At 68.7% G+C, this 55,645-nt stretch carries 55 protein-coding genes, 1 tRNA gene and 2 pseudogenes (2 of these 58 running past the window's edge); 26 read left to right on the top strand and 32 right to left on the bottom strand.

The genetic code is table 11. From position 1 onward, the window contains the following. Together OG219_RS15210 and OG219_RS15205 are read right to left on the bottom strand one after the other, a co-directional pair. Positions 1-534, bottom strand: the 5' end (the start) of a protein-coding gene (locus OG219_RS15210; protein ID WP_266826832.1) for a hypothetical protein. It extends 891 nt beyond the left edge of the window; the window shows 534 of its 1,425 coding nt (coding positions 1-534); the start codon lies at positions 532-534; the stop codon falls past the left edge of the window. A 74-nt stretch (positions 535-608) separates the two neighbouring features. Continuing rightward, on the bottom strand, positions 609-1,463 hold the full coding sequence (locus tag OG219_RS15205) for a DUF4097 family beta strand repeat-containing protein (RefSeq protein WP_266826830.1): 855 nt from the start codon (positions 1,461-1,463) through the stop codon (positions 609-611). Positions 1,464-1,688: 225 nt separating this feature from the next. Here OG219_RS15205 and OG219_RS15200 point away from each other — a divergent pair. After that, positions 1,689-1,763, top strand: a tRNA-Val gene (locus OG219_RS15200). Between the two features lie 92 nt (positions 1,764-1,855). Here OG219_RS15200 and OG219_RS15195 read toward each other — a convergent pair. Then, positions 1,856-2,068: pseudogene (locus OG219_RS15195) on the bottom strand (integrase); the annotation flags it as partial. 668 nt (positions 2,069-2,736) lie between these two features. Then, positions 2,737-3,312 carry a hypothetical protein gene (locus OG219_RS15190; RefSeq protein WP_266826828.1) on the bottom strand — a complete coding sequence of 192 codons (576 nt, stop codon included), beginning with the start codon at positions 3,310-3,312 and terminating at the stop codon, positions 2,737-2,739. Positions 3,313-4,407: 1,095 nt separating this feature from the next. On the opposite strand from OG219_RS15190, the gene OG219_RS15185 reads away from it, so the two are divergent. The 4 genes from OG219_RS15185 (at position 4,408) to OG219_RS15170 (ending at position 10,205) form a co-directional block, all read left to right on the top strand. Then, on the top strand, positions 4,408-4,884 hold the full coding sequence (locus OG219_RS15185) for a hypothetical protein (protein ID WP_266826826.1): 477 nt from the start codon (positions 4,408-4,410) through the stop codon (positions 4,882-4,884). Positions 4,885-5,191: 307 nt separating this feature from the next. Next, positions 5,192-8,311 (top strand): NACHT domain-containing protein, encoded by a 3,120-nt coding sequence (locus OG219_RS15180; protein ID WP_266826824.1) that lies wholly within the window; start codon positions 5,192-5,194, stop codon positions 8,309-8,311. Between the two features lie 972 nt (positions 8,312-9,283). Further along, positions 9,284-9,655 carry a GIY-YIG nuclease family protein gene (locus tag OG219_RS15175; RefSeq protein ID WP_266826822.1) on the top strand — a complete coding sequence of 124 codons (372 nt, stop codon included), beginning with the start codon at positions 9,284-9,286 and terminating at the stop codon, positions 9,653-9,655. Positions 9,656-10,010: 355 nt separating this feature from the next. Continuing rightward, positions 10,011-10,205 carry a hypothetical protein gene (locus tag OG219_RS15170; RefSeq protein ID WP_266826821.1) on the top strand — a complete coding sequence of 65 codons (195 nt, stop codon included), beginning with the start codon at positions 10,011-10,013 and terminating at the stop codon, positions 10,203-10,205. A 383-nt stretch (positions 10,206-10,588) separates the two neighbouring features. Here OG219_RS15170 and OG219_RS15165 read toward each other — a convergent pair whose 3' ends face one another. The 4 genes from OG219_RS15165 to OG219_RS15150 all read right to left on the bottom strand — a co-directional run bounded on the left by OG219_RS15165 (position 10,589) and on the right by OG219_RS15150 (position 12,638). Then, a complete protein-coding gene (locus OG219_RS15165; protein ID WP_266826819.1) occupies positions 10,589-10,891 on the bottom strand; it encodes a hypothetical protein in 303 nt (100 codons plus the stop codon). After that, a complete protein-coding gene (locus tag OG219_RS15160) occupies positions 10,888-11,619 on the bottom strand; it encodes a GntR family transcriptional regulator (RefSeq protein ID WP_266836099.1) in 732 nt (243 codons plus the stop codon). Before OG219_RS15160 ends, OG219_RS15165 begins: the two co-directional genes overlap by 4 nt. An 8-nt stretch (positions 11,620-11,627) precedes the next feature. Then, positions 11,628-11,852: a hypothetical protein gene (locus OG219_RS15155; RefSeq protein WP_266826817.1), complete on the bottom strand. Its 225-nt coding sequence runs from the start codon at positions 11,850-11,852 to the stop codon at positions 11,628-11,630. A 501-nt stretch (positions 11,853-12,353) separates the two neighbouring features. Next, positions 12,354-12,638: a hypothetical protein gene (locus tag OG219_RS15150; RefSeq protein WP_266826815.1), complete on the bottom strand. Its 285-nt coding sequence runs from the start codon at positions 12,636-12,638 to the stop codon at positions 12,354-12,356. A 78-nt stretch (positions 12,639-12,716) separates the two neighbouring features. Here OG219_RS15150 and OG219_RS15145 point away from each other — a divergent pair, with 78 nt between their 5' ends. From OG219_RS15145 to OG219_RS15130, 4 genes are all read left to right on the top strand, one after another. Beyond that, positions 12,717-13,472, top strand: a complete 756-nt coding sequence (locus OG219_RS15145; protein WP_266826813.1) for a GntR family transcriptional regulator — start codon at positions 12,717-12,719, stop codon at positions 13,470-13,472. 348 nt (positions 13,473-13,820) lie between these two features. Continuing rightward, on the top strand, positions 13,821-14,117 hold the full coding sequence (locus OG219_RS15140; protein WP_266826811.1) for a hypothetical protein: 297 nt from the start codon (positions 13,821-13,823) through the stop codon (positions 14,115-14,117). Positions 14,118-14,596: 479 nt separating this feature from the next. After that, positions 14,597-15,199, top strand: a complete 603-nt coding sequence (locus OG219_RS15135) for an HD domain-containing protein (RefSeq protein ID WP_266826809.1) — start codon at positions 14,597-14,599, stop codon at positions 15,197-15,199. Between the two features lie 18 nt (positions 15,200-15,217). Beyond that, positions 15,218-15,862, top strand: a complete 645-nt coding sequence (locus OG219_RS15130; protein ID WP_266826807.1) for an AAA family ATPase — start codon at positions 15,218-15,220, stop codon at positions 15,860-15,862. A 10-nt stretch (positions 15,863-15,872) separates the two neighbouring features. On the opposite strand, the gene OG219_RS15125 is transcribed toward OG219_RS15130, so the two are convergent. The 3 genes from OG219_RS15125 to OG219_RS15115 form a co-directional block, all read right to left on the bottom strand. Next, complete coding sequence (locus OG219_RS15125) at positions 15,873-16,205, bottom strand: hypothetical protein (RefSeq protein WP_266826805.1); 333 nt, start codon at positions 16,203-16,205, stop codon at positions 15,873-15,875. A 169-nt stretch (positions 16,206-16,374) separates the two neighbouring features. Then, positions 16,375-16,953 (bottom strand): DUF6082 family protein, encoded by a 579-nt coding sequence (locus OG219_RS15120; RefSeq protein WP_266826803.1) that lies wholly within the window; start codon positions 16,951-16,953, stop codon positions 16,375-16,377. A gap of 400 nt (positions 16,954-17,353) precedes the next feature. Beyond that, positions 17,354-18,085, bottom strand: a complete 732-nt coding sequence (locus OG219_RS15115) for a dienelactone hydrolase family protein (protein WP_266826801.1) — start codon at positions 18,083-18,085, stop codon at positions 17,354-17,356. 253 nt (positions 18,086-18,338) lie between these two features. Here OG219_RS15115 and OG219_RS15110 point away from each other — a divergent pair. The 3 genes and pseudogenes from OG219_RS15110 to OG219_RS15100 form a co-directional block, all read left to right on the top strand. Then, positions 18,339-18,588 (top strand): annotated as a pseudogene (locus tag OG219_RS15110) (phosphotransferase); the annotation flags it as partial. Between the two features lie 198 nt (positions 18,589-18,786). Beyond that, entirely contained in the window at positions 18,787-19,143 is a 357-nt protein-coding gene (locus OG219_RS15105; RefSeq protein WP_266836431.1) for a hypothetical protein, read from the top strand. A 129-nt stretch (positions 19,144-19,272) separates the two neighbouring features. Next, positions 19,273-19,761 (top strand): hypothetical protein, encoded by a 489-nt coding sequence (locus OG219_RS15100; protein ID WP_266826799.1) that lies wholly within the window; start codon positions 19,273-19,275, stop codon positions 19,759-19,761. A 177-nt stretch (positions 19,762-19,938) separates the two neighbouring features. On the opposite strand, the gene rox is transcribed toward OG219_RS15100, so the two are convergent. The 5 genes from rox to OG219_RS15075 all read right to left on the bottom strand — a co-directional run bounded on the left by rox (position 19,939) and on the right by OG219_RS15075 (position 24,448). Next, a complete protein-coding gene (rox, locus tag OG219_RS15095) occupies positions 19,939-21,393 on the bottom strand; it encodes a rifampin monooxygenase (protein WP_266826797.1) in 1,455 nt (484 codons plus the stop codon). Between the two features lie 227 nt (positions 21,394-21,620). Further along, positions 21,621-22,847, bottom strand: a complete 1,227-nt coding sequence (locus tag OG219_RS15090) for a hypothetical protein (protein ID WP_266826795.1) — start codon at positions 22,845-22,847, stop codon at positions 21,621-21,623. 136 nt (positions 22,848-22,983) lie between these two features. Beyond that, on the bottom strand, positions 22,984-23,466 hold the full coding sequence (locus tag OG219_RS15085; protein WP_266826793.1) for a hypothetical protein: 483 nt from the start codon (positions 23,464-23,466) through the stop codon (positions 22,984-22,986). Between the two features lie 128 nt (positions 23,467-23,594). Next, on the bottom strand, positions 23,595-24,005 hold the full coding sequence (locus OG219_RS15080) for a helix-turn-helix transcriptional regulator (RefSeq protein ID WP_266826791.1): 411 nt from the start codon (positions 24,003-24,005) through the stop codon (positions 23,595-23,597). Next, positions 24,002-24,448, bottom strand: a complete 447-nt coding sequence (locus OG219_RS15075) for an SRPBCC domain-containing protein (protein ID WP_266826790.1) — start codon at positions 24,446-24,448, stop codon at positions 24,002-24,004. The genes OG219_RS15080 and OG219_RS15075 overlap by 4 nt, the downstream gene beginning before the upstream one ends. A 160-nt stretch (positions 24,449-24,608) precedes the next feature. On the opposite strand from OG219_RS15075, the gene OG219_RS15070 reads away from it, so the two are divergent. Genes OG219_RS15070 through OG219_RS15060 form a run of 3 tightly spaced genes read left to right on the top strand, consistent with a single transcriptional unit; the run spans position 24,609 to position 27,072 of the window. After that, positions 24,609-25,067 (top strand): MarR family winged helix-turn-helix transcriptional regulator, encoded by a 459-nt coding sequence (locus OG219_RS15070; RefSeq protein ID WP_266826788.1) that lies wholly within the window; start codon positions 24,609-24,611, stop codon positions 25,065-25,067. Beyond that, on the top strand, positions 25,064-26,482 hold the full coding sequence (locus OG219_RS15065) for an MFS transporter (RefSeq protein ID WP_266826786.1): 1,419 nt from the start codon (positions 25,064-25,066) through the stop codon (positions 26,480-26,482). Before OG219_RS15070 ends, OG219_RS15065 begins: the two co-directional genes overlap by 4 nt. Before the next feature lie 2 nt (positions 26,483-26,484). Beyond that, positions 26,485-27,072 carry a hydrolase gene (locus tag OG219_RS15060; RefSeq protein ID WP_266826784.1) on the top strand — a complete coding sequence of 196 codons (588 nt, stop codon included), beginning with the start codon at positions 26,485-26,487 and terminating at the stop codon, positions 27,070-27,072. Between the two features lie 36 nt (positions 27,073-27,108). Here the strand turns inward: OG219_RS15060 and OG219_RS15055 are convergent, their stop codons facing one another. Continuing rightward, on the bottom strand, positions 27,109-28,020 hold the full coding sequence (locus tag OG219_RS15055; protein ID WP_266826782.1) for a ketopantoate reductase family protein: 912 nt from the start codon (positions 28,018-28,020) through the stop codon (positions 27,109-27,111). Between the two features lie 133 nt (positions 28,021-28,153). Between OG219_RS15055 and OG219_RS15050 the strand changes: the two genes are divergently transcribed. Next, positions 28,154-28,381, top strand: a complete 228-nt coding sequence (locus OG219_RS15050) for a DUF2277 family protein (RefSeq protein ID WP_266826780.1) — start codon at positions 28,154-28,156, stop codon at positions 28,379-28,381. Positions 28,382-28,473: 92 nt separating this feature from the next. On the opposite strand, the gene OG219_RS15045 is transcribed toward OG219_RS15050, so the two are convergent. Next, complete coding sequence (locus OG219_RS15045; protein WP_266826778.1) at positions 28,474-29,100, bottom strand: DedA family protein; 627 nt, start codon at positions 29,098-29,100, stop codon at positions 28,474-28,476. A gap of 256 nt (positions 29,101-29,356) precedes the next feature. Between OG219_RS15045 and OG219_RS15040 the strand changes: the two genes are divergently transcribed. After that, on the top strand, positions 29,357-29,920 hold the full coding sequence (locus OG219_RS15040) for a superoxide dismutase family protein (protein ID WP_266826776.1): 564 nt from the start codon (positions 29,357-29,359) through the stop codon (positions 29,918-29,920). An 86-nt stretch (positions 29,921-30,006) separates the two neighbouring features. Here the strand turns inward: OG219_RS15040 and OG219_RS15035 are convergent, their stop codons facing one another. The 4 genes from OG219_RS15035 to OG219_RS15020 form a co-directional block, all read right to left on the bottom strand. Then, on the bottom strand, positions 30,007-30,456 hold the full coding sequence (locus OG219_RS15035; protein WP_266826774.1) for a DoxX family protein: 450 nt from the start codon (positions 30,454-30,456) through the stop codon (positions 30,007-30,009). A gap of 85 nt (positions 30,457-30,541) precedes the next feature. Continuing rightward, entirely contained in the window at positions 30,542-32,506 is a 1,965-nt protein-coding gene (locus OG219_RS15030) for an FAD/NAD(P)-binding domain-containing protein (protein WP_266826772.1), read from the bottom strand. Positions 32,507-32,690: 184 nt separating this feature from the next. Beyond that, positions 32,691-34,328, bottom strand: coding sequence for an alkaline phosphatase D family protein (locus OG219_RS15025; RefSeq protein WP_266826770.1), 1,638 nt, complete (start codon positions 34,326-34,328; stop codon positions 32,691-32,693). A gap of 93 nt (positions 34,329-34,421) precedes the next feature. Then, positions 34,422-35,066 carry an HNH endonuclease family protein gene (locus tag OG219_RS15020; RefSeq protein WP_266826768.1) on the bottom strand — a complete coding sequence of 215 codons (645 nt, stop codon included), beginning with the start codon at positions 35,064-35,066 and terminating at the stop codon, positions 34,422-34,424. 446 nt (positions 35,067-35,512) lie between these two features. Here OG219_RS15020 and OG219_RS15015 point away from each other — a divergent pair, with 446 nt between their 5' ends. Further along, complete coding sequence (locus OG219_RS15015; protein WP_266826766.1) at positions 35,513-36,094, top strand: TMEM165/GDT1 family protein; 582 nt, start codon at positions 35,513-35,515, stop codon at positions 36,092-36,094. A 301-nt stretch (positions 36,095-36,395) separates the two neighbouring features. Beyond that, positions 36,396-37,061: an HAD family hydrolase gene (locus OG219_RS15010; protein ID WP_266826764.1), complete on the top strand. Its 666-nt coding sequence runs from the start codon at positions 36,396-36,398 to the stop codon at positions 37,059-37,061. Positions 37,062-37,616: 555 nt separating this feature from the next. On the opposite strand, the gene OG219_RS15005 is transcribed toward OG219_RS15010, so the two are convergent. Next, on the bottom strand, positions 37,617-38,549 hold the full coding sequence (locus tag OG219_RS15005; RefSeq protein ID WP_266826762.1) for a peptidoglycan-binding protein: 933 nt from the start codon (positions 38,547-38,549) through the stop codon (positions 37,617-37,619). 191 nt (positions 38,550-38,740) lie between these two features. Between OG219_RS15005 and OG219_RS15000 the strand changes: the two genes are divergently transcribed. Further along, entirely contained in the window at positions 38,741-40,840 is a 2,100-nt protein-coding gene (locus OG219_RS15000; protein WP_266826760.1) for an MFS transporter, read from the top strand. 8 nt (positions 40,841-40,848) lie between these two features. Here the strand turns inward: OG219_RS15000 and OG219_RS14995 are convergent, their stop codons facing one another. Then, positions 40,849-41,358 carry a GNAT family N-acetyltransferase gene (locus OG219_RS14995; RefSeq protein WP_266826758.1) on the bottom strand — a complete coding sequence of 170 codons (510 nt, stop codon included), beginning with the start codon at positions 41,356-41,358 and terminating at the stop codon, positions 40,849-40,851. Positions 41,359-41,539: 181 nt separating this feature from the next. On the opposite strand from OG219_RS14995, the gene OG219_RS14990 reads away from it, so the two are divergent. Both OG219_RS14990 and OG219_RS14985 read left to right on the top strand, forming a co-directional pair. Next, positions 41,540-42,229, top strand: coding sequence for a hypothetical protein (locus tag OG219_RS14990; protein ID WP_266826756.1), 690 nt, complete (start codon positions 41,540-41,542; stop codon positions 42,227-42,229). A gap of 5 nt (positions 42,230-42,234) precedes the next feature. Beyond that, positions 42,235-42,747, top strand: coding sequence for a hypothetical protein (locus tag OG219_RS14985; RefSeq protein WP_266826754.1), 513 nt, complete (start codon positions 42,235-42,237; stop codon positions 42,745-42,747). Positions 42,748-43,342: 595 nt separating this feature from the next. On the opposite strand, the gene OG219_RS14980 is transcribed toward OG219_RS14985, so the two are convergent. Beyond that, positions 43,343-43,762: a DUF1992 domain-containing protein gene (locus OG219_RS14980; protein WP_266826752.1), complete on the bottom strand. Its 420-nt coding sequence runs from the start codon at positions 43,760-43,762 to the stop codon at positions 43,343-43,345. A gap of 120 nt (positions 43,763-43,882) precedes the next feature. Between OG219_RS14980 and OG219_RS14975 the strand changes: the two genes are divergently transcribed. Continuing rightward, positions 43,883-44,278: a hypothetical protein gene (locus OG219_RS14975; RefSeq protein WP_266826750.1), complete on the top strand. Its 396-nt coding sequence runs from the start codon at positions 43,883-43,885 to the stop codon at positions 44,276-44,278. Between the two features lie 9 nt (positions 44,279-44,287). Here OG219_RS14975 and OG219_RS14970 read toward each other — a convergent pair whose 3' ends face one another. Together OG219_RS14970 and proP are read right to left on the bottom strand one after the other, a co-directional pair. Then, positions 44,288-44,959 (bottom strand): O-methyltransferase, encoded by a 672-nt coding sequence (locus tag OG219_RS14970; RefSeq protein WP_266826748.1) that lies wholly within the window; start codon positions 44,957-44,959, stop codon positions 44,288-44,290. 122 nt (positions 44,960-45,081) lie between these two features. After that, positions 45,082-46,545 carry a glycine betaine/L-proline transporter ProP gene (proP, locus tag OG219_RS14965; RefSeq protein WP_266826746.1) on the bottom strand — a complete coding sequence of 488 codons (1,464 nt, stop codon included), beginning with the start codon at positions 46,543-46,545 and terminating at the stop codon, positions 45,082-45,084. A 309-nt stretch (positions 46,546-46,854) separates the two neighbouring features. On the opposite strand from proP, the gene OG219_RS14960 reads away from it, so the two are divergent. Continuing rightward, the gene (locus OG219_RS14960) at positions 46,855-48,906 is read left to right on the top strand and encodes a bifunctional glycosyltransferase 87/phosphatase PAP2 family protein (protein ID WP_266826744.1); all 2,052 of its coding nucleotides are present in this window, start codon (positions 46,855-46,857) and stop codon (positions 48,904-48,906) included. On the opposite strand, the gene OG219_RS14955 is transcribed toward OG219_RS14960, so the two are convergent. Beyond that, positions 48,860-50,494, bottom strand: coding sequence for a hypothetical protein (locus OG219_RS14955; RefSeq protein WP_266826742.1), 1,635 nt, complete (start codon positions 50,492-50,494; stop codon positions 48,860-48,862). The two genes, OG219_RS14960 and OG219_RS14955, sit on opposite strands and share 47 nt — an antisense overlap. An 81-nt stretch (positions 50,495-50,575) precedes the next feature. Then, on the bottom strand, positions 50,576-51,178 hold the full coding sequence (locus OG219_RS14950) for a hypothetical protein (protein WP_266826740.1): 603 nt from the start codon (positions 51,176-51,178) through the stop codon (positions 50,576-50,578). Positions 51,179-51,405: 227 nt separating this feature from the next. Between OG219_RS14950 and OG219_RS14945 the strand changes: the two genes are divergently transcribed. Beyond that, the gene (locus OG219_RS14945) at positions 51,406-52,533 is read left to right on the top strand and encodes a sensor histidine kinase (RefSeq protein ID WP_266826738.1); all 1,128 of its coding nucleotides are present in this window, start codon (positions 51,406-51,408) and stop codon (positions 52,531-52,533) included. Positions 52,534-52,548: 15 nt separating this feature from the next. Continuing rightward, a complete protein-coding gene (locus OG219_RS14940; protein WP_266826736.1) occupies positions 52,549-53,205 on the top strand; it encodes a response regulator transcription factor in 657 nt (218 codons plus the stop codon). A gap of 37 nt (positions 53,206-53,242) precedes the next feature. Here OG219_RS14940 and OG219_RS14935 read toward each other — a convergent pair whose 3' ends face one another. The 3 genes in view from OG219_RS14935 to OG219_RS14925 are tightly spaced (each overlapping or abutting the next) and all read right to left on the bottom strand, a layout consistent with a single transcriptional unit that may run on beyond the window. After that, positions 53,243-53,917, bottom strand: coding sequence for a response regulator (locus OG219_RS14935; protein WP_266826734.1), 675 nt, complete (start codon positions 53,915-53,917; stop codon positions 53,243-53,245). Then, the gene (locus OG219_RS14930; RefSeq protein ID WP_266826732.1) at positions 53,893-55,014 is read right to left on the bottom strand and encodes a hypothetical protein; all 1,122 of its coding nucleotides are present in this window, start codon (positions 55,012-55,014) and stop codon (positions 53,893-53,895) included. The genes OG219_RS14935 and OG219_RS14930 overlap by 25 nt, the downstream gene beginning before the upstream one ends. Beyond that, positions 55,011-55,645 carry the 3' portion of a sensor histidine kinase gene (locus OG219_RS14925; protein WP_266826730.1) on the bottom strand. Its footprint extends 514 nt past the window's final position, so only the last 635 of its 1,149 coding nucleotides appear in the window; its start codon lies beyond the right edge, outside the window; it ends in the stop codon at positions 55,011-55,013. The genes OG219_RS14930 and OG219_RS14925 overlap by 4 nt, the downstream gene beginning before the upstream one ends.

Genomic DNA, 55,645 nt, shown 5'->3' with positions numbered 1-55,645 from the left:
GTCCAGCTGCTGCTTGACCCGGCCCAGTTCGTCCTTGGCGCTGGTGAGCTCGGTACGGGCCTGCGCGGCGACCGACGCCTCCAGGTCGTCACGGTCGAGGTCGTGGGCGTCGACGGCGGTGATGTACTTCTGGCTGGCCTCGTCGATGCGCCGCCCCAGCGCCTCGAAGTCGGAGACGGCGCGGCGGGCCGCGGGGGAGGCGTCGACGGCCGTGATGGTCTCTATCGAGATCCGCAGATCGCGCTGGGCGGTGTCGAGCTCGTAGAAGGCGGCCGCGGCGGAGTCCTTCGCGGCCTGCGCCTCGGCCCGCTGACCTTCGGAGCGCCCGCCGAACCAGCGCCGCGTGCCGCCGCCCGCGAAGGCCGCGGGCAGCGCGAGAGCGAGGAGCAGTGGCAGGGCCATGAGGGTCAGCGCGTCACGAGCGGCGTACGGGATCCCGGCGGCGCGGCCTGTCCGAGAACCCGGAGGGCGACCACCTTCTGCCTGTGCGCATGGCACAAACGGCGTGTACGGCTGTGAAGGTGTCGCCGTCACATCCCTCTCCCGTGCTGTGATCCGCCCTGCCCGGTGTCATTCTCCCACCCGTTAAGGACGAACACACGGGCTGGTTAGTTCGCGGTTCGCACCGTGATCTTCCCATCGCCGGTGTGGGCGGACACCACATGAGAACTGGCGTCGGCCCGGGGCACCGACACATCCACCGACCCGTCACCGGTCTCCGTCGTCACCCGGTACGTCTCCTGAGGCAGCGCGATCGTGACGGAACCGTCCCCGGTGCGGGTCTCCACCAGGTCCGGTACGGCGTCGAGTTCGAGCCGTACGGAGCCGTCGCCGGTGCGCGCCTGCACGCGCCGCGAGTCGACGCCGTCCGCGTGGATCGAGCCGTCGGAGGTACGCAGGTTCAGCGGCCCGGAGGAGCCGGTCACCCGGACCGAACCGTCGGACGTACGCAGGTTCAGCGCCCCGGAGGAGTCCGTCACCCGGACCGAACCGTCCCCCGTACGAATGTTCAGCGCGTCCTTGAACCCCTGCGCGCGCACGCTGCCGTCCCCGTCCTTCACGGTGACGGCGACGCCGCGAGGGACCACGATCCGGTGCTTGGCCGAGCAGTCGGCGACCACACCCGAGCACTTCAGCCGCAGCACCAGCCGGTCGTCGTCCATCTTCCAGGTCACCTTGGGGTCCCCGCCGACGACGACACTGCCCTGGAACCAGCGCGTGACCTCGACCTTGTCGGCCTCGTCCGAGTCCGCCACCACGAGTTCGAGCGCCGAGTCGTCCGAGTCGACGGTGAGCGTGCGCCCCTGCAGTTCGAAGGACCGCTGCTCGGGGTCCTTGTCGTCCCCGGCACTGGCGCACCCGGCGGCGAGCAGGGCCACGACGGCGACGGCACCGGTGACGGCCACCGCGCGGGTACGCGTCGAGCGAGTACGGGTACGACGGGTACGTACGGTGCGAGCCATGAAGATCTCCCCCTGAGAAGTACGTCGACATGCGCCGGGCCTCTTGGGCACCTGCTCTTCCGACGCTCTTCGACCGTACGGATCCACGGGCCCCGGAGGGATCCGGGTCACTCCCGGATAAGAGGTAGGGAAAACCCCCGGACCGCCCCTGATCGACCAGGCCCGGTCCCCGGATACGGGTTTGCGAGGCATCCCCCCGGGCAATGTAGGCTGTCGACTCGTCCTGGGCGCGTAGCTCAGTGGTAGAGCGCCGCCCTTACAAGGCGGATGTCGGCGGTTCGAAACCGTCCGCGCCCACCAGGTTCGGGACATGGACAAGGCCCAGGTCAGCCGGTGTGAATCCGGGTGCCTGGGCCTTGATCTTTCTCGGCGAGCGTTCGGTGCCGTGCCACTTACGTGCCAGCAGGATCCTGCGGGGGCCGCTTGACCTTCCTGATCTGCCCGTCGGCGTAGTCGGCGATCTGGTGGTCGCGACCGTTGACGAGGTGCTGGTAGATCAGCGCGGCCCGCACGGACGAGTGGCCCATGCGATGCATCAGCTCGCGCGTGGTCGCCCCACCGGTCGCGGCGAGGGTGTTCCCGGTGTGCCGGAGGTCGTGGAAGTGGTCGTTGCGACGAACCTCATCACGGTGTGGCTCTACGAGGACGGCGACCCTCACAAAGAGATGCTCGACTACAAGGTGTTCGACGCCAGCGGCGAGGAGCTGAAGTGCGGGCATCAGCGACCAACTGCCCCTGCCAGCAGCTGAGCCCTAGCGTTCTGATTGCCAGGGCCGTCGAGCATCTCCCGGGACCGGACACAAGCGCCTCATCCGAGCGGGATAGGGCTTTCCCTACGTTGATCAAGTCCGGCTGCGCTCCGCTCCGCCGGGCGCGCTTCCCGGCTCCGCCACCCTCCGCGCTCATGCCTTCGGCCCGCGCTGCGCCGACGCGCGCCCACGGGTGAATAGGCCGGGCCGATGAGTGGCGATCACCGCACGAACGCGGCGACAGTCAAGACGATGCCTCCGGCGGGGGCGCTCCGACTCCGGGATGGAGGGGGCGCCGTTCGCGAGTGCCGGCCGAGTGTGGCGTGCGCGGGGAGCTCCCATCCCGTCCACCGCCGACCCAGGCAGAGCCGAGCAGTCGCGGCCCAGGGCGTCAAGGTCGTTCGTACAGTGGCGCGCTCCACCTTGACGCCCTGAACCACGCCCGCTCCACGGTGTGTGGGGCGACGGCAGACGGGATGGGAGCTGGGGAGAGTGGTGGTCGAGGTAGAGATGTAGGTGAGGGGTCAAAAGGTCAGATCAAGGATGCTCTGCACTGCAAGCCCCAGAGCGACACTGAAGAGACCGAGTACCTGCTCATGCAGGCCACGAATCGTCTTCCGTTTTGCTTCCTCATCGAGAGCTGTGAGGCGAGCCTGGAGATCACTACCGATCTTCTGGTTTTCCTTCTCTCGTGCCTTCGTTTCCTGTTCTAGGTCGTGTTGCACGTCCTGGGCCAACTTGTGCACACGGTTCAGGCGGTCTTCAACCGCAACTTTGAAGGCATCGGGGTCCGCAACTGGGTCAGGCAACGGCCCGAACTGGACGATGCCCCGAGCGCTTCCTGCGAAGCTGACTTCGAAGGCCGTACCGAGGCCCTGAACCACTGTCGCTCGCGGACGTCCGAAGAGGCGACGCGAGAGGCGCTTGACACCGCCCCAGAGCTGTCGGACTACCCCAAGCTCAGTCGCCATCACGCGAGCCAAGAAGCGATCGCCCGGAGCTGAGGTGTCCTTGAATGTGTTGAACAGGCCAACTGCTGTCGCAACCAAACCGAGAACTTGAAGCACGATGCTGAAAATTTTGAGTGCAGTTTCGAGCATTTGGCTATCTTCGATCTCGGCCGATGATCAGATGTCCTGATCGCGAAAACTGAGGCAGAAGTCCTGAGATGGTGCGGGAGCGGGCCGTCAAGTCCCTTACCCTCTGACACCAGTGGGTGACACCAACAGGGGCGAACAACGGCAGTGAGCACCGAGCGTCAGTGGACCAAGCACCGGTACGGAAGGCTGATCACGCCAGCGCTCCGGACTGCCGTCATTGACCTGATAAGGATGAGGGCGCAGCTTCCAATCCTGCGGCTGGCCAGGGTCCCTCAACCCGACGGAAGAGAGCCTCTGCCTTGCCCCCTGTTGAGACTCCACCGACCTTCGCATCAACCCAGCCGCGTGTCAGACTGCTGTTCATGACTCCCAGCCGAAAGGGCTATGCCGCGTAGGCGCCCCTCACGCCTCCGGGCGAACAGCAGGCACTTTGGTGCACATCGCAACTACTCAAGGATCAGTCGGCTTTCCGGCCCAGCTCGGGCACAGATCATTCAGTTGGAGCGGACGCGGCTCCAGCCCGGTCTGATCGAGCAGGCTCTCTCCCGGTGGGCTGCCATCGCAAGGGCATCAAGAGATCAGCTCCCTTCGCCGTTCAGCGACCGGTGCGGCGTCCTGGACTGTTGCCCCGAACCAGCGGACGAGCGAGATCTACTGGAGCTAGCGATCTGTGCTCTCCCCAAGAAGAGCTCACGGGAGCTCCGCAGGATCGTCCAGCCTCTCGATCTGAAGATCGTCGAACGTCCCGACGCCGTGCCTTACGGCGACCCACCGCATCGTTGGTGGCAGAGCGCCTTCTAAAGAGGCCGTGCCCCTGCCGTGCCCGATCGAGCGGGGAGCCCCGGGGAATAACGGGCACCCACGGACAAGATGCAACACGACGGCCCCTGACCGATTTACCTGGTCAGGGGCCGTCAAGCTGCGCGGTGGGTGTGGGATTTGAACCCACGGTGACTCGCGCCGCGACGGTTTTCAAGATCGTCGACGGCTTGGCTCAGTCACTGAGACTCCGCCGGCCTCGTCAGAGCCGGCTAAGCCATCAATGCGCTGGGAATGCGCCTGTTAGTCACTGCGTTCTGCTCATACGCTGACCGAGTGGAATGGTTGACCTTGATCAGCACGTTGAGCGGCGGCGTGTTCGGTGTGGGCTCGACACTGGTCGTTGAAGCTGTTCGCGCCAGGCGAGAGCGAGGACACCATCATGTAGAACTGCAACGCACGGCGTGCGTTCGGTACCTTACTGCACTCACCGAGACCGAGGCTGCGCTACAGGCGCTCGCGCTGAGTCATTCGACACCCATCGCGAACGCCGAAGTGGTCGAAGCGTTTCGCTCACGCCATGTGATGGCAGCACGATACGAGCTGTTCCTGGTGGCGTCACCAAGCGTGTACAGCGCTGCTCACGAGGCTTACGATCGGCTGCGGGCTATGCGAGTAGCCATAGCCACGACCAACATCATCGTGGCTGACGACTCCCCAGACTGGCAGGCCATCCATACCCCGTACGACGACGCATTCCGCCGACTCCGTGTCGTCATGCGCGAATCGTTGAGCCTTGGGCTCAGCCCCTGACGCCTGGCATCCCGCGACGGCTTGTGTACAGCACGGAAGTACAGCAACCATGGCGACCGCAGATGACCGTTCCGAGCTGCTATCACGCCCGTGACCAGGTCGGTAGATCTGAGCGACCCTCATGCCTGTAGTTCGCATCGAGGAGCAGCTTGACGCAAGAGCTGCACAGGCGTCGTTCGCAACCGATGGACGGCGCCCCGCCTGCTTGACTCCGTCACTGAGAAGTTAGTTGGAATGCCCCTCATGTAACCCGCCGATCCGGCAAACTACTCGTGAGCGGTCGCACCACTAACAAGCAGGAGAGCCGATGTCGGACAGTCAGGAACGAGTCAAAATCAGCGTCCTCGAGTCCGACAATAATAAAAAGGGCGATCTATTCGGCCGAGCGATCCAAGACTTGTTCCACGCCCTCGGATATGAAGATTTCTCTTTGAATGTCCATAAGGCGGGAAGAGAAATCGATATTACAGGAAAGCATAGAACCGAGCAGCGCACGCTGATCGCAGAATGCAAGGCGACCAAAGGTGCTACAGGTGGGAGTGACGTCAATAAATTCGCCGGAGCAGTACAGGTCGAACGTTCCAGAAAAAGCGAGCTAGAGCTGACTCCCTATTTTGTTTCACTCGGGGGTTTTACAGCACCTGCGTACGAACAGGAAGAAGATGCAGGGAAGCGCCTCATTCTGATGGATGCTCCAAAGATTGTCGATGAGCTCGTTAGAGGTCGCGTAATTGTTAGCCGTGAGCAGGCAGTCATTGTCGCATCGACGTGTCCGGAGCTGCCTGACCGAGCAATCCTAGGCCAGCGCTGCTCTCTTGTCATTCACGAAATCGGATGGGTTTGGGCCTTCTATTTTAAAACAGGGGGCCGCTACACGATTTACACCCTGATTCACGCCGACGGATATGGACTGGATGAGGACCTGGTCACCAGCATCGTCGAGGCGGACGCAATTTCTGCGAGAAACTTCACGGGCCTAACGTACGTTGCACCGCGTGACGTTCCAGATTCATCGCCCAGGCAAGACCAGGCAACAGCATCCTACTTTGCATACCTGGAGCGCGAATGTGGAGGAGTCACACTCGAAGGACTCCCCGCGGATCAGGAAGTCGGCGGCAAAAGAATCCGACTCGAATCCATATATGTTCCGCTACACCTTTCGGCTATCCCAAAGACAGAAAAGGGGGAAGCGGAAAAGAGTAGCAATCCATCATTGAGTAAGACGAACACATCCAGAATCACCGTAAGCGAGACCATCAAATCGCATAAGCACGTAGCAATCCTCGGCGCGCCTGGGGCGGGGAAAACTACGCTCCTCAAACGACTAGCTGTGGCATACGCCGCAGCGGAACGGCGTGACGAAGTTGGAGATGAGCTTCCAAAGACCGATTGGTTCCCGCTTTTCATTCGATGTCGACAACTGGGTGAACAGGTAAGAAAACCGGTCACAGAGCTAATCCAGGATCTCCCTCGCTTTGCTGAGCTTCCACATCTCAGAGAGGCCTTTTCCCGTCGCGTCTCAGACGCTCTAAAGCATGGGCAAGCACTCCTTTTGGTTGACGGCCTTGACGAGATCAGTGACCCCGGTGATCGAGCAGCGTTCGCAGCACAACTGCGAACCTTCATTGGGACTTATCCCGCTGTGCGGGTAATTATCACGTGCAGGGAAGCTGGCTTCAGAGCTGTTTCAGGGGCAATGTCCTCTGTCTGTTCCCTTTTCCGCATCGCAGATCTCTCGGTAAAAGATATCTTCACTCTTAGCCGGGCATGGCAGCACGAAGTGGTCGGGGGAACGACGGAATCCGCTAACAAGATCGCTCAGTCGATTGTTAGCCAGCCTAGAGTGCTTGACCTGGCTATCAATCCGCTCCTTCTCGCCACCCTGCTTCTTGTGCAGCGGTGGCTTGGTGAACTTCCGCCCAAGCGTAGCGTGCTGTATGACAAGGCGATCGAAGTACTGCTGATGACCTGGAACACCGAGGGACATACGCCAATTGACCAAGATGAAGCGCTTCCTCAATTAGCATACGCAGCCTTTTCCATGATGACGTCTAATCGGCAGAGCATCAGTGCCAAGGGGCTGAGGGACCTATTCGAAGAATCTCGTACCCAAATGCCGGAGGTTCTTGGCTACGCCCGGATGTCTGCCACTGAGCTAATCGAAAGGGTGGAGGACCGAAGCAGCCTGCTCGTGCAGAGCGGCCACATTATCGAGGATGGCCAACTACGACCGTTGTACGAATTCAAGCACCTAACCTTCCAGGAATACCTTGCAGCCCGCGCCTGCGTCGAGTCCTGGAACCCTCTACGTGAAGAGAAGGACGATTACACCCAGATCCTCTTTCCCTATTTGGAGGACGAATCCTGGTCTGAGGTAATTCCACTGGCCACCGTTCTTTCAGGCAGCCGCGGAGCCAAGCTGATGATTGACATGCTTATCGATTTTCTAGATTCCCCTGAAACGCGCGGCACAGTTGACGCCATCGAAAGGGGCGAAGAGGCAGAAACGCTGGTCGGTGAAACATTGCTGCAGTGCCTTGTTGATGAGGTGCAAATCTCTCCTCAGCAGGTGCGAAAGGCCTTGGACTGCTTGATTCGTAACGTCAACCTAAATGAAACAAATGTAGTTGAGGGCATTATTCAGTCGAGGTTTGCAGCCGAGATTCCGGAGGTTATCTGGTCTGGGTACCTTACGCACAATGAACATGTTATGGAGTATGCGGCGGCAATTTCCAGCCTAGCCATTCTGACAGTGCTTAGCGGCGAGGACTTTTCCCAAGAGGTAGTCTCTCTACTTCGGTCTACTTCACAGAAAGACGTGATCTCGGGCATCGCTTGCGTGATGCTTCTCGCTTACTCACGCCAGCAACACGATGACCGCCCTGAAGGAGAGAACGCTGATGATCAGCAGGAGGTCGTCCCCCAAGAGGAGATGCCTTCAGCTGAAATGTTTGCCGAGTACAAGTCGCTTGTGATCGATGTACTGGAGAATAGTGGAGGCGACCCAAGTGTCGCTTCTATGTCTTTCTGGGCGCTTGCCTGGCTAGGCGAGCAAGTTCCGTGGACTGACAGCGAGCTCCAGAAGGTACTAACTTCCTGTATTTCGGCCTGGCATGATAGCGAGTATGAGGACTTCAAGAGAACTGCCGCATGGTGCATCTGGCGGCTTCCCATCGCATTGCATGTGGAAGAAATCTCTGTGCCGCAAGACGGAAAGTTGAGAGAGTTCTTGTCCGCGGAAGCCATAAGACCCGCAAAACGAAACTTTACAAGGGATTTTGCACGTGCGGCACTGGTTATTTCGTACTACGGAAACTGGGAATTTCCTTATGTTGAGAACACATTGACTGACCACGAGAGCGGGAAGTCGGCGAAGCAGTGGTCCGAAAAGCTAGAAAAGGCTGTTGAAGCTGGCTCAAAGTCATGATGGGTGGTCCGACAAGAGCGCGTACGTCATTCGCATCCGTCAGCATCGTTCATCGAGGTACGGCGGCACCCGTCCGCACTGAAGAGGGTGTATGCGCGGCCATAGCCCGACCGTTCACTCAGGCCAGCGCCCGAACATCTGTGGACTACCCGTGGACGAGCCACGCCTAGATGATCAGTCGAGCGCCTGCGGCCTGCGCACACGTCCGGGACCGAAGGGCCCTCCGGAGCCGTGTGCTAGTCAGCCGGGCGCTCAGTGCTCAAGACCGCTGAGGAGGCACGATGTTCCTCGCATACGGCCCACCAACTGTCGCCACCTTTGTCCTCAACATGCACGCTCCATACGGCCTCCTTGGGGCACGGGGCGTTCCAGGCACACTTCCCCAGGCGGGATCTCGTGCCTACCCGGTGCCTGTCCGGTGTCCATCTGACCGGTGGCGCAACTAGTTCCATGCCTCCAGTGAAGAGGATTCAGGCCGGCCATTGCAGTCGAACGCGTGCCGAAGTCTGTTGCGGTACAGCAATCATGGCAGCCGGGCGTGACAGTTTGAAGCCGCCACTGTCCCAGAGAGGCCGTGCCAGGCCGTGCCAGGTCGTGCGGGGAACAGCGGGGAATCACGGTGAAGCGGCCAGGCCTGACGAGACCGCACCCCTGCCGTTCGCCCAGTTCAGCGCTCGAACCGGCCGCAAATGCCCGCAGTTTCCCAAGCTGATGTCACGCAGCTGCGCAGGCCGCGAATGTGTTGTCGGCGTCAAGCAGTAGCCTGCGACGGTCAGCCGTGGCGCGCCTGGAGGCTTCGTGGAAGCTACCGCTCTCATCAGTCCTGACCGGTTGTGGTCAGCGCAGCAGGTGTTGATGCGTCCAAGCCCTGTAGCAGCGGTTGCAGGGGTCTACGGATGGCACTTCGAGCGAACACCCCACTCGGACCTGGACGTCGGGCGCCTCCTCTACGTCGGCATAGCCCCGCGCTACATGGCGAACCGAACCAGTACCCAGAACCTGCGCAAGCGGGTGCGCTACCACTACCGAGGCAACGTGGCCGGCTCGACACTGCGGCTCACCCTCGGTTGCCTACTCGGACTTGAGCTGCGCCGCGTGGGCAGCGGTAAGCGGATGACTTTCGGCAAGGCGGGTGAAGCCGCCCTTAGCCAGTGGATGGCGGACAACGCGCAAGTGTGCTGGGTCGAGCAGGACGAACTGTGGGCCCTGGAGTCACAGTTCACCTCTCAACTCGACCTCCCGCTGAACCTCGACCAGAACCGCCGCAACGCGTTCCACAGCCGGTTGAAGGATCTGCGGGCCCAAGCCCGCCTACGCGCAAGGGAGTTGCCAATCAGCGCGTAGGCCGTCGGATAAGCCGATGCAGGTGATGACCGTGCGGCCAAAATCAGCCATTCGCACGCCGTCGCGAATCAGGGTGAATTGGACTCCCTGAAAGCGCGAGAAAAATACACCGCACTTTCGTCACCAGAAACAGTGCAGGTCAAAGTGCGTCCAACGATCCCCGTGGATCGTACTCAGGCCGAATGGAAACAGGTGTTGTCGTCCGAGTCTTTCCCCGGAGACGGTGGCCCGTTCATGAGCCCTGATACCTTCCTGAGTCAGCAAAACGCCCCGTCACCGACGGCAATCGAGACGACGGGGCGTCGCGCCAGCCGAGCCGAGACGGACGGCTGAACCGACCAGATCAAGGAGTGCCATGAACCAGCCGGGGAACGGCGACCAGGGATTTGATCCCGGAAACGGATTCCCGATTGCCGATATCGAATCAGTATCGGAAAATCGCGACCAGGATACCGGTCAGAGTAACCGCGTCAACTTGGTCAGTTGGGCTGTGGCGGCCGCGATGGTGATCAGCTCTCTCGCAGCTCTGGTCACGGCGATCAAGGCGTAGTCCGATCGCTGCCACGGGCCGCACAGGCTTTCCCAGGCACGGTTCCCGATGTGAGCCATCGCCCGTGCTGTACAGCAACCACAGCAACCGACCATGACCGGCAGCGTCTCTGAGGGACCTCACGAGGGCCTGTATGACCTCAGTTGACCGATCTCTGTAGAGCTACGGATCAGAAGGCTGCCGTGCCCCACTCGTGCCCGATCGAGCGGGGAATCCCGGGAGTTTCCAAGCTGAGGGCGCCGCTGTCGCCCCCGACCAACTTGGCCCCGCCATGAGAGAGGCTCTGGCCACCATCCCAGGCCAGGGCCTCTCTTCCCATGGGTGCGCGCTACTGCTAGATGAAGGTCGCCGTCGGCAGTCGCGGCTTCTCGGTTCCCTTCCCCTCAGGAACAGTGAGATTCGGGAGTCGTCAGGCGATGACCGCGGCTGGTCGCTACGCGAAGCGCGTCCTGCAAGGCTTCAGTCAGCTTCGTTGCCAGAAGTCGCAGCTCCTCCGTCTTCGTATCCCTGTCGTCGAGCAACTCTTGAGCCTGCTTCAGCAGTTCGGCCGCCATCCCGAGTTGGATCGCTTCGATGTTGTCTGCGAGGCGGGACATGTAGCCATCGCTGTCGTCCGTGCTGAGATAGCAGGGCTTGCCATCCGGCCCCAACCACGGGAGAAGCCTTAACTCGTTTCGGGCTTTCATCCTTGGGTCCTGCTTTCGTCGACCACGTGGTGGGTGGTGAAGACCGCGTCGGCGCGGTCCCCGGGGAACACCAGGAGCGCAGCCTCGACCACGCGCCCAGTGACGTCGGCCGTCACTCGCGTAATTGCGAGAACCGCCAAGGCAGAGCTGATCCGAAGGGCCGAGGCCTCGTCCGGTGTCGGGAGGCGAACGCTCACTGTCTCCCGGACGTGGACTGATGGAGGGCGCAGCAGGGCGAGCCTCGCCACTGCCTCCTCGCACGTAGGCGACTCGCCGAGCACGGCGGCCGGCACCAGGTCGCGGCGGACGTAGATACGAGCCAGGCTGTGTGGCGATTCCCCTTCATGGTTGAGGCAGAGGAACTCGGTCAGGGGACTACCGGTCGGCACCTTGAGCAGAGCCGTCAGATGCCCGCGCGCCCGGATCTTGGTTGTTCGGACAGTGACGCGGAGAGGTGCCTCAGCCGCGGTCCGGGTGTCCAGCGTGACCCGGCCACCGATGTACGTGATTTTTTGGAGGGGGTGAAGAACGAAGTTCCCCTTGCCGTGGATCTTTTCGACGAGGCCTTCGCTTTGAAGCACTGCGAGAGCACTCCGCAGGGTCGCCGTGCTCACCATGTATCGAGCGGCTAGCTGGGCCTCAGAGGGAAGGCGTTCGCCAGCCTTGATCCGACCGGTGGCGATCTGGTTCCGGAGGTCATCGGCAATCCCGTGACGGCGAGAAGGCATGGACTGGATCACCGCCTTCTCGGGACACGCACGGCGACGAGACGGGTCCGCGTGTGCATGGTCAGGAGTTCGCCCGAATCGAACAGAAGCTGCTTGGCGCCGTGGGGCAATTGCAAGAGGTCGGTCACCCGGCATGGTTGGCCGCCGACCTGAATGACGTCGCCGCACTGCACGCTGGTCGAGGTGATCTCGATGGTGGAGGCCGGCGTGCCCCTGGGTTCCCATCCCCTCACCGCGCCACCTCCGCAGATGGGTCCCGAGTCGTGGCCGTGTGACAGGCGCAATCGCATGCTTCGTAGATCACCGGAACGTCAACCGGCGCTGCGGCCGGGGAGAACTCCGTGCACGCGTGGTGCGTACCGACCCGGCACGAGCCCGACCGGTAGGGGTCGGCCTCCACATGCGTGATGCGAGGCTGCTGGTGAAGAGGCATCAACGGGCCCCCGCTGTGGCGAACCAGGTGTCGGCAGGGAGCGGATGAGTCCCTGCCGTCGAACGCTCTCGCGTGCGTTCCTCACTGGCCAGCACATACGGACGGACGAGTGCCGTCTCCTCACCTACGAGAGCATCCGCGTGTTCGCGACGCTGTCCCAGGAAGGGCATTCGCCCGTCAGGCAATCCCGGGGGAGTGGCCATCGGCCGGGCGGAGGTTAAGGGGCGGCGGTGCCTGCCCTTGCGGAGGTACCGCTCACTGGTGAGCGAGACGGCACGACGGATACGGTTGAGCACGCTGCTCAGCTCCGATCGCTGATGGCAGGTCCCCCGACATCGCCCGTCGTGGGGACCCTTTTGCGTACGACCGCCCAGAGTGTGCGGCCGTTCAGGTTGGTGGCGATGAGCCCGAATCGATCGGCCTCGGCCACCACTTCCAGGACCTCCCGCCATGACTCGGCGGAGAGTGTTTCCGGCACCTCCGCTTCGATCGACGTGCAGCTGTCGTGCTCCTCCATGCGTGTGGTGAGCCCGGCGGCGGATAACCGCGCGGCGATGGCCTCCGCGCTTGCCTCCGAAGTAGGCACAGGACAGCCTCCGTCACCGGTGAACACTTTGAGTGAGGCTAGTTAACTAGATTAGAGCTAGTGGACTAGATTTTCTATATGCCTGAGCAGCCGCCCTATCTCCGCATCGCCGACGAACTCCGGCGGCGGATCGCGGAGCACGTGTGGACACCGGGGGACCGGCTCCCATCCCGCCACCAGATCGGCCAGGAGTTCGGCGTGGGCGAGAACGCGGTGCGCCGAGCGCAGGAGCTGCTGATCTCCCAAGGTGTGCTGGAGGGCCGCGCCGGTTCTGGCACCTACGTCGCCGAGCCCCGGCGGCGTGTACGGGTTGTCCGCTCGTCGGCGCGCGAGCAACCCGAGGGCTCCCCGTTTCGCGCGGACATGAAGGCCGTAGGCAGACAGGGCGACTGGGAGAGCCGGACCGACGCCAAAGTCCCGGCGCCTGCGGATATCGCGGCGCGTCTCGGTATCGCCGAGGGCGACCTATGTGTCCGTACCGCGTACGAGTTCCTCGCCGACGGCAAGCCGGTGCAGCTGTCGACGAGTTGGGAGCCGTACGACCTCACCGGCGGCACTCTCGTCGTTCTCCCCGAGGGAGGGCCGCACGCCGGGGCAGGCGTCGTAAACCGCATGGCCGAGATCGGTGTCACCGTCAGCCACGCCGTGGAGCAGCCTGAGCCGCGGCAAGTGACCGCTGAGGAGGCTTCACTTCTCGGCATCCAGAAGGCCGCGCTTGTCACGCATATCCGGCGGACGTACTACAGCGACCAGGGGCGGCCCGTCGAGACGGCCGACATCGTGGTGCCCGCCGCTCACTGCGAGATCGTCTACGAGATCCCGATCAATCGTTAGAGGCCGTTAGAGGTCGCTTCATCGAGTGAGGCGTAGTGGCTGATGAGCATGACGGACAGGTCAGCCGAGCCAAGTAATACTCAGGCTTGAATCCCCGAGCGCGGCAGTTAGAGGCACTCAGTTCCAGGTGGAGCGGCTGCCCAAGTTGCTTCGGGACGAACAGGTCGCGTGCCATAGCCGTGCCACATCGTGCGGTCAACCACGGTCAACGACGGCTCGCGACGGTCCAGGGGGGCCGCCAAGCTGGGAACTCTCCGGCCCAGGGTTGGCCTGCGCACCCTCGTCGTCCCGCACACCCGCCCTTACAACGCAGTAGTCGCGGGCTCCTCGGCAGGTCATGATCTGCCTATGGACGAGTACAACTGGCCAACGCGCCGCCCCGATGTGCCGGGGCAGTCGCGGGAGGAAGTCTGGACGGCGACGCTTGCAGGTCTCCCTCTGGGGGCTTCCGTCGCAGGAGAAGTGATCGCACGTCAGCCCTTCGGCGTCTTCATCCGTGTTGACGGAGTTCCGGACGCCATGGGGCTTGCCGAGATCATTGCCATGCCCGAGGGGATGGGACTGCCCGCTCTTGGGGTACGCATTCGCGGTGAGGTCATCGACCACGTTGAGCACAACCATCAGGTGAGAGTTCGGCTGCACTGATCAGGGGCGGCGCTTGAGTGGCGCTCGGGTTAGTGTGCGGCGCATGGCCAGCGACGTTCTGCCCTGCCCCGAATGCGGGCAGCCCCTGAAGTCTGGTGGCGTCGTGCTCTCCAAGCGCAACGACGACGGCCGGCGGAGCTGCCGATCACTGTGGCGGTGTACCAGTCGGCACGTCTGGTGGAACTGGGCGGATCGGCCGGACGAGCCCTTGGAGATCTGCCCCGCGCCGGAGCTGTTCCGCTGACATCCAACGCTGACATCAACACCCACGGACCGCTGCGGCATTGGGCGCCTACGGATGACGCTCGCGCGCGTGGTTGGGCCATGCCAAGGACGAGTTGGAGCGAACTTACGAGGCGGATGTCGGCGGTTCGAAACCGTCCGCGCCCACCAGGTTCGGGGCATGAGAGAGGCCCAGGTCAGCGGGTGTTAACCCGGGGACCTGGGCCTTGAGCTTTCCCGGCTCCTATCCTGGCGCGGTGACGTCTCCTGATCTGCTGCTGCGGGCCCTGCACGACACGGGAAACCCGCCCCTGCGCCCGCTGCCGGACCGAGTGGCGGAGCTACTGAAGAAGCTCGACGCCCCTCCGCGTCTCGCGGCTCATCTGCGGGCCGTTCACGATGTCGCGCACCGGCTTGTCGGCTGGTTGGAGGAGCGGCAGCCGGCATTGCGCTTCGACCGTGATGCCGTGCTCTTCGGGGCGGCCACGCATGACATAGGGAAGACGGTGCACGTCGGGGAACTGTCCGGGCCCGGCTCCGCGCACGAGGAGGCCGGACGTGAACTGCTGCTGGGTCAGGGCGTCGGCGCGGAACTGGCCCGGTTCGCGGGGACCCACGCGGCCTGGAACGGACCGGACATCGGGGTCGAGGATCTGCTGGTGAGCGTGGCGGACAAGATCTGGAAGAACAAGCGCGTCCAGGAGCTGGAGGATCTCGTGGTCGCCCGGCTGGCCGTGGCGAGTGGCCGGACGAGGTGGGAGGAGTTCCTGGCGTTCGACGATGTGCTCGGGGCGCTCGGTGAGGGAGCCGATCAGCGGTTGGCCTTTCAGGCGTCCTACCCGGTCCGCCGGGCTCATTGACAGGGTAGGGACGGCACCATGGCGACCGAGGCGGCTCCGGGCACCGCGGATCCGGATCACGCGCGTATCCCCGAAACGAAGACCGGGGGCACGGTCATCCTGCTCAACGGCACGTCCAGCTCCGGCAAGAGCAGCATCGCCCGGGAACTGCTCGGTGTCCTCGATGGGACGTGGTTCCACATGCCGGTGGACGTCTTCCATTCCATGCGCGGCGGTGGCGAGTTGGCCGACGAGGATCTTCAGGCGGAGATCGATCGCACGGTCAAGGGCTTCCACCGGGCCGTCGCGGGTATGGCCGCGGGTGGCAACAACGTCGTCGTCGACCATCCGCTGAGTCGTCGTTGGCGGCTGCTCGATCTTCTCGACCTGCTCGTGCCCGAGGACACCGTTCTGGTCGGGGTGCGCTGTCCGCTGCCCGAGCTGGAGCGGCGCGAGGCCGAACGCGGGGACCGGCAGCGGGGGCTGGCCGCCATGCAGTACGACGAGGTCCACTCCCACGAACTGCATGACCTCGACGTCGACACCAGCCTTCAGGGCCCGCCGGAATGCGCTCTTCGCGTACGGGACTTCCTTGCGGACCGCCCGCGCCCCACGGCCTTCGAGACGCTCCGGCGGACTCTGCGTACGCCCCGGACTCCTCGGACTCCTCCGAAGGCGGACTGAGCCTTCGCGTTCACGCCGGGTCCTCGTGGGCGTGCTTCAGGCTCGCGCGGGCGTCGACCGTTTCCGCGGGCGTGACTTGCGACCAGAAGCGGTGGCAGCTCACGAACACGGCGAGTTCGCGCTCGCGCTGTCGGAGCTTCTCCACCTCGGCCTGTTCGTCCGCCGTCCAGCCGGGCGAGGCGGGGCGTTCCACCTTGCGCCAGCCGTTGGTGTCGCTGAAGCCGTCCAGGGGTTCGACCGACCAGGGGAGTCGCTTCAGCAGGGCCAGTAGCTCGGCCCGGACCTGATGCAGCTCCTCCTGACCGGCCAGGAGGTCACTCGGAAAGTCATAGGTCGCAGCCACACGGCAATGGTACGCCTGTTCGATTTTGGGATGCGAGTTCCTTCGGGGACTTCACGCGAACGGGTGTGACTGTCCTGTGTCATCGACCGTTGAGCGTGTGCCACCGAAGTTTGATCGGTTCGCAGACCAGCCCCTCTGAGGCTTATCGACTCTCCAGCAATCTGGCCAGCTACGGAGCGGGCTCGAAGTACTGACCAGGAGCGACCGGAGGGCCGTCGGCGACGGCGCGCGCGTAGCGTTCGTCACAAATCTTCACGAACTGGCGTCGCATCGGGTCGGCGGAGAGCTCCGCCGTGACGCGCCACCCAGGCCCACCGTTCACCCAGTGCTCGCGTGCGATCTCACCCTGGAAGTGGCCGTTGAACATGTCCCGGAGTGCGGCCTCGCCAAGGTTTCCGAGCCTGAAGTCGGACTCCCAGTTGGTGACGATGAGGTTGGTGAACAGGATCTGCTTCCTCCGGGTGGCGGTCGTTGGCGTCTGCGGCGGCTCCCAGCACGGAAGGAGCGAAGGGTCGCCGAGCGCCAGGATGATCAGCTCTCGATGGGCATCGCGCCGCGCGGCTTCATGGGCTATCTGTGTCTGGCGAGCCTGATACCACAACGAGGCAGTCACCCCCGCCAGTGCAGCTGCAGAGAAGAGCACGGACAGCGCACCGTAGGTCTGGCTGACGTTGCTCAGCCGCGCCCAGTCCAGATCGTCTGGGGCAAGCAGGTTCAGAATGAATGGGGTCCCGAGGATGAGTACCAAGGCGAACAGGGTGCTGGAAGCGACAACAAGTGTCCGACTGTTCCGAGATGACCTTCCCTGCAGACTGAACATGTTTCCCCATCGTGAGTCGCCGGCCGATCTGAACAGGGTGGCAACTGGTAGGCAGCCGTTCAATGGAGGCGACGTCACTCAAACTTCGATGGCACACACTCAAGAGTCGATGTCACGGGACAGTGACGTTGGGGGGCTGGTGGCCGGGTGCCGCCCCGACCGGCCGGTACCGCCGATGGCCGGTACCGCCGCGATCGGGGCGGTTGTGTGTCTGCCGGACACCGCCATCGACGAGGGCCGGGGCCTGTCCTCGATGAGCGGCATCCTGCCCGCCGTGCACCTGCCCACCACCGTCTGCTGCCGGCCTGACGGCGGGGGTGGTCGGCGGTTAGCTCAGATGCCGGGTGAAGAACTGGGCCGCCGCGTCCCCCGCGAACTGCGGGACGCCGGTGTGCCCACCCAGATTGGCGTGCAGCGTCTTCTCCTTGGAGCCGAAGGCGTCGAACAGATCCAGGGCCTGCTGCCGGTCGTTCCCTTCGTCGTCCCACTGCAGCAGGACGTGCAGCGGAATGGTGACCTGGCGGGCCTCCTCAAGGATGGCGCGAGGGACGAAACTCCCGGCGAACAGAACGGCGGCCGAGATTCGCGGCTCGACCACCGCCAGCCGGGTTCCGATGGCGATCACTCCCCCCGAGTACCCGACCGGGCCGCCGATCTCGGGCAGCTGAAGGAGGGCGTCCAGGGTGGTCCGCCATTCCGGGACCGCCTTTTCGACCAGCGGGAGGACGAGCCGGTCCACGATCTCCTCGCCGACCGGCTCGCCGGCCTCCAGCGTCCGGCGCAGGTCGGAGCGGGCCTGCTCGGCGGCGGCGGAACGGGGCCGGTCACCGCTTCCGGGGAGCTCGATGGTGGCCGAGGCGAAGCCCGTGGCCGCAGAGTGCCGGGCCCGGGCCGCCAGGCGGGCGTACATCTTGTGCAGTCCGCCGGGGTGGCCGAGCAGGATCAGCGGCGCAGGTGCGGATGCGGATTCGGGCGTCCACAGGATGCCGGGGATCTCACCGAGGGTGAATTCGCGCTCGAGGACGCCGTCGTCGAGGCGCTGTTCGGAAGTGAAATGCATGGTCGTGCCTTTCGGGAGGGCTCAGAGACGGCGCTCCCGGACGACCTATCGCCCGACCGTGACCCCGGAGGGGAGCACCCATGTCGATTCTGCGTTCACGGGTACCACCTCCTCGTTCTCTCGCACGGCCTCCGGGAAAGTAGCAGTGGGCGCCGTGGTCCGCCAACGGGTTTTAGCGGAGGCTCGGGCCATCCCGCCGGTCGGGTCGGAGGGGGCTACCCCGCCGGTCGTGATCGCGGGGCCGCCGGCCGACCATGCGGAGGGGTTCGCCAAACAGCTCGCCTCGGCCACCGAGTTGGGGCTGCGATCCGGGCGCCGTCCGCGCGGTCTGAGAAGACGCCGCCGCGCCCCACTGGGCGGCGGGCCCGGCACTGTGGCTCCATGGCGACCTGCATCCGGCCAACGTTCTCACCGCGGACGGCACCTTCTCCGGCGTGATTGACTTCGGCGACCTCTTCGCAGGCGATCCGGCCTGCGACCTCGCAGCTCCTTGGGTATTGCTTGGGTTGGGCGTTGTCACCGGACCTCGCCCATCAGTAAGTTCGTGCCATCGAAGCGTGATCGGCCTGGTCAGAGGGGGGAAGTTGGACGGTTCGCGGTCTGCTTTCCGCCTGGAGCGCGGTGTGACGGGGTTCCGCGACCGGGATGACCCTTCGAGACCGAGTACCGATCCCCATGCTTGCCGTGCTGCCTGGTACGCGGTGGCCCGTGCGGCGCGCGGGCGAGTCACGGACTTCACCGAGCAGGAGTACCCGCAGAACTTCCACAGCGCCACGCCCGTCGATCGGGACGGCATGCACGTCGCGCTGTTCCACGCCCATCGCCCACTGATCGCCTTCGTGAGGGACAGGCGCTACGAGTACACCGACGAGTTCGAAGAACCCCCTCCATGGGCCGCGGCCCTCGGCGACACTGGCTTCCTCGTCCTGAGCGGCGCCCTTCTCCTCTCGCCACTGGAGGAGTTGGACACCTCCGCGCTGTCCGCCGCGGAGTGGGAACAGATCAAGCACTGGCAGCCGAATACCCTCGGCGCGACGCTGTTCAATTCGTGGGACTGATCGTGGGACTGATCGTGGGACTGACGGCTCGGCGGGATCGCGGATCAGAGGTCGCCCGTCGTGCGGCTGGGCTGTAGCCGGTGGAAAACGGGGTGCGGGGGTGCGGGGTCGGCGCCTAGCGTTTCGGGCATGCGTGTTGTCTTCACCAAGGGCCCCGGTACGAGTTACGACATCTCGGTGCACCGCGAGACCGGCGCGGCGCTGGCTCCTCGCAACGGACCCGGCGGACATCCCTACCTGCCGCACGACCTGGTTCACTTCCTGGTCGAGGCGGAAGCGGGGATCGCGCTCGGGGTGTACGGGCGACTGGCCGCCGGGGACAACGGCCTGTTCTGGCCCGCGGACCCCGCCGAGCGGAACAAGGCGGCCCGCCGTCGCAAGTCGAAGCCGACACAGCCGTCGCCGCAGGCGCGGGCGGACATGGCGCGCTCGGAGGAACTGGCGGGCATCGCGGTGCCCGTCTGGGAGGTACGCCGCGGCCACGCGAAGACCCTCCCTGCGTATGTACGCGCCGACGAGGTCTCCCCGATCGTCGACCGCATCGTCACCCGCCTCGACGAACACGCGGACCGCTGGCACGCCCTGCGGGTCGGCGGCTCCCTCGAACTCACCTGGTAGGCCTGAGCCACCAGACAGTGCAGGGGGCGGGACCCAGCACCTTCGGGGCGGGTGCGCAGAGGATGGCACAGCGCGTTGGCCCGGCCCTGGAAGGTGGGGCCGGCTGAGCCGGTCGGTCACAACGAGTGTGACCGAAACCAACTCAGTCGACCGAACCGCGACTGCGGGGCTGTGGGCTCAACCGGTCGCGGCGCCGAACCACTTGGGCAGGTGGTCGAGCAGATCCTGCTGGTCTTCACCGATCCACGCCACGTGGCCGTCCGGCCGCAGCAGCACTGCGGGCGCGTCCAGTTCCTCGCTTACGTCGACGACGTGGTCGACCCGGTCCGCCCAACCCGCCACCGAAAGGCGGCCGGTCTGGTCGAGCAGGAGGCCGCGGCCGCCGTGCATCAGCTCGTAGAGGCGACCCTGCTTGAGCTTCACGTCCCGCATCCGGCGGCCGAGCAGTTCGTGGCCCTCGCCGAAGTCGTAGCGGATCTCTACGGCGGTGATCATCCCGGTCACGTACCGGTTCACCTCCTCGAAGTCCATCAGCTTCGAGAACAGCTCGCGCAGCGCGGTCACACCCGGGTCGGTGCCGAGGAGCGTGATCTGCGCGCGGGTGTTGTCCAGCACGCGGGCGCCCACCGGGTGCCGTTCGGTGTGGTAGCTGTCCAACAGCCCTTCCGGAGCCCAGCCGTTGACTGCGGCGGCGAGCTTCCAGCCGAGGTTGAACGCGTCCTGCACGCCGAGGTTGAGCCCCTGTCCGCCGGTCGGCGGGTGGATGTGCGCCGCGTCGCCGGCCAGCAGCACCCGGCCGACCCGGTAGTGCTCGGCCTGCCGGGTGGCGTCGCCGAACCGGGACAGCCAGCGCGGCGAGTGCACGCCGAAGTCGGTGCCGGCGAACGCCCGCAACTGCTTTTTGAAGTCGTCGAGGGTCGGCTCGGTCGCACGGTCCTCGGCCACCCCGTCGGCGGGCACGACTACGCGGCACACCCCGTCCTCGTCGGGTGGGGCGACGCCGAACCGCAGCTGGGTCTTGCGGACTTCCTCGACGGCGGCGGCGATCGTCGCCGGATCCTCGGTCACCTCCATTTCGCCGAGGAGCGTCTCGACCTTGGCGGGCTCGCCGGGGAAACCGACGCCGAGCAGCTTGCGCACCGCACTGCGGCCGCCGTCGGCCCCGACGAGGTAGCGCGAGCGCAGCCGCGTGCCGTCCGCCAGCTTGACGGTCACTCCGGCCTCGCCCCCGTCCCCGTCCCCGTCTTCGGACTGGCTCAGCCCGACCACTTCGCAGCCGCGCCGGATGTCGGTGCCGAGTTCGAGGGCACGCTCGTTGAGCAGCCGCTCGGTGAGTGGCTGCGGGGTGGCGACGCCGTACGGGTGAGCCGTGTCCAACCGGTCCGGCCACGGCTTGGCGATGCCACCGAAGAGACCGCCGACCTGGAACTTCTCACTGACCGCGAGGAACCGGTCGAGCAGGCCGCGCTGGTCCATCATCTCGACGCTGCGCGCGTGCAGGCCCTGTCCGCGGGACTGCGTGGTCGGCTCGGTCAACTTCTCCAGCACGACCACCTGTACGTCGTGCAGTCGCAACTCGGCGGCCAGCATCAAGCCGGTCGGTCCGCCGCCGACCACGATCACGTCAATCATCGATACCCCGTTCAACGAGACTGGATTCGGCCGGGCGCCCCGCGCAGCCCGGAGGCACGCGCTTCGTGAATCTGCCATTTCCGCAGGTCCTGGCCTTGGCCGGACTATTCTGCGGCACCACCCGGGCCTTGCCGCAAGCCCCCCTGTGCGCTATACCTTGAGAAGGGCAAGGAGTGCGAACTCTCCTTGCCCTTCGTCGTTCTGTCGCCCGGTCGTCCGCTTGCGGCTCAGCGCAAGGTGCGGACGAACACATCCCCGATCAGGTTCGTGTCATCGGGGACCAGGCCGGGGTAGTAGGAGTCGAAGACCGCCGTCGACTCGTCCGCGCTCAGCGCCGCTCGCCCCACGGTGACGGGACTGCCGTCCTGCCCCGGTGACAGCAACTCCTCGTGGCCGGTGCGTAGATCGCGCAGGATCAGCCCCAGTGTCCTGCGGTTCGCGTCCGCCGTGTTCAGGAGCAGCTTCGAGCCGTTCACCGACAGATCCGAGACCAGGGTGAGATCGGTGGGGGACCGGCCGTCGTACCGCTGGAGGGTGCCCGTGCGCAGATCACGGATGAAGGCGTTCCAGCCGTCGTTCGGGTCGGCGTCCGGGACCAGGTTGGTGGCCTGGGAGTTGAAGCCGACCTTGGAGCCGTCGGCGCTCAGCACCGGAGCGATCGCCGACATGTCCGCCGGGGCACCGTCATGGGTGGCATCCGCCTGTACGGTCCGCCCGGTCACCCGGTCGTACACCAGGATGTCGCCCTGGTCGTCGGTGGCAGGCCCGGAGTAGCCCTCCAGGTAGGCGACTTTGCGGCCGTTGGCGCTCATCGAGATCTGCTGGCACTGGTGGAAGTTCTTGGAGCCGTCAGAGGGCCGGCTGACCCGCTGCACCTGCTGAGTCCGGCGGTCCAGGAGCATGACCCGGCAGGCGAACGCGCCGTGTTCGTCGACGGTGGGCCGGGCCACGAAGGCGACGTACCGTCCACTCGCGCTGATCGGGGCGATGCCGTACGACACTTGGTAGCCCTCGTCCATCGCGGGCGCAAGGCGTTCGATCAGCCCGGTGTGCAGGTCCATCACGTGCACGGAGGAGGTCGCGGTCGTGGCCGAGTACGAGGTGAACGTCAAGTAGCGCCCCGACTCGGACAGTTGGGGCGTCGACGTCGTCTCGCCGGGCACCACCACGCGGCGCAGCGGTGCGCCGGGAGCCGTCCGGTAGAAGACGCTGCTGTTCCTCACGTCCGTTCCGGCCACCAGGTTGCTCGCCGACGAGGCGAAGGCCACGACGCGTCCGTCCGCGCTGACCACCGGGTCCGTCGAGTGATTGTTTCCGCCGGTGCCGTCGGGGGCCACACTGATCCGTTCGGTGCCTGGGACCAAGTCGCCGGTGGCGGCCCCCGCAGGCCAGGCGAGACAGGAGACCATGACTGCCAGAACGGCGGTCATGGTGATGCGTAAGGAAGGTCTCATCAGGTGGCTCCCCCTTCGGCGGGGGACGGCCACAGCCGCCCCCCGTATCCCGTGCCCCCGGCCCTGCGCAGAGGACTCACAAGGATTCACGCGATGAAAGCGCGCCGCCTGCCAAGGGTCAATGCATCGGCGACTTTCAGGCGTGTCCAGGGGTTGTGACGCGCAAGTCGAGGAGTTGTCGGGTGTGCCCTGGCACGTGGTTCTCGGCGAGGCCGTTGATGAGGCCTGCGAGCGGAATCGGCTGGTCCGCCACGAGGGTGTCGTTGGACAGGAGGAGCGCGGGCACCAGGACCGAGGCGGCTTCCTCGTTGAGCTGATCGGCGATGTCGCACAGGACGGTGGCCTGGCTTCGGACGTGTTCCATCAGGGCCGCCCTGTCCGCGTGCTCGCCGACGATCCGGTCAAGGTTCCAGGTGTCGAGGGAGACCCGGTTGTCGAAGGTGGGTCGCGAGCCGGCGACGACGCCGAGGGCAACCGCCGCGGTCGCGGCATCGACGCTGAGGAGATGGGCCAGGATCTGGTCGGCGTTCCATCCTCCGTCGTCCGCGTCGCCGAGGTCGGGGCGAGCCGCCGCGGCGAGCAAGTCGTCGTAGGCGCTGCGGAGTGCTGACGAGTCCATAACCTGCGTCCTTTCAGTCGAGCAGTCGAGTCATAGCGAGCCTGAAATCCCGTCGGTCGGGTCGGGTCGGGTCGGGTCGAGCCCGAGCCTGAGTCCCGTCGGTCGGGTCGTGCCGAACCCGAACCCCGTCAGTCGGATCGCGTCGACCCCGACCCCGACCCCGACCCCGGCCCCGGCCCCGACCCCGTACCCGCCCCCCGCTCCGCCGCCTCCGCCACGCGTTTGATGTTCGCCAGTCGCCGGTCCCAGTCGGCGGCGAGTGAGGCCATCCACCGTGCCGTCGTGTCGAGGGCCGCGGGCCGTACCGCGTACCGGACCTCGCGTCCGACCCTGCTGCCGGAGACCAGCCCGGCGGAGTCCAGGACGGCGAGGTGCTTGACCACGGCCTGCCGGGAGACGGGAAGGCGTTCGGCGAGTGTCGTCGCGGTGGCCTCGCCCTGGGCGGCGAGCAGGTCCAGCAGCCGGCGTCGCGTCGGGTCGGCCAGTGCGCCGAGGACGCTGTCGACGGCCTCGGCGGCGCCGGGACGTTCTGCCGTCACGTGGACGGCTGTTCCGCGCGCGTCTTGAGCGCGTCGAGCTCCAGGGGCCAGCCTTCGCTGTGGTCCTTGAGGTTCTGACTGCGCAGTTCCTCGGACCCGGCCAGCGCAGCGAACCCGCTCTCGACGACGCGCAGCCGCGTCTGGTCGCCTTCCTGGGTCAACGTGAACTCCACGAGGGTGCTGTTGTCCTCGCGCAGCTCTTCTCCAGGGAATGCGCTGGTCCAGCGGTAGGCCAGGTACGTCGGCGGCTCGACCTTCTCCACCCGCACCGGGAAGTCGCCGTGCTCGGCGTTCTTCGCCACCATCGACTCGCCCTCCTTGGCCACGGTGCCGGGCAGACTCGCCTTGTCGGCCACCCAGAACCCGGGCTGGGCCACCAGCGACCAGACCCGCTCCAGGGGTGCCGAGATCAGGGTTTCGCGTTCGATCCGGTCCGAGCTCATGAGCTGACTCCGTTCGTCGCCGCCATTGACTTGCAACCCCAGGGTTGCACAACAGGGGCTCTAGGTGCAACCCGTCGGTTGCGCCTAAAGAGAGGCTGCCTCAGTCCAGACTGTTCAGTTGCAACTGGACAGTCCAGACTGAATAAATTAGCTTGGCGGCATGGACAAAGACACCGAGGCCGCCGAGGGCATCTCCGAGTCCGCCGCCCGCGCCGCACTCGATCTGCGCGTGGCGTTCAGCCGGCTGCGGCGGCGGATCAGGGAGGTCTCCGAGACGGACGACCTCACGCCTTCGCAGGTGTCCGCCCTCACCCTGGTGAGCAAGAGCGGGGCCGCCACGGCCAGCGCGCTGGCGGCCGCAGAGGGGGTCCGCCCGCAGTCGATGGCCACCACGCTCGCCGCACTCGACGAGCAGGGGTTGATCGAGCGCAGCCCGGATCCGACTGACGGCCGGCGTCAGCTCGTCACGCTGACCGACGCCGGTCGCGAGCGTGTCGAGGGCACCCGGCAGGCCCGCGAGGAGTGGCTGGCCCGGGCCTTCCAGGACCGCTGCACGGAGGCCGAGCGGCAGACCGTCGTCGAGGCGATGGCCGTACTGGAACGGCTCACCCGGCAGTGATACCGAAACTCGCCCGCTCCACCAGACCGCCGCGCGCGGCCCCGGCGGGCTTCGACCGGCGGCTGATCGCCCCGATGATCCTCGGTTCCGTACTCAACCCGGTCAACTCCTCGATGATCGCGGTGGCGTTGGTGCCGATCGGGGCCGCGTTCGGGGCGCCGCCCTCGGAGACGGCGTGGCTCGTCTCCGCGCTCTACCTCGCCACCGCCGTCGGCCAGCCCGTCATCGGGCGGCTGGTCGACACGTACGGACCCCGTCGCCTCTACCTCACCGGTACGGCGCTGGTGGGGATCGCCGGACTCCTCGGTGCCCTCGCCCCCTCCCTGGGCGTGCTGATCGCCGCCCGGGTGCTGCTCGGATTCGGTACGTCGGCCGCGTATCCCGCGTCCATGTACCTCACCCGGAGCGAGGCCGAGCGCACGGGGCACGACAGCCCGACCGGAGTCCTGACCGCGCTCTCGGTCGCCAACCAGGGTGTCGTCGTCATCGGCCCCACACTGGGCGGGCTGCTCATCGGCGCGGGCGGCTGGCGGATCGTCTTCACCGTCAACATCCCGTTGTCGCTGGCCTGTCTGGTGCTCGGCTCGCTGCGCCTGCCGAAGCATTCGTTCCAGACGCCGCCTGCGAAGCGGGCCGTGGACCTCGTGGGCATGGCGCTGTTCGCCGCGATGCTCGTCTCGCTGATGCTGTTCCTGATGAACCCGGGCGTCGCCGGCCTGTATCTCCTCGGGCTGACAGCCGTCGCGGGCAGCGGGCTCGTCCTGCGGGAACTGCGCGTCGCGGAGCCCTTCATCGATCTGCGGGTGCTCGGCGGGAACCTGCCCATGCTGGCCACCTTCCTGCGTCAGTTCCTGGCCTTCACCGCCGTGTACGCGTTCCTGTACGGCTTCACGCAGTGGCTGGAGGAGGGGCGCGGGCTGCACGCCTCCGCCGCCGGACTCCTCCTGCTGCCGCTGTCGTTGACCGCGCTGGCCGTCGCCGGCGCCACCGGACGGCGCGAGGCGGTCCGCGCCAAGCTGGTCGTCGGCGGACTCGCGCAGATCGCCGGCTGTGCGGTGCTCCTTGTGGTGGGCTCAGGCTCCCCGGTCTGGCTGCTCGCCGCCGCCGGCGTCCTCATGGGCGTACCGCAGGGTCTCAACGGCCTCGCCAACCAGACCGCCCTCTACCGGCAGGCCGACCCCGACCGCATCGGCTCCGCCGCCGGACTGCTGCGCACCTTCACCTACCTCGGCGCGATGGGCGCCTCCGCCGCCACTGCGGCCTTCTTCGCCCACGGCGCCGACACCCACGGGCTGCACGAGCTGGCCCTGTTCATGCTCGCCGGAGCCGTGCTGCTCCTGGCCGTGACCCTCATCGACCGTTCCCTCCGCACCATCACCCCCGGCACCCCCGTTTCTGGATCTGGAAAGGCCTGACCATGGCTCTCACCACGCTCGACTCCCGTACCGCGCTCGTCCTCGTCGATCTCCAGAACGGGATCGTCGGGAACCCGGGCCTCGCCCCGTACCCCGGCGCCGAGGTCGTGGCGCGCGCGGGCCTGCTCGCCGAGGCCTTCCGCGGCCACGGCCTCCCCGTCGTCCTCGTGCGGGTCACCGCGGCCGCCGACGGATCGGACGCCGCGCCCGGCCGCATCGACGGCGGCAGCCACCCCCGCACCTGGCCGGAGGGCTGGGACGTCATCGCCGCCGAGCTGGCCGGGCACCCCGAGGACATCACCGTCACCAAGCGGAACTGGGGCGCGTTCTACGGCACCGACCTGGACCTGCACCTGCGCCGCCGCGGGATCACCCAGATCGTGCTGGCCGGCGTCGCCACCAGCATCGGCGTGGAGTCCAGCGCCCGCGCCGCCCACGAGCACGGCTACCACGTCACCCTCGCCACCGACGCGATGACCGACATCGACGCCGACACCCACCGCAACAGCGTCGAGCGGATCTTCCCCCGCCTCGGGGAGACGGGGACGACGGCCGAGGTCGTCGAGCTGCTGGCGAAGACCCGCCCCTGACGAGGCTCCGGCCCCCTGGAGGCCGCAGGCGGCGGGTCAGTGACCCGCCGCCGCCAACTCCCGCACCAGCCCGCTCGCCACGGGTACGGGCACCCCGTACCGCTCGGCCGCCCGCAGCAACGCCCCGCCGATCGCGTCCAGTTCGAGCGGACGGCCCGCCTCGGCGTCGCGCTGCATGGAGGACTTGGTGCCGGGCGGGAAGGAGTCGTAGCGGGCGAGGGCGGCGGCCGGGTCGGCCGGGGCGCCGCACGCGGTGCTGACGGCCGCCGTCTCCTCGACCAGCGCCGTCAACTCCTCGCGGTGGAGGGTGCGTACGTCGCCGAGAGGCAGTCCGTAGCGGGTGGTCAGCAGGGCGAGGGGCGCGAGGAAGGACATCTTCCCCCACAGCGTCGCTGCCTCGCCGTCCTGGACGCGGGTGCCGAGGCCGGTCCCGGCCAGGGCTTCCGCGAGAGCGTCCAGCTGCTCGCGCCCGACCGTCTCACCGGTCAGGTCGACCTCCGCGAAGGGGCTGTCGTGCTCGATCAGCCCCGGGGCCACGCGAGTCGACTCCGCGCGGATCACCGCGGGCGCCACCCGGCTCGGACCGTAGCGCTCGCGCAGGGCCGCCGGGTGTTCGACGCCGTTCAGGAACGGTACGAGCAGGGCGTCGCCCGGCGCGTTCACCGGGACCCGCTCCAGGGCCGCGTCGAGCGCCGTGGCCTTGACCGCGATCAGGCACGCGTCCACCGGCTCGCGCAGCTCGGTGTCCGCCTCGACACGCGCCGTGAAGTCGCCGAAGAGCCCGCTGCGTACGCGGATGCCGTCCGCGGCCAGCGTCCGCGCGGTCTCGTCCCCGGCCAGGCAGATCACCCGGTGGCCGGCACGGGACAGCAGCGCGGCGAGCAGGCCGCCGATGCCGCCGGGGCCCAGGACGGCGACCGTCATGCGTGTGGTCGGCTCTGTGTTCATGGTCGTCAGATCCTCTCGTCGGTCGGCCCCCGGGAAGGGTGGCCGCCTCGGAGTGGATCATCGCAGCCGGTACGGGCGTACCGAAACCCCGGGGGCGGCAGACGTTGTCTGCGGTACGCGCGACACTGGACGTATGTGCCGCAGCATCAAGACACTCCGCCCGCCCGTGATCCCCGAAGAGGCCACCGAGGAGGAGATCCGCGCCGCCGCGCTCCAGTACGTCCGCAAGGTGTCCGGTTTCCGGGCCCCCGCCGCCCACAACCGTGAGGTCTTCGACCACGCGGTCGAGGCGATCGCGGCGGCCACCGCCGAACTCCTGGCCGACCTGGAAGTACGCGGGGCGGCAACCCAGCGGGCCTGAGCGCTCCGCTGCAAGTCCGGTGCGTCGGCCGCGGGTTCGTCGTGGCTGGTCGCGCAGTTCCCCGCGCCCCTATGGGGCGCTGCCCGATCCGCTCAGGCCCTGCCGTCCGGCTCCTCAGTGGCCGGCCGCCGCATCAGGTACGCCGCCCCCGCGCCCGCGCCGAACAGTGCCACGAGTGAAACCCCCGTGGCGAGCCAGGTCGCGCCCAGCCACTGGCCGCCGAAGTAGCCGAGGGCGACGCTGTACACGGCCCAGGACAGGCCCGCGAGGATCGACCAGGGCAGGAACTCGCGGACGCGGCGGTGGGCGGCGCCGGCGCCGAGTGAGACTACCGAGCGGCCGGCCGGGGCGAAGCGGGCGATGACGACCAGCGGGCCGCCGCCCCGGGCGAGGGCCGCGCCGAGACGTTCCTGCGCGCTGGTCAGGCGGCGGGAGCGGGCGATGGCCCGGTCGAGGCGTTCGCCGCCGCGCCAGGCCAGGCGGTACGCCACCAGGTCGCCCAGGACCGAGGCGGTGGCCGCGGACAGGGTGAGGAACAGGATGTCGGGCACCGCCTGCGGGACCTCGCCCGTCGCGGTGCCCGCCGCCGCGGCCGTGGCGGCCATGATGACCAGTACGCCGCTCGGCAGCACCGGCAGGAAGACGTCGAGCAGGACCGACAGGGCCACCGCCGCGTAGATCCATGGGCTGCCGGTCAGCGACCCCACACTCTCAAGCACCGAAACACTCCCCTGTAACTCCCCCGTAGGCACAACCACGCCGCGGCGTAGCGGGGAGCGGCAAGGCGGCCTGTGACAGCCATACAGCGTACGCGTCAGGTGTGACAGGAGTTCCACGGGGGGCTCGTGGGTCTCTCACATCACGTTCACCCGGCTGCCGTCTCCGCACGGCGAGCGGCGCCGACTTCCCGTACCAACGAAGCAGGGGGATCGACACGGTGGGGGTGCGCACAGACCCAAGAGGAGTTGGACAGCGATGGTGGCAGGGATATTCGTCGGCGCTCTGGCGTCGGCCGTACTGGCGACGGGCAGCGGCGGTACGGCCGCCCCCGACGGCTACTGGATGAAGACGGACGCGCGCTTCGCGCCGCCCACCGCCCTCGTCCCGTCGGCGGCAGTGACGTACGACATGTCGCTCGTGCCCGCGGCCGCCCGGATCGTGGTGAGCCAGCACACCGAGGCGAGCGGGGCGACGACCGTGCGGCTGAAGGTGGAGGGGCTGAAGCCCGGGTACGCGTACGGCGCGCATGTGCACCAGAAGCCGTGCGCCGCCGATCCCGCCGCCGCGGGCGGGCACTACCAGCACGTCGTGGATCCCGTGCAGCCGTCGAAGGACCCTGCCTACGCCAATGACGAGAACGAGGTCTGGCTGGACTTCAAGGCCGACGCGCAGGGCGCGGGCGAGGCGAGTGCCCGGCACAGTTGGGGCTTCAGGCGCGGCGGGGCCTCCTCCGTGGTGCTGCACGACGAGAAGGGCATGAGCGGCTCCCGGGTGGGCTGCTTCACGGTTCCGTTCGGATGGGTGACCGGAACGGGCTGAGCGTGTACGGCGACGGCGCCCACCCCTTCGTACAAGGGGATGGGCGCCGCCTTCGTACGACGGGATGCGCGCCGTCGCGTGAGCGATCAGGCCGCGACGGGCTCCGAGGTCCGCTTGTCCGCCGGGTCCGAGGCCGTGCGGGAGGTGAAGACGCGGTCGAGGCCGAAGGCGCCGGAGCCGGTGAAGACCAGCAGCAGGAAGGCCCAGCAGAACATCGCCGAGGCCTCGCCGCCGTTCTGGATCGGCCACAGGGCGCCCTGCTGGTGCACGTCGAAGTACGCGTACGCCATCGAGCCGGAGGCGATGAACGCGGCGGCGCGGGTGCCGAGGCCGAGCAGGACGAGGGTGCCGCCGACGAGCTGGATCACGGCCGCGTACCAGCCGGGCCAGGTGCCGGCGTCGATGCTGCCGCCGCCCATCGCGCCACCGAGGACGCCGAAGAGTGAGGCGGCGCCGTGGCAGGCGAAGAGCAGGCCGACGACCATGCGGAACAGGCCGACGGCGTAGGGCTGGGCGCTGTTGAGGCGTCCGGACATGGGGGGTCTCCTTCGGTCGGGCCGGTCATGTGGGGCGGACCGGTCGTGGGGACGGAACCGAGTGAGCCACCTACGTTAGGTGAACCTAATCAATGCTTGCAAGTTCAACATTCGGCCACGGGCCGGTCTCGGCCCGCGCTTCCGTTTGTGCTTCCGCTTCGGCCGTCGTCGCACGTAGCGTCACCCGCAGCACCGCCCGCGCCACCGCGTCGGCGTCCGAAAGCGTGACCGAATCCACCCCCGGTCTGGCCCCGGCCGCGGTCACCCAGTGCACACCTTCCGTGGGCACGCCGAACGCGAACCGCCTTGTGTGCGCCTGTCCTTGACGGTCGATCAGACGATAGGGGCGAGGTGTTACGTCCAGCCCTCCGGTTTCGTAACCGTCGACGGTGTGCGGGCGGCACCGGCCCGTCTTCAGCAGTCGCCCGAGCAGTTCGTCGGCCGTCCGCCGCACGTCCGCTTCCGGCAGCCGGGCCTCGATGAGCGTCGTCGCGCGTACGGCGGAACCCGGCACGTCGGGGGAGTGCGCGACCCAGGCCCCGTCCTCGGCCCGCACTTCGAGGCGGGGCCCGAGAACGGTCAGCGTGCCCGCCTCGATCAGCGCCGCCATCTCCTCGACGCGCTGCCGGGGCGGCCCGATGGAGAGGAACGCGTTGAGCGGCGTATACCAACGGTCCAGGTGCTCGCGGCGCGAAGCGCCCGACAGGCCGCCGTGGTCCACGATCTGCCGCAGCTCGTTGCGCAGGTCGCGCAGCACGTCGAGGGCGGCCTTGAGCGGACCCTCGACATTGCCGAGCGCGGCCTGCTCGGCGTCCTCGCGCAGATACCCGAGCAGCCAGTCCCGCCAGGCATCGGGTCCCGCGAAGACCTGTCCGGCGTACGGACGCGAAATACGGTCCCAGGACCAGCGGTCGGCGGCGGGAACCTCGAACTCGTCGAGAAGCGCGGCCTCTTGGCGGCTCCGGTGGGGGACGCCCAGGAAACGGTCCCTGAACTGCCCGGACCCGGACCCGCACTCGGACCCGCACTCGGACCGCGCTCGCCCCAACACCCCCTCGTAATAGACCGTTTCCACCTCCTTCGCGACCAGCGGCCATATCTCGCGCAGGAAGTCGGGCGCGTCACCGGAGTCCGCCCGCTTGCGGAAGCCGGCGATCACGTCGTCGGTGAGGACGACGGGAAGGTGACGGCCGTAGGGACCCTTGGCGTTGTCGCCGCGGGCCTGGTGCGGGATGCCGCGGCGGGAGCCCGCGTACAAGCGGGGCTCGTCGCCCGAGGCGAGATAGCGCAGGCCGCCCTGGCGGGTGCGGGTGAAGCGGCCGCCGCGGCCCGTGGTCAACAGGGCCATGTGGTCGAAGAAGTTGAGGCCGAGGCCGCGCAGCAGGACCGGCTCGCCGGGGGCGGGCGCGGAGAGGTCGACGTCGGCCGGGTTGGCGGGCAACACGCGGCGCAGGCCGTGCCGTTCGGCGTACGAGGTGAGGTTCCGGTCCGCGGGTTCCGCGAGGACCGGCAGATGGCCCTGCGCGAGGACCACGGCGGCGAGGCCCGACAGGGTGCGGCCGGTGGAGAGGGTGAGTGTCTGACGGCCGTCGCGCGCGTCGTCGAGCCGGGTCGCGCGAGCGGCGTGCACCTCGACCCGCACCTCGGACGGCGCCTCGCGCACGACCCTGCCGAAGACCCACTCCAGGTAACGGCCGTACTGGGCGCGGGTCGGATAGTCGTCGGGGCCCAGCTCGCCGCCCGCCCACGCGTGCAGGCTCGGCCCCGGGCATATCGGCCCCGAGCAGTCCACGCTCTCGTCGGTGAACAGGGTCACCTGCGAGGCCACCGTGTTCATCAGGAGCTGCGGCGACTGCGCGGTGCGCCAGACGCGGCCGGGGCCCGGTGGGGCGGGATCGACGACGTGGACGGTCAGTCGTGCGCCGGCCGGGAGGAGCTCCGGCACGGAGGCGCAGAGGCGTTCCAGGACGCTGGTGCCGCGCGGGCCCGCGCCGACGAGGGCGACCGAGGCATGGGTGGTCCCGGCGGGCGCGGCGGGTGGTGCGGACAAAGGGGTGACTCCCGGGCGTGTGGGGCGCTGGGCAGCAAACCGCCCGCTGGAAGCGGACGGTCCGCCTCATCATGCCGTCGTACGGAGCGGGAGCCGAGACCTGGGGCGGATGATCGGCGTCAGGTGTGGGATGCCTCACGAGCATCAGGGACAACGCGCACAACAACCGTACGCAATGCGCCTATTAGGGGGCGAGTACGGACTCCTCCACGGTTTCGAGGCGGGCGCCTCCGCCGCGCAGGGCCCGTGCCTGGTCGAGGCGCAGGGACGCGGAACGCCCGCGCAGCGTCAGGGTCATCAGCTGGTTGCCGAACCAGGGGCCGCCGGCCCTGCGCCACTCGACGGGCGGGTGCGCGCAGCGGCCGTGCCGGGTGAACCGGTGTCCGATCGCCCGGCCGAGGCCGCTCCAGCCGAAGCGGAAGCCGAGCCTTATGTGCAGCGGTATCGAGTTGTGGACGGGGGAGCAGGTCAGCTGGAGCACCCGGGCGGCGGGCCGGTCGCCGCCGGGCCAGGTCGGCTCGGCGACGTACGCGTGGTGCACGTCCCCGGACAGCACGCACACCGTCGCCGGGGCGTCGTCCCCGGAGCCCGCCTGGGCGATGAACTCCGTGAGCGCCTCGAACGAGGACGGGAACGCCGCCCAGTGCTCCAGATCGGCCGCCCTGCGCATCTTCTCGCCGAACCGCGCCCACCGCTCACCCCGTTTCCCCTCGCACAGCGCCGCATTCCAGGTCTCGGCGTCGTGTATGAGCGGGGGAAGCAGCCAGGGCAGGGAGGTGCCGATGAGGAGATGGTCGTACGAGCCCGGCGCCTCCAGCGCCTGTTCCCGCAGCCACTTGGCTTCGCCGGGGTCGATCATCCGGCGGTCCTTCTCGTCGAGGACGCGGGCCGCGCGGGTGTCGAGCATGACGACGCGGACGCGGCCGAAGTCGCGGCGGTAGCTCCAGCGGACGGAGGCGGGGTCGGCGTCCGCCTGGGCGGAGAAGGCGCGCAGCACGTCGGTGCCGTCGGGGGTCTCGCGGACGGCGGCGTACAGGAGGTCCTCGGACAGTTCGCGCGGGGAGAGGTTGCCGAGGTGCTGGTGGACCCAGTACGACATCAGACCGCTCAGGATCCGCTCGCGCCACCACGGGGTGGCGCGCATGTCGGCGACCCAGGAGGCGCTGGTGTTCCAGTCGTCGATGACGTCGTGGTCGTCGAAGATCATGCAACTGGGCACGGTGGACAGCAGCCAGCGGATCTCGGGGTCGAGCCAGGATTCGTAGTAGAGGCGGGTGTACTCCTCGTAGTCCGCGACCTGGTGGCCAGGAGGGTCCGCGAGGCCGCGGCGGGCGGCGATCCAGTTGAGGGTGGCCTTGGAGACCTCGTCCGCGTACACCTGGTCGCCCAACAGCAGCAGCACGTCCGGGCGTTCGCCTTCCGGAGCCCCGGCGATGCGGGCCGCCAGGGTGTCAAGGGCGTCCGGTCCCACCGGGTCCTTCTCGTCCTCGGGCGGCGCGGCCCAGCGGCAGGAGCCGAAGGTGACCCGGACGGCCCCGCCGTCGAGGGTACTGACGACCGAAGGCGGGAACCCGGAGTCGGGCAGCGGCCAGACGAGTACGTCGTCAAGGCGCACCTCGTACGAGGTCCTCGTCCCCGGGGTCAGTCCGCTCACCGGCACCAACGCGTAGTGGTGCCCGGCGACTTGGAAGGTCCGGGCCTCGCCGCGGGTACCGTCGGCGCAGCGCACCTCGGCGGTGCACGGACGGCTCGCCTCGACCCAGAAGGTCGCGGACGAGCCGTCGACGTACCTCAGCAGCGGTCCCAGGCGCAGTTCCGCCAAGTTGATCAGCCTCCTCCGTCGCCCCGTACGGTACGGAACGACGGAGGTCGGCGGGGAGGTTCCGGGAACCGCGACTCTGTGAATCGCGCCGGATCAGCAGCCGCTGAGGACCGAGGTCAGCTTGGTCTTCTCGGCGGAGTCGACCGAGAGGTCGTAGTAGTACTTCACCTGGACCCAGGCGCGGACGTACGTGCAGGCGTACGCGGTGCGCGAGGGCATCCACGTGGCCGGGTCCTGGTCGCCCTTGGACTGGTTCACGTTGTCCGTGACGGCGATGAGCTGCGGGCGGGTCAGGTCGTTGGCGAACGCCTGGCGGGTGGCGCTGCTCCAGCTGTCGGCGCCGGAGTCCCAGGCCTCGGCCAGCGGCACGAGGTGGTCGATGTCGAGGTCGGACGCGAGGGTCCAGGTGGCACCGTCGTAGACGGAGTACCAACTGCCGCTGGTGGACGCGCAGGCGGAGTCGGTGACGACGCCGGAACCGTCCCGCTTGAGGACCGTCTCGCGGGTGTTGCAGGTGCCGGAGATGGTGATCCAGTGGTTGAAGAGATCGCGGTCGTAGCCGGTGCGGTCCTCGGTCGCGACGGTGAGGGAGGCGAGGTAGGTGCGGGCGGTGGCGGCGCTGACCGGGGTGGGCAGCGCGGCGGAGGCGGTCGGGCCGTTGAAAATCCCGGCCATGGCTATCAGACCGGTGACGGCTGCGAGTACACTCAGCCGTCGACGCGCGTAGACCTTAGGCATGCGAACTCCAGTGGAGTGGGGGGCCGTTGGGGGCGAGCTAGCACATGCTTGCGGCGGCGTGTTTCCAGAGGATGTGCGTCAGGTGAGAAGCTAGTGACGTGCTCATGACACATCAAGACTTCTGACCGAATCTCGCGAACCAGAACTCCTACGCCTGCGGCGGGACCAAAGACCCTACGGAGCCCCCGCCGCCATCCCGTACGATGGACGGCGCAGAAGGGGAGTAGCTCTTCGCCGGACCGTCGACATACTGCTCAGCTCGTCTGAGCCGGCGCCCGGAGGCAGACCTCGTTCACGGGGCCGGCCAGCGAGACCTTCGGCAAGCAGTGCACAACCTGTGCGTCATCCGTGCGTTCTCGTACGGGTGTCCCTGTGTGCTGCCGTGCCGAGGTGTCGCGTCGCAGTCACAGCACTCTCGGTGGGGCAGCCCGACCGATTGAGGAATTTTGATCAGCTTCAGCGTCATGGCCGTCGTCTTCGGCGTCGTCTTCCTCGCCGAACTGCCGGACAAGACCGCGCTCGCCGGACTCGTCCTAGGCACCCGCTACCGCGCCTCGTACGTCTTCGCCGGCGTCGCCGCCGCCTTCGCCCTCCATGTCGCGCTCGCCGTGGCGGCGGGCAGCGTCCTGACCCTGCTGCCGCAGCAGATCGTGCAGGCCCTCACCGGCGTGCTCTTCCTCGGTGGTGCCGCGGTGCTCCTGATGAAGAAGGACGAGGGTGAGGAGGAGGTCCGCAAGCCGGCGAACCAGAGCTTCTGGAAGGTCTCCGGGACGGGCTTCATGCTCATCCTGGTCGCCGAGTTCGGCGATCTCACCCAGATCATGACGGCGAACCTCGCGGCCCGCTACGACGATCCGCTCTCCGTCGGTCTCGGTGCGGTGCTTGCGCTGTGGGCGGTCGCGGGGCTCGGGATCGTGGGCGGCAAGGCGCTGATGAAGCGGGTGCCGTTGCGGCTGATCACCAAGGTTGCGGCGCTGCTGATGCTGGGGCTCGGGGTGTGGAGTCTGTTCGAGGCGGTGACGGGCTGAGGTGGTCGGTCCGGCCCTTCCCTGTGCTCGGTCGAGCGGGTGTCCGTGCGGCGTACTAGCGGTGTCTCCCTGTTGTCCGAGACGTGACTTTCTGTGGGCGTGTTGGTAAAGCACCTGGTCAGAAGCGGTGGCGCCGAGCCCCTCCCTTTTTGTATCGTGTAGGAACAAAGTGACTCCCGCCCGCACTCCCTGACCGGCGGGCGGGGTCACCTTGTCCCTGGGGGCCGTGACCGGTCCCCTTTCCAGCCTTTCCAGCCTTTCCTGCCTTCCCGCGTTTCCCACGTCTTCCGCGCCCTGGAGCATGCCGATGACGGCTCCCACCGTTCTGAACGCCCGCGCCCTCCTGCTCGACATGGACGGCACCCTCGTCAACTCGGACGCCGTCGTCGAGCGCGTCTGGCGCCGCTGGGCCGACCGGCACGGGCTGGACGGCGACGAGGTCATGAAGGTCGTCCACGGCAGGCAGGGGTACGCCTCGATGGCCGTGCTGCTGCCGAGCCGGCCCATGGAACAGAACTACGCGGACAACGCGTGGATGCTCGCCGAGGAGACCGCCGACATGGACGGCGTCGTCGCGGTTCCCGGTGCGGCGGAGTTCCTGGCGTCCCTTGCCGGGCTTTCGCATGCGCTGGTGACCTCCGCGGACGTGGGGCTGTCCACCGCGCGGATGGCTGCCGCCGGGCTTGCGCTGCCCGATGTGCGGGTCACCGCCGAGTCCGTCGGGGCGAGCAAGCCGGATCCCGAGGGGTTCCTCAAGGGGGCCGCCGAACTGGGCGTCGCGCCCGAGGACTGTGTCGTTTTCGAGGACTCCGGGGCGGGGATCTCGGCGGGGCGTGCGGCCGGGATGCGGGTCGTCGGGGTTGGCCCTCGGGCCGGGGTCCACCGTCCCGATGCGCTGGTTCGGGACCTCACGCAGGTGCGGGTCGAGGGTGTGGACGGTGGGGGGATTCGGTTGTTCGTGGGGTGAGGCTGAGGGGCCGGCGCGGGTGCGGGGAAGGGTTTTTTCGCCCCCTCCGCCCCTACCCGTCCCTTGTTCCTGGGGGCTCCGCCCCCAGACCCCCGTATCGCGCTGACGCGCTCGTCCTCAAACGCCGGACGGGCTGAAAGATGCCCCCCTCGGGTGGGTGGGGGGTTGGGATGGCGGCGCTCGTTCTCACACGCCGGTCGGGCTGGATGGTGTGGCCCCCGTGGGTGGGTGGGGGATCGGGATGGTGCTGGCTTGTCCTCGGACGCTGGACGGGCTGGATGGTGCTTGCCCGGGGGTGGAGGGTGTGGCCCCCGTGGGTGGGGATGGGGACGGTGCTGCCTTGCCTCAGACGCTGGACGGGTGGAAGGCCTGTCGGCCGGAGTGGGGACAATGCTCGCAGCCGCCCACCGGCCGGAGGGGGCGTGCCGGTACGTCCGCATGCCCGTCGCGTACGTTCGCGTCACCGGGGTGCTCGCTGCTAGCCCGACGTCTGATCCGGCGGCGACGGGCGGGACGTACCGGCACGCCCCCGACCCACCCACCCGGCCGAAGCGATCACGGCTCCGTCGTCTCCGCTTCCAGGCTTGTCCGGGTCGCCTCGCCGTACACGCCCAGGTCGTCGGCCGTGATTCCCCGGGCCCACTGGTAGCGGCGTACGGATTCTTCGAGCTGGTTGTCGTATTCGCCGTCGGCATCGCCGACGTAGAGGGCCAACTGCGTCAGGCGGAGCTGGAGTTCGGTGACCTCGGGGCCCTCGTCGCCGCGGCGCAGGGTTTGGGTCTGGCGTCCGTCGTTCGATTCGTCTTCGTCGCCGGTGGCCTCTGCCGAGCCGGTGGCACGCTCGGTCGTCGGAGTCTGGGACGGGGTGGCCGACGGGGACGGGGTCGAGGACGCGGTCGACGAGGGTGACCGTGAGGGGGTCGTGCTGGGCGGCGGCGCCGGGGCGGCAGGCGCCGGGGGCGATGACGAGGCGCTTGTCGACGGTGACGCCGAGGCGGACGTGGCGGACGCCTCAGGGACGCTCGCCCGTACGGCGTCCGGCAGCGCGCCGTCCCGCGAGGGAGTGTCGTACGAGAACAGCCCACTGGCGAAGCCCGCCGCGGCGACGACCGTCACCACGGCCCCGGCGACGGCGAGGAGGGCGATACGACGCCGACGCCCGCGCCGGGGCGGTACGTCCGGAGGCACGCCGACGCCGCTCGGCACGGCGGCCAGCCGCATCGTCGACGCGGAGCCGTCGGACGCGTCGTCGGAGAACCCAGGAACAGCGACGGACACCGGCACCACAGCCGTGTCCGCGTCCCCCGGCTCCAGTTCCACGTACGGCCGGATCCGCAACGGATCGAAGTCCTCCGCCGCAGCCGCCTCCGCAGTGCGCGCATCACGCAGCGCGTCCGACGCCCGCTGTGTACAGGCGCACGACGGGCTGCCGTCCGGCGCGCGGGGCGCCGCGCACTCGGGGCAGACATGCCCGTTCGGTTCAGTCACGCGTGGGTCCCTCCCCCTGTGGCTCCCCCTGAGGAACTCCCGAGGTTATCCGTACGTCCCCCACACAATCTCCCCGGAGCCCCCGGAATCCCGCCCTCCGCGGGACTCAACAGGCCATAACCGGTCACACCGATCAGGATGGAGGGTGACCGGGACGCCACCGGGGCCCTAGGGCAGGGCGGGAGGTCTGCATGACCGAGGACGGGCACGGCACGGACGGCGGGCCGTCCGCGCCGCTTGGCGTGAACGAGAGCGCCGTCAGACGGCGCGAGGCGGCCGCCACGGACGCCGGCGAGCACGTGCACGGCAGCGTCCTCGTCTCGATCGGCGCACTGCTGCTCGGCATGCTGCTGGCCTCCCTCGACCAGACGATCGTGTCGACCGCGCTGCCGACGATCGTCAGCGATCTCGGCGGCCTGGACCACCTGTCCTGGGTGGTCACCGCGTACCTGCTCGCGTCGACCGCGGCGACCCCGCTGTGGGGCAAGCTCGGCGACCAGTACGGCCGGAAGAAGCTGTTCCAGGCCGCGATCGTGATTTTCCTGATCGGCTCCGCGCTGTGCGGCCTCGCGCAGAACATGCCGCAGCTGATCGGCTTCCGTGCGCTTCAGGGCCTCGGCGGCGGCGGACTGATGGTCCTGTCGATGGCGATCGTCGGAGACCTCGTCCCGCCGCGCGAACGCGGCAAGTATCAGGGCCTGTTCGGCGCCGTCTTCGGCACGACCAGTGTGCTCGGCCCGCTCCTCGGCGGGCTGTTCACCGAACACCTCAGCTGGCGCTGGGTCTTCTACATCAACCTGCCGATCGGCGTCGTCGCGCTCGTCGTGATCGCGACGGTCCTGCACGTCCCGAGGAAGTCCGCGAAGCACGTCATCGACTACCTCGGCACCCTCCTCATCGCCGCGGTCGCCACCTCCCTGATCATGGTGGCCTCGTTCGGCGGCACCACCTGGGACTGGGACTCGCCGCAGATCATCGGCCTCACGGTCCTGGGCGTCGTACTGGCCGTGGCCTTCGTCTCGGTCGAACGCAGGGCGGCGGAACCCGTCCTCCCGCTCAAGCTGTTCCGCATCCGCACCTTCGTGCTGTCCGCCGTGATCAGCTTCATCGTCGGCTTCGCGATGTTCGGCGCGATGACCTACCTGCCGACGTTCCTCCAGGTCGTCCAGGGCGTGACGCCGACGATGTCGGGCGTGCACATGCTGCCGATGGTGTTCGGCCTGCTGCTCGCCTCCACCGCCTCCGGGCAGATCGTCAGCCGCACCGGCCGCTGGAAGGTGTTCCCCATCGCCGGTACGGGGGTCACGGCCCTCGGCCTGCTCCTCCTCCACCAGCTCGACGAGTTCAGCAGCACCGGCGAGATGAGCGCGTACTTCTTCGTCTTCGGTCTGGGCCTCGGCCTGGTCATGCAGGTACTGGTGCTGATCGTGCAGAACGCGGTCCCGTACGAGGATCTGGGCGTCGCCACCTCGGGCGCCACCTTCTTCCGCTCCATCGGCGCCTCGTTCGGTGTGGCCATCTTCGGCACGGTCTTCGCGAGCCGCCTCGGCGACAAACTGACGACGGCGCTCGGCGGACAGCAGCTCCCGGCGGGCGCCAGCGTGGACACGCTCAAGGCCGACCCGAAGGGCATCGCCGACCTGCCGGCCGCGCTGAGGCCGCCCGTCCTGCACGCGTACGCCTCGTCCATCACCGACGTCTTCCTGTACGCCGCCCCGGTCGCCCTTCTCGGCTTCGTACTGGCCTGGTTCCTGCGCGAGGACAAGCTGCGCGGGTCGGTCACGGCGCCGGACGCCACCCAGACGCTCGCGAGCAATCCGGTGCAGCGTTCCTCGTACGACGAGGTGTGCCGGGCGCTGTCCGTGCTCGGCACCAGGGAGGGGCGGCGTGAGATCTACGAGAAGATCACCGTGCGGGCCGGCTACGACCTGCTGCCCGCCGCGAGCTGGCTGCTGCTGCGTATCAGGAAGTACGGGTGGGCCGAGCCCGCGCAGCTGGCCGAGCGCAGCGCCGTACCGCTGCCCGTCGTGATGGCCGCGGCCCGGCAGGTGGAGGAGCGCCGGCTCGCCGTCCGCGAGGGGCTCGACCTCGTGCTGACGGACGGGGGCCGCGCGGCCGCCCTGAAACTGTCCAGGGCGCGTGAGGAGTCCCTGGCGGAGCTGCTCGGTGACTGGTGGGGGCCGGACCGCCCGACCGATCTGGTCCAGCTGGTAGAGGAGTTGAACGCCGAGTTGTGCGGGTCCGACGAGGAGCGTCCGCACGACGGGACGGTGCCGCAGCGCAGGGTCTGACGTGGCGCCTACCTGCCGAGCCGCTTCTCGAACCAGTGCTCGGCGTAGATGTCGTCGTTGTACCGCTCGGTCTCCTGGTAACCGTGCCGGGCGTACAGCGCGCGTGCCTCCACCAGGTCGCCACGCGTGTCGAGGATCAGCCGCTCGGCGCCGAGTGCGCGTGCCGCCTCCTCGGCCGCCGCGAGGAGTACGGGGCCGCCGCCCTTGCCGCGCAGCTGCTCGCTGACGAAGACCCGTTTCAGCTCACCCGTGCCCGCGTCGAGCATCCGCACGCCCGCCGTGCCGCCTGGCTCGCCGTCGTACCGCGCGACCAGCAGCACCCCGCCGGGCGGCGCGAGATAGTCCCCGGTGTCGGCGGCGACCTCCCGCTCCAGCTCCGCGGGATCGGTCGGGTGCCCCTCGTGGAGCAGGTACCAGCGGTCGCTGACCTCCGTGTAGTACGCCCGCCACAGCGCGGCGGCGACGGGGGAGTCGAAGGGTTCGGGGGCGACGGTCCAGGAAGCCGGCGTACGGGTCATGGCGGTCATTGTCACGAGCTGCCGTACGTGGTCCGCAAGCGGATTTCGGCGGGCCGACTCCGGGGCGCCCCTGTTTGAGAGGCGTTCTGCGGGCAACCCGGTGCGGGTACCGGCCCGTTGGGTCGAGCAGTTCGAGCAGATCGAGCAAGTCGAGCAAGTCGGAGTACTCGGGAAGGCACCCATGTCCACAGGCGTGATCATCGCTCTGATCGTGATCGTGGCGGCCGTTGCCGTTGTCGCGGCCGCCATGACCCTCCTCGCTCGAAGGCCGCAGGGCGGACGCAGCCTGCAGCGGCGCTTCGGGCCCGAATACGACCGGACCGTCGCCCGGCACGACGGCGACACCAAGGCCGCCGAGCACGACCTCGCGGAGCGCGTGAGGCGGCACGGTTCGCTGCGGGAGCGGGCGTTGGAGCCCGCGGTCCGCGAAAAGTACGTGGTCCGCTGGGCGGCCGCCCAGGAACGCTTCGTCGAGTCGCCCCGGGAGGCCGTGGCCGAGGCCGATCAGCTGATCGGTGAGGTGGCCGGGGCGCGCGGGTTCCCCGACGGCCAGTACGAGGAGCAGTACGCGGCGCTCTCCGTCCACCACGGCCCCCATGTTCTCGGCTATCGCCGGGTGCACCGGGCCGCGCTGGGCCGTACCCCGGACGGTGACGGCGCCGGTACCGAGGGGCTGCGCAAGGCCATGCTCGAGGCGCGCGCCCTCTTCGAGGAACTGGTGACCCCGACGCGCCAGGACTCTTCGCGCAACGGTGCGGTCGAAAAGCCGACCGCCGCGCCGAGCGCATCCGACCGCCCGGAGGGCTCCGCGCCCGCGGGCCGAACCCACCTGCCCTGGTCGTTCACCAGGCGCCAGGCGAAGGGGAGTTGAGAAACGTGAAGGACATGCCGGCCGACGACACGAAGGACCAGGCGCGCCCGGATCCGACGAAGAGCAGTGCGGACCCGGCGCCCGGGGGTGAGGCCCCGGCGGGTCGGAAGACCCTGCTGAGCGAGGACACGGGGGTGCACCGGGCCACCCCGGTTCGGCCCGCTTCCGGGGCGGGGTTCCGTGAGGGCGTCGGCGCCTCCGCCGACAGGGCGGTCAGCGGTACGGCGGTCCGCGGGCGGCCCGACGCACACGACGCCCGCCTTCTCCCGCAGGACGAGTGCGACAAGTACGAGTTGCGGATGCGGCACGCGGTCGGCGGGTTCGTCGACGGGCCCCGGGACTCCGTGGAGGAGGCCGACCAGGTGCTGGAGGAGCTCGCCGCGCGGTTCGCGGACGCTGTGGCCCGGCGTCGCACCAAGCTGCGTACGTCCTGGCACGAGACCGGCGCCGACACCGAACAGCTCCGAATCGCCCTCCGCGACTACCGCGAGGTGACGGAACGCCTGCTGAGGTTCTGACCCCGGCGGGGCCAGGGTGACGTTGCCGGACCGAAGTTTCTTTCGCCCCCTCCGCCCCTACCCGTCCCGTACCTGGGGGCTGCCGCCCCCAGACCCCCGCATCGCGCTGACGCGCTCGTCCTCAAACGCCGGACGGGCTGAAAGACTTTCCCCGGCCCGGGCTGAAGGGCAGAGCCCCCACGGGTGGGTGGGGGTTCGGGATGGCCTGTCTCGTCCTCGAACGCCGGACGGGCTGAAAAGATCTTCCCCGGCTCGGGCTGAAGGGCGGAGCCTCACCCCACGGGTGGGTGGGGGTTCGGGATGGCCCGTCTCGTCCTCGAACGCCGGACAGGCTAAAAGATCTTCCCCGGCCCCGGCTGAAAGATTTCACCGTCGGCCGGGCTGAAAGATCTCAGGCCGGGGCGAAAGATTTCAGCGTCGGCCGGGGAAAGATTCAGCCCCTCCGGCGTTTGAGGAGCGGGGGTTTGGGGGCGGAGCCCCCAAGTACGGGACGGGTAGGGGCGGAGGGGGCGAAAAACCCCACCCCACCAACACCCGCCGGTCGACATCACTGAGGCCGCACCCCGGACCATGTCCCGGGGCGCGGCCTCAGTTGTCATTGGGGGGTCGCCGGGCCTTCCCGGCGTTCGTGCCAGTCTTGGACGATCTTCTCGACGTCGTAGGGCTTGAGGCCGAGGGGAGGGCCGGGTGGGGGTTTGAACATGACCTCGCGGATCTTGGTGTTGATGTCCTCGATGATGCGGCGTACGACCCGCTCGGAGGGGGCCGCGGCGGCCGCTGCGAGGGCGTCCTCGGCCTCTTTGCGGAGGGCGAGGGTGGGAGGCAGGACGGACAGGCCCTCGCGGGCCATCTTCCGCTTGATCCACCACAGTTCGTCGTACGACGTGTCGGTGATGGCGGGCATCGGCTTACCCGCACCGGGAAGCTCCGCGAACTCCCCACGCGCCTCCGCCTCGCGGATCTGTCTGTCGATCCAGGACTCGAAGCTGACACCGGGTGGCTTGCGCTCGGTCATGAGTCCATTGTGCAGGAGGCTGCGCGCAGGGGCGACGGGGCGAACTATCATGCGGCGGCGGCGCGTCAAGCACGCTCCGTACGTGGACAATTGGACCGGCAGGAAACTGAAGGAGCGCACGTGCTCGAACTCACCATGGCCTCGGTCACCGGGGCGGACGCGGGTGCGACGGCCGGGATGCTGATGGCCGACGCACCGAGCGACCCCGGTGCCATGCTGCGGGTGGGCAGGGACAAGGCCGTGTGCCGTCTCGCGACCCCCGACGACTGGCTGTTCGTGTCCCGGGTGCACCTGGAGTTCCTGTGCGGCCCGGACGGCTCCTGGCAGGTCACGTGGCTGCAGGGCTCGCGCCCCGAGCCCTCGTCCGAGGTACGGCTGACGCTGGCCGGCCAGCTGACCCAGCCGCTCCCGTACGGCGGCACGGCCAGGCTCCCCGCGGGCAGCTCCGGCGAGATCGTCATCCTGGACCGCACCGGCCCGTACAGCGTGAACGTGGGCTTCTACCACGAAGTGTGAACAGTGGCCTCAGGCCAGTACTCGGGCGAGTGCGAAGCCGTCGTAGCCCTTGCTCCCCACCGTCTGGATCGCCGTACCGCTCAACTTCGGGTGTGCGGCGATCAGTTCGAGCGCGGCCCGGGTGCCCCGCACGCTCGGGTCGGTGCTGCCCGCGTCGGTGACCGCGCCCTCCCGTACGACGTTGTCGAGGACGATCACGCTGCCGGGGCGGGTGAGCTTGACGGCCCACTCGATGTAGTGCGGGTTGTTCACCTTGTCCGCGTCGATGAAGACGAAGTCGAAGGGCTCCGGGTTCTCCTCGGCCAGCTTCGGGAGTGACTCCAGGGCGGGCCCGACCCGCACCTCGGTGATCTTGTCGAGGCCCGCGCGGGCGAGGTTTCCGCGGGCGACCTCGGCGTGTGCTGGGTCGTACTCGAAGCTGATCAGGCGGCCGTCGGCCGGGAGGGCGCGGCCCAGCCAGATCGTGCTGTAGCCGCCGAGCGTGCCGATCTCCAGGATGCGGCGGGCGCCCTGGATCTGGGCGAGCAGTTGGAGCAGCTTGCCCTGGTTCGGCGCGACGTTGATGGGGGGCAGTCCGGCCGCGTCGCTGTCGCTGAGTGCGGCGGCCAGGGTGTCGTCGGCGGGGGCGAGGAGGGCGGTGAAGTAGTCGTCGACGTCGTTCCAGAGCTGCGACTCGCTCATGCACCATGCCTTTCGTATGCCTAGTTAGATGCGCTAACTAGTCCGAGAGGTGAATCTAGTCGCGGGCGCCGAGGGTTTCCAGCGGATTGCCGCGTGTTCACCGGCCGGGCCCCGGCCGGCGATCAGCGGTCGGCAGACTCGATGGACTCGGCGGAGTCGATGGACTCGACGGATGGGGCCGAGCCCGGCAGCGGGCGGCCCGCCGACTCCGTCATGAACCACACGGCCACGCCGCCGATGACGGCCGCGGCCATCATGTAGTACGCGGGCATCATCATGTTCCCGGTCGCCCCGATCAGGGCCGTGACCACCAGCGGAGTCGTGCCGCCGAAGAGCGACACGGAGACGTTGAAGCCGATGGACAGCGAGCCGTAGCGGACCTTCGTCGGGAAGAGGGCGGGGAGCGCGGCGGGCATCGCGGCGGTGAAGCAGACCAGGAGCAGGCCGAGGGCGCCCATGCCGAGCGCGACGGCGAGCAGGCTGCCCTGGCGGATCAGCAGGACGGCCGGGACGGAGAGCGCGAGGAAGCCGGCGCAGCCGGCCGCGATCACCGGGCGGCGGCCGATCCGGTCGGTGAGCGCGCCCGCGAACGGCTGCACGATCATCATCAGCGCCATCACGCCGAGGACGACGAGCAGGCCGTGCGTCTCGTCGTACTTCAGCTCGCTGGTCAGATAGCTCGGCATGTACGAGAGCAGCATGTAGTCGGTGACGTTGAAGACCAGCACCAGGCCCATGCACAGGAGCAGCGCCCGCCACTGGCCGGTCACCAGCTCGCGCAGCGGCACCTTCGGGCGGTCCTTCTCCTGCTTCGAGGCCTTCGCCAGCTCCGCCGCGAACGCCGGGGTCTCCTCGAGCCGCATCCGCAGATACAGCCCGATGACGCCCATCGGGCCCGCGATCAGGAACGGGATCCGCCAGCCCCAGGAGAGCAGGTCCTCGGTGGAGAGCAGGGCGGTCATGAGCGTGACCAGACCGGCGCCGCCGATGTATCCGGCGAGCGTGCCGAACTCCAGCCAGCTGCCGAAGAAGCCGCGCTTCTTGTCGGGGGCGTACTCGGCGATGAAGGTGGACGCGCCCGCGTACTCGCCGCCGGTGGAGAAGCCCTGGACGAGGCGGGCGGCCAGGAGCAGCAGGGGAGCGCCGACGCCGATCGCGCCGTACGACGGGATCAGGCCGATCGCGAAGGTGCCCGCCGCCATCATGATCATGGTGAGCGCGAGGACCTTCTGGCGGCCGATGCGGTCGCCGAGCGGGCCGAAGACCATGCCACCGAGCGGGCGGACGAGGAAGGCCGCGGCGAAGGCGCCGAAGGTGGAGAGGAGCTGTGCGGTCGGGTTGCCCGAGGGGAAGAAGACCTTGCCCAGCGTCACCGCGATGTAGCTGTAGACCCCGAAGTCGAACCACTCCATCGCGTTGCCCAGGGCGGCGGCCTTCACGGCGCGCTTCACCAGTGCGGGGTCGGTGACGGTGACGTCTGAGCGGGGAGCGGTCCGGGGTGCGACGGCTGTGGCGGTCGGCAAGGGCCTTCCTTTCGTCGGGGACAAGGGCGCGGTCCGCCCGGAGGAGGACCGAAAAGCGACCATAGGGGCGCCCGACGGCATTACGTGCCGTATGCAGCTAACCGCGCAGTGCGCATAAATGCGGCGTACGCAGGCGCGACGACCTGGCCGGAGAGGGCCTTTCGGGGGGCCGTCTGTGATCTAAGTCGCGGACCTGGGGTGGAACTGAACCGTTCGCGCACTATCGTCATCCGGACAAAAGATGGAAGGACGTCAGGTGAAGAGGGGGTTGCCTGCGTCTCACATCGGAGGCGGTGTGAGCCTCAAGGGGACCGGTACAGGTACCCACGCGTGGGACGCGTGGGACGAACGGGGCGGGAGGGCCGACGCGGCGTGGCGAATGTGGAGCACGGCGGAAGAGCGGGTAATGCCTTCGGGGCGGGGGCGGCCGAGACGGCGAAGGCGCGGCTGAAGGCTGTCCGCATCGGGCTGTGGGTGATCGCCGCGGTGCTGGCCGTACGGCAGCTCACCGTCGTCCTGAGCACCCCGAAGGGGGAGCGGCTGACGGATCTGGAGACCTGGGTCGGGCAGAACGGCGTCCTGCATGTGAAGGGGTCGCTGTACGACTCGTCGCAGTTCACCGGGACCCCGTTCGGGGGACTCGTCCTCAAACCTCTCACCCGTTCGGCGGAACAGGCCCTCGGCTGGGGCTGGACCTTCGGAACCCTGCTCCTGGTCGTCGCGATGGGCCTGGTCGTGGCGCGCGCCCTGCCCAAGCCCGTGACCCGGCGGGCCTCACTGCTCGCCGCCCCCGTCGCGATCAGCCTCCTGATGCTGTCGCTGCCGGTGCGCAACACCCTCTACCTCGGCCAGACCAGCATCATCCCGGTGCTGCTCGTCCTGCTCGGCTGCTTCGCCGTACGCGGGCAGCGGGCCAGCGGCGTCCTGATCGGCCTCGCCGCCGCCCTGCAGCCCACCGTGCTGCTCTTCGCGCCGCTGCTCTGGTTCACCGGCCGCAGACACGCCGCCGCGACCACCGGGGCCACCTTCGGGGCCCTCACCGCGCTCGCCTGGGCCGCGATGCCGCACGACTCGTACACCTACTGGGTGCACCACCTGGCGGGCGTCGGGCTCGGCGGCAAGGCGGACGACCTCGGCAACCAGTCCCTGCACGGCGCGCTGCTGCGGCTCGGCCTGGAAGGCCCGCTGGAGATCGCCCTCTTCCTGCTGCTCGGCGCGGCCGTCGCGTTCTTCGGTCTGCGCAGGGCCGTGCGCTACGCGCGCGACGGGCAGCTGCTGCTCGCCGTCGCGATCACCGGCTGTGTCGCGGTCGCCGTCTCGCCCACGACCTGGCAGCACCAGCTGCTGTGGGTGCTGCTCGCGGTGGTCGGACGGGTCGGCAAGAAGACCTCGGACCGCTACATGTGGCCCGTCGCCGTCATCCTCGTCATCACGCTGCCCGCGAAGATGATGCTGCCGAACATGCCGGCGCTCTACCCGCTGCGCGACAACGTGGTGCTGATCGCCGCGCTCGCCGCCGCCCTCGCCGTGCCGTTCCTGTCCCGCACGTCCGAGTACTACCGCCGGCCGATCCCCACCGAGTACGCGCCCGCCGTCCCGACCCGCTGGTCCCGAGTCCCGCTGCTCCCGTTCCTCGGCCGGGTCCTGAGCCGCCCGAACCTGCTGCTCGAACTGCTCCTGATCCGCGTCGGCTACTCCGCGTACCAGCAGGTCAGGCTGGCCGCGACGGGCGGCACCAACACCGGTGGCAGGGTCACCGCCGAGCACCACGCGGACCAGATCCTGTCCATCGAGCGGTTCCTGCAGCTCGACATCGAGCACTGGGTCAACCACGCCGTCGTGAAGGTCGACTGGCTGCGGGGCTTCTTCGACTTCTACTACACGTCGTTCCACTTCATCGTCCCGCTGTCGGTCCTCGGCGTGCTCTACGTCCGCCGCCCCGCCGACTACCGCTGGGCCCGCTCGGCGCTCGGCTTCGCCACCCTGTTCGCGCTCGTCGGCTTCTGGCTCTACCCGCTGGCCCCGCCGCGCCTGATGCCGGGCCTCGGCATCATCGACACGGTGCACGGCGTCCAGGACTTCTCCAAGCCGGACTACGGCACGCTGACCGCCCTCACGAACCAGTACGCGGCGATGCCCTCGCTGCACTTCGGCTGGTCGCTGTGGTGCGGGCTCGTGATCGCGATCCTGGCGCCGAAGTGGTGGATGAAGGCACTGGGCCTGCTGCACCCATTCTTCACGGCCTCCGCGATCGTGGCCACCGGCAACCACTGGATCCTCGACGCGGTGGGCGGCGCGATGGTCGTGGGCGCCGGCTTCGGGCTGACGTATCTGCTCCAGGGCCCGCGGCCCCGGACGCTGATGAAACCGGTCGAGGTCAGCACGGAGGAACCGGTCCCGGTGACGGGCCGTATTCGGAGCTGATGCGGTACTCGCCCGGCCGGGAGACCGTCAGGCGTGTGAACTCGCCGTCCTGCGTGAGGCAGCCCCCGTCGGCGCGCAGCCACGGCGAGTACGCGACCCGCACGGTCACCGAGCCGGGCTTCGGCACCCGCACGTCGACCTCGGCGCTCGTGGTCCGTACGACGGAGGCGGGCGCCGACACCAGTGGCGCCGCGTCGCGCACGCGGAACACCTGCCAGTGGGCGTCGCTCCACACCGGCTCCAGCCACGCGGGCGGGTGCTGGAGCAGGCGGGCCTCCTCCTCGGCGAACCCGTCCGGTTTGCCGCCGGGCAGGACGACGAGGCCGACGGCCCAGTGGTCCAGCCAGGCCCGGTAGGCCGTCGCCGAGAAGGTGCCGTCGTAGAAGAGCCGGCCGCGTTCGATGTCGAGCTGGCGGTTCCAGCCGCGCGCCAGGTTCACGTGCGGGGCGAGCGCGGTGGCCTCACGGTGGTTGCGGGCCGGGACCACCTCGACGCGGGTGCGGTCGGCGCCGAGCCGGTCCAGGGCGGTGACGACGCCCTGGGTGTCGGCCGCCCAGGCGGGCACGTTCGTCGACACCTCCAGGTCGTCGACGGTCTTCTGGCCGACCCAGAACAGCGAGTAGCAGAGGGCCGCGACCAGCGCGGTGCGCCTCAGGGGCTTGAGACGCGGCGCGCCCAGCAGCACCGCCAGCAGTACGGCCGGTGCGAACAGTTCCGCGAACCGCTCGACGTTCGTGCCGACCGGCGAGGGGATCAGATACGTCAGGACGGTCCCGGCCGCGTAGACGACGCCGCTCCACCGCGCCACCCGCCAGCCGCGCGGGGCCAGCACGGCCACCGTCAGCCCGAGCAGCACGGGCGGCCCGATACGCCCTACGGGCATCAACTGCTCGCCGCTGAACGGGAACAGCAGCGTGGTCGCACCGACCACGACAGCGGGCGGCAGCAGCAGCACTGCGGCCCGCACCCGGTCCCGTACGACGAGATACGCCGCCCCCACCACCACCAGGAACAGCCCGGCCACCGGACTCGCCATCGTCGCGAGCGCCGCGTACGCCGTCGCGAGCAGCAGCCGCCGCTCTCGCGTCAGCAGCACACAGGCGGCGAGCCCGAGCGCCACACCGAGCGCGAACGTCGTACGCCCCGACGCGACGTTGCACCACAGCGCGAGCGAGGCGAGCAGCGCAGGGCCCACCGGCCGCCGTATCCCCGTACGGCCGATCAGCACGGCCGCCAGCCAGGTGGCGGCGAGCCCGGAGGCCACGGTCACCGTGCGCACGCCCAGCGCGGCCATCAAGTACGGGGATATCAGGCTGTAGTTGGCGGTGTGCATCCCGCCGTACCAGAACAGGTTGTACGCCGATCCGCCGTTCCGCGACGCGAACTCCGCCCATGCCTCCTGGGCCGCGAGGTCGCCGCCGCCGGTGGCGAGGAACACCCACCACACGGCGTACAGCGGGAGCGTGGGGAGCGTCGCGAGGAGCGGGAGGCGGTGGCGGTGCCAGAACCTGCGGACGGGATGGTTCCGGGGCGGGGCCGTGCGATCCGGCCGGACGAGGGTCAGGTCGGTCAGTGCGGCAGAGGCCACGGCTCTGGGTTTCCGTTCGAAGTCTTCGAAGGTGCGGGTCGGCTGTGCCAAGTGTGTAGACGCGAGATGGACCGGAAACGTTCAGCGGGGGGCCACTGGAAGTCGCGGCGTGGACAAAGCCGTTGCCTCCACCTGCCACAGCGCGGCCGAGAGCCGGACCAGGACGGCGCCGACCAGGATGTGCAGCGCGACCGTGAGCAGGGAGTCGGGCAGCGAGGTCAGGAACGCGAACAGCGGCAGGACGACGGCGTATCCCCACGACGGGATCCTCGGGAACACCCGCGCGCGGATGAGCGTCGCCCCGAACAGGGCGCAGCCCACGGCGAACACGGCCGCGGAACCGATGAGCACGGGAACCGTGGGGCCGCCGGCCAGAGCCTCGTCCAGGACGGCGTCATCGAAGTAGAACAGCACCAGGTTCGCGGCGAACGCGGCACCGCCGAACAGCCCGAGACCGACGAGGTTCACGGTGTGGGCGATGTCCCCGAAACGGCCGGTGAGCGCGCTCTGCCGGCGGTGCAGCGCGGTGAGCAGGGGCAGCGCGAACGCGGGGGAGAGGGCGAACAGGACGCTCGTCGCGGAGGTCTCCCCGGTGAACGCCTCGATCAGCGCGGGGAAGGCGAGCAGCAGGCCGGACAGGGCTCCGCACAGGGCGGCGGTACGGAAGGTGTTGGGCGAGGACATCGGACATCTCCGGTTGCTCGGACGGTGGGGCAGGGCGGCAACCGTAAGAAGCGGTCGAGGGCGGCGAGGAGGTGCAGAGCGGCCAGGCCGGCGGACGGAAGTCACCATCTCCCGCGCTCGGTGCGGCCGTTCGGCATGTGCCGTCCGGCCCTACCTGACCGGAGTTCTGCCGCCGGTCTCACTCACGGGACGGCATCCGCTTAGCCTGGCGACGACAGGGGGTGCCTATGGCGGTGTTCGTGCCCGTGCGGTGGGTGGCTCCGCTGCTGTACGGCGTGGTGCTCGTCGGCGGTCTGTACTACGCGGTGGCCGGCCCCGGACCGACGGGGTGGTGGCGGACGGCCGGCTTCGTCGCCGGGATCGGGGCGCTCTTCGCCCTGGAGGCAGCCGGGCACCGCATGGGCGGGGCGGCCCGGCTGCCGTTGCTCCTCGCGCGGTGCGCTCTGATCGGGGCGGTCGTGGTCCTCGACTCCTCGGGACTGTCCCAAGTCCTTTTCGTGCTGCTGCCGTTCACCGCCTACTTCGCCTTCGGCCGCACGACCGCGCTCGCCCTTGGCGCCCTGTGCCTGGCCGGACTGCTCACCGTGTACGTGCTGACCGCACCCGGCTGGTATCGCGACCTGGAGCACGTGTCCGACCTGCTGATGCTCACCGTCGGCCTGGTCCTCGCGCTCTCCATGGCCGCCGTGGCCGTCGGCGAGCAGCGTGCACGGCGTGAGTTGGAGGAGTACGCCGCACGGGTCGCCGAACTCTCCGCCGCCACCGAACGCAACCGCCTGGCCCGGGACATCCACGACAGCCTCGGGCACCATCTCACCGCGATGTCCGTGCAGTTGGAGATGGCCTCGGACTTCCGGGCCCTGGACCCCGACGCGGCCCAGCGCGCGCTGAACGAGGCCCGCCGGTCGGTGCGGCTCGCGCTGGGCGACGTACGACAGTCGGTGCGTGCGCTGCGCGACGAGGCGGCGCGGCCTTCGCTCTCGGTCGCGCTGGCCGGGCTCGCGGAGGACGGAGCGACGCCGCCGCGGGTCACCGTCGAGGTGAGCGGAGACGAGAACGCTTACGGAGCAGCCGAGTTGACCGCGTTGTATCGGGCCGCGCAGGAGGGCGTGACCAACGCGCGGCGTCACGCGCGGGCTTCGCGGGTGACGGTGGTGGTCTGCCTGGAGGGGGAGGCGGCGCGGATGGTCGTGTCCGACGACGGCCTGGGCTTCGCGCCGGACGCGGCCGTCGGTGGGTTCGGTCTTGTCGGGATGCGGGAACGGGTGCAACTGGTGGCGGGGAGTGTGGACATCGAGAGCGGGCCGGGGGCGGGTACGCGGCTTACGGTGACGGTTCCACGAGGGAAGACGTGACAGGGAAGAGGTGACATGGACGAAGAGCTGGTGCGCGTACGGGTGTTGGTCGTCGACGACCAGCGGCTCATCCGCGACGGCATCGCCTCCCTGCTGTCCATCCGACCCGGCATCCAGGTCGTCGGCACGGCGGTCGACGGCCGGGACGCCGTCGCGAAGACCCTCGAACTGAGCCCGGACGTCGTCCTCATGGACGTACGGATGCCGGAGATGGACGGCGTCGAGGCGGTGGCCGTGCTGCGCGGCCGGGCGCCGGAGTGCCGGGTCGTGATGCTGACGACCTTCGACGACGAGGAGTACGTCGTCCAGGCCCTGCGCGCCGGAGCCCACGGCTACCTGCTCAAGGATCTCCCCGCCGAGGAACTCGCCCAAGCGGTACGCCTGGCCCACGCGGGCGTCACCCAGCTCGACTCGACCGTCGCCCGCCACTTGACGGCCGCCCTGCCGTCGCCCCGCCCCGTTGAACAGGCCGCCCCCGCCGTCTCGTTGAGCCCGCGCGAGACGGACATCCTGCGGCTCCTGGCGCACGGCCACACCAACCGGGAGATCGCCGCACGCCTGTACCTCAGCGAGGGCACGGTCAAGAACCACGTCTCCCGCATCCTCAGCCGCCTGGCACTGCGCGACCGTACGCAGGCGGCGCTGCGGGCGCGGGATCTCGGGCTGCTGTGAGGGCCTTCACCACGGCCTTCACCACCGGGAGAACCGCTCAACCCCCGCTGACCGCCGCCGACTCGTAGCCTGTGATGTCGTCCGGCGTCACCAAGCCGTCCTCGATCGCACGGGCCAGCATGTCCGCCTTCGTCGGTGCGGTTCTGCCGACCTGCGCGTACTTGACTCGCGCGCGGCGGATGTACACGTCGACGGTGTGAACCGATACGCCCATGCGCCGGGCGACCGAGGCCTTCGACATGGACTGGAACCACCACAGCAGGGCGGTGCGCTCCTGCGAGGACAGCTTGGGTCTGCTCGCGCCGCGGTCACCGACGAGGACGCCCGCGGCCGTCGGCGTGACGTACGGTCTGTCGCCCGCCGCCGCCAGTACCGCGTTCACCAGGTGGGCCCGTCCTTCGTTCTTCGCGACGAACTCGCAGGCGCCGGCCTCCAGCGATTCGAGCACCACGTGCTGCTCGGTGAACTGCGAGAAGGCGATGACCCGTTGGCCCGCCGCGGCCAGGGTGGCGAGGTCGTCGATGACGAGTCTGCCGTGCAGATTCAGGTCGAGGATGAGGACATCCGCGACGCCGGGCTCCACCTCCGTGGTCTCGCCGGTGTGCCCCACCGCGATCCGCGGCTCCTCGGACAGCCAGGTCTGGATGCCTTCGATGACGACAGGGTGGTCGTCGACGATGGCAACGGTCAGGGAGCCGGACGTAAGGGCCATCGGGTTTCCCACCACAACTGATCCTCCTCCTGGTCGTACGCGGCGGACACGGTGAGCGGGCCCGGCGATTCCACGAGCGTCTCCGGCGGGGCGTCGGCCACCACGCTCACCACCACGTCCTCGGGTGTCGTCACCACGGTCACGCGCGCTCGGGTGGCTGCGGTTGCGAGGACCAGCAGGGTTCCTTCGGCCAGTTCGCGGCGGGCGGAGGCCGGCAGGTCGGGCAGCTCGCCGTAGGCCAGCAGGGTCACGCGGACGCCACGCCGCTCGGCGACATCGGCGCAGGCCCGCAGTTCGTGCAGGAGCGGGTGGGGGGTGTCGTCCGTCTCCACGAACAGCCTCCGCAGCCGGGCCGCCTCCACGGCGGCACGCTGGCGTACGACGGTGTCCGCCGGGTCCAGTCGACGTTCCGCCAGACCACTCAGCAGTGGTTCCACCCTGATGCGCAGGTACTCGTAGCGGCGCCGGCGCTCGGCGTGCACGGTCTCGTCGGCGGTCGCGCGGGCGAGGTACTCCGCCTGTCCCGCGGCGATCTCGGTGGCCTCCCTCGCACCGTCGTTGAGCTGCCGTGCCAGGTACGCGAAGGTCAACTGGATACCGGCGGTGGTGTAGATCATGGCCAGCAGGCGGGAGACGGTGACATGGTCGAGTGCGCCGTCGGCGGCCAGGAAGCCCACCGTGACAGCCGTGTTGGCGGCGAGCAGGGTGATCAGCTCCCACAGCGGACGCTGTATCAGAAGCAGTACGCCGAACCAGCCCACGGTGTTCCCGGCCCAGCTCACATCGCCGATCGCCTCGCCCGGCGGGTACGCGGCGGTGGCGACGACGCCGGTGACCAGCGCCGCCCCGGCAAGCATCCGCGCGGTGCGGGTGCCGAGCGCCGAACGCAGCAGGAGGACCGCACCGACCGTCAGGACGACCGTGAGGGCCAGCCAGGAGCCCGCGGCGGCGGCCCTCGGCTCGTACACCGGCCAGCCCCTGAGCACCAGCAGGGTGTCCAGGCCCAGGTGCCAGACGCCGACGATCACCAAAAGACCGATGTTGACGGCCTTGGCGAAACGGGTGGCGACCATGCCCTTCACGACGTCGGCGGTCATGGTTCCCACCTCAGCACGACCCGGGTGCCGGCGCCGGGGGACGATTCGGCCCGGGCGCTGCCGCCCACGGCACGCATCCGGCCGTAGACCGATTCCCGCAGTCCGCGTCGGTGGGAGGCGACGGTCATGGGGTCGAACCCCCTTCCGCTGTCGTGGACTTCGACGGTGACGCCCTCCCCGGCACGCCGGGCCGTGACCCGGGCGGCGTGCGTGTTCGCGTGCTGGGCCACATTGGTCAGGGCCTCGGCGACCCCTTGCGAGAGGGCCACCACGACCTCGTACGGCAGGTCCAGCGGCGGCACGTCGAACTCGATGTCCAGCGGCGGGAGTCCGACGCGGCGCGTCAGTACGAGGGTGCGCAGCGCGACATCCAGCGGTGCGGGGTCGTGCGCCGCGTCGCGTGCCGCGCCGGGGTGCGCCCGCAGGTTCTCGATGACGGCCAGGTCGGCCGCGGCCCGTTCCGGCAGCGCGGCGGAGTCACGGGTGATGCTGCCGGTGCCCACGATGGTGAGCGTCGCGAGAACGGTGTCGTGCAGCAGCCGCTGCTGCTCCAGTTCGTCGGTCCGGGCGGCGGACCGGGCTCGCGCCGACGCCCGCGCCGACGCCTCCCCCGACAGTGCGAGGTCCGCCC

Origin of the sequence: Streptomyces sp. NBC_00038, assembly GCF_026343635.1 — a bacterium.
GTDB lineage: Bacteria > Actinomycetota > Actinomycetes > Streptomycetales > Streptomycetaceae > Streptomyces.
The sequence above is the reverse complement of the archived record's forward strand: the minus strand, read 5'-3'. Positions and strand labels throughout refer to the sequence as shown.

What these genes read in the sequence shown, in the direction of transcription:
- OG219_RS15205 (WP_266826830.1), bottom strand. Translation starts at nt 1,463, where the DNA reads ATGGCTCGCACCGTACGTACCCGTCGTACCCGTACTCGCTCGACGCGT.
- OG219_RS15190 (WP_266826828.1), bottom strand. Translation starts at nt 3,312, where the DNA reads ATGCTCGAAACTGCACTCAAAATTTTCAGCATCGTGCTTCAAGTTCTC.
- OG219_RS15180 (WP_266826824.1), top strand. Translation starts at nt 5,192, where the DNA reads ATGTCGGACAGTCAGGAACGAGTCAAAATCAGCGTCCTCGAGTCCGAC.
- OG219_RS15175 (WP_266826822.1), top strand. Translation starts at nt 9,284, where the DNA reads ATGGCGAACCGAACCAGTACCCAGAACCTGCGCAAGCGGGTGCGCTAC.
- OG219_RS15170 (WP_266826821.1), top strand. Translation starts at nt 10,011, where the DNA reads ATGAACCAGCCGGGGAACGGCGACCAGGGATTTGATCCCGGAAACGGA.
- OG219_RS15165 (WP_266826819.1), bottom strand. Translation starts at nt 10,891, where the DNA reads ATGAAAGCCCGAAACGAGTTAAGGCTTCTCCCGTGGTTGGGGCCGGAT.
- OG219_RS15160 (WP_266836099.1), bottom strand. Translation starts at nt 11,619, where the DNA reads ATGCCTTCTCGCCGTCACGGGATTGCCGATGACCTCCGGAACCAGATC.
- OG219_RS15145 (WP_266826813.1), top strand. Translation starts at nt 12,717, where the DNA reads ATGCCTGAGCAGCCGCCCTATCTCCGCATCGCCGACGAACTCCGGCGG.
- OG219_RS15140 (WP_266826811.1), top strand. Translation starts at nt 13,821, where the DNA reads ATGGACGAGTACAACTGGCCAACGCGCCGCCCCGATGTGCCGGGGCAG.
- OG219_RS15130 (WP_266826807.1), top strand. Translation starts at nt 15,218, where the DNA reads ATGGCGACCGAGGCGGCTCCGGGCACCGCGGATCCGGATCACGCGCGT.
- OG219_RS15115 (WP_266826801.1), bottom strand. Translation starts at nt 18,085, where the DNA reads ATGCATTTCACTTCCGAACAGCGCCTCGACGACGGCGTCCTCGAGCGC.
- OG219_RS15100 (WP_266826799.1), top strand. Translation starts at nt 19,273, where the DNA reads ATGCGTGTTGTCTTCACCAAGGGCCCCGGTACGAGTTACGACATCTCG.
- rox (WP_266826797.1), bottom strand. Translation starts at nt 21,393, where the DNA reads ATGATTGACGTGATCGTGGTCGGCGGCGGACCGACCGGCTTGATGCTG.
- OG219_RS15090 (WP_266826795.1), bottom strand. Translation starts at nt 22,847, where the DNA reads ATGAGACCTTCCTTACGCATCACCATGACCGCCGTTCTGGCAGTCATG.
- OG219_RS15085 (WP_266826793.1), bottom strand. Translation starts at nt 23,466, where the DNA reads ATGGACTCGTCAGCACTCCGCAGCGCCTACGACGACTTGCTCGCCGCG.
- OG219_RS15075 (WP_266826790.1), bottom strand. Translation starts at nt 24,448, where the DNA reads ATGAGCTCGGACCGGATCGAACGCGAAACCCTGATCTCGGCACCCCTG.
- OG219_RS15070 (WP_266826788.1), top strand. Translation starts at nt 24,609, where the DNA reads ATGGACAAAGACACCGAGGCCGCCGAGGGCATCTCCGAGTCCGCCGCC.
- OG219_RS15060 (WP_266826784.1), top strand. Translation starts at nt 26,485, where the DNA reads ATGGCTCTCACCACGCTCGACTCCCGTACCGCGCTCGTCCTCGTCGAT.
- OG219_RS15055 (WP_266826782.1), bottom strand. Translation starts at nt 28,020, where the DNA reads ATGAACACAGAGCCGACCACACGCATGACGGTCGCCGTCCTGGGCCCC.
- OG219_RS15050 (WP_266826780.1), top strand. Translation starts at nt 28,154, where the DNA reads ATGTGCCGCAGCATCAAGACACTCCGCCCGCCCGTGATCCCCGAAGAG.
- OG219_RS15040 (WP_266826776.1), top strand. Translation starts at nt 29,357, where the DNA reads ATGGTGGCAGGGATATTCGTCGGCGCTCTGGCGTCGGCCGTACTGGCG.
- OG219_RS15035 (WP_266826774.1), bottom strand. Translation starts at nt 30,456, where the DNA reads ATGTCCGGACGCCTCAACAGCGCCCAGCCCTACGCCGTCGGCCTGTTC.
- OG219_RS15020 (WP_266826768.1), bottom strand. Translation starts at nt 35,066, where the DNA reads ATGCCTAAGGTCTACGCGCGTCGACGGCTGAGTGTACTCGCAGCCGTC.
- OG219_RS15010 (WP_266826764.1), top strand. Translation starts at nt 36,396, where the DNA reads ATGCCGATGACGGCTCCCACCGTTCTGAACGCCCGCGCCCTCCTGCTC.
- OG219_RS15000 (WP_266826760.1), top strand. Translation starts at nt 38,741, where the DNA reads ATGACCGAGGACGGGCACGGCACGGACGGCGGGCCGTCCGCGCCGCTT.
- OG219_RS14995 (WP_266826758.1), bottom strand. Translation starts at nt 41,358, where the DNA reads ATGACCCGTACGCCGGCTTCCTGGACCGTCGCCCCCGAACCCTTCGAC.
- OG219_RS14990 (WP_266826756.1), top strand. Translation starts at nt 41,540, where the DNA reads ATGTCCACAGGCGTGATCATCGCTCTGATCGTGATCGTGGCGGCCGTT.
- OG219_RS14980 (WP_266826752.1), bottom strand. Translation starts at nt 43,762, where the DNA reads ATGACCGAGCGCAAGCCACCCGGTGTCAGCTTCGAGTCCTGGATCGAC.
- OG219_RS14970 (WP_266826748.1), bottom strand. Translation starts at nt 44,959, where the DNA reads ATGAGCGAGTCGCAGCTCTGGAACGACGTCGACGACTACTTCACCGCC.
- proP (WP_266826746.1), bottom strand. Translation starts at nt 46,545, where the DNA reads ATGGTCGCTTTTCGGTCCTCCTCCGGGCGGACCGCGCCCTTGTCCCCG.
- OG219_RS14950 (WP_266826740.1), bottom strand. Translation starts at nt 51,178, where the DNA reads ATGTCCTCGCCCAACACCTTCCGTACCGCCGCCCTGTGCGGAGCCCTG.
- OG219_RS14945 (WP_266826738.1), top strand. Translation starts at nt 51,406, where the DNA reads ATGGCGGTGTTCGTGCCCGTGCGGTGGGTGGCTCCGCTGCTGTACGGC.
- OG219_RS14940 (WP_266826736.1), top strand. Translation starts at nt 52,549, where the DNA reads ATGGACGAAGAGCTGGTGCGCGTACGGGTGTTGGTCGTCGACGACCAG.
- OG219_RS14935 (WP_266826734.1), bottom strand. Translation starts at nt 53,917, where the DNA reads ATGGCCCTTACGTCCGGCTCCCTGACCGTTGCCATCGTCGACGACCAC.
- OG219_RS14930 (WP_266826732.1), bottom strand. Translation starts at nt 55,014, where the DNA reads ATGACCGCCGACGTCGTGAAGGGCATGGTCGCCACCCGTTTCGCCAAG.